Here is a 57,671-nt window from a genome sequence, read left to right as displayed (position 1 = left end):
GCGCCATCCCGCCAGGCGCGACGATCACGCAGTCGGGCCTGTCCTCGACGTCGAGGATCGCCAGCTCGCCGTCGTGACGCACCCGGAACATCGGGTCCACCTGGTTCATCTGCCGCGTGTAGAGGACCTTGTCCTCGAAGAACAGGCAGGGCTCGCCCCGTTGCAGCATCGCCGTGAACACCGCACGGTTGTCATGGAAGGGCGACATCTCATACAGCGCCAGGCCCGGCATGCCGATGAAGTGCTTCTGCATGCTCTGGCTGTGCGTCGGACCGTAGCCCCTGCCGCCACCGGTCGGGCAGCGCACCACCATCCGCAGCGGCAGGCGGCTGCCGTACATGGAGACCGACTTGCTGGCGAAGTTGCAGATCTGGTCGAAGGCGAGCGCGACGAAGTCGCCGAACATGATCTCGGCGACGGCCGTGTTGCCGGTCAGCGCGAGGCCCGCCGCGACGCCGGTCAGGGCGCCCTCGCTGATCGGGGTGCCGATCACGCGCCCGGGGAACCGCATCGACAGGCCCTTAGTGATCTTGAAGGCTCCGCCGTAGGGGTCGAGGACGTCCTCGCCGATCACGTAGGCGGTCGGGTCGTCGTCCAGCAGCCTGTGCAGGGCCGCGTTGAGGTTCTCCGCGACTCTCACAACTCCTCCCAGCGGGAGGGCGGACGGGCGGCGACCTCGTCGGCGATGGCCTGGACCTCGGCCCTGACCAGCCCGTCGAACCGGTGGAACTGGTCGGGGTGGTCGCCCGCGTACCGGTCGTACCAGTCGTTGTCCCTGGCGGCCTGGACGGCCTCCGCCGGACGGATGTCGTCGCCCTTGCTGTGCGGGCCGAGCCTGTGGGTCACGAACTCGACCACCAGGGGCCGCGCGGCCCGCACCTCGGCGACCAGTGGCTCGAGCGAGGTCCTGATCTCGTTGACGTCGGTCGAGACGACCAGGTGGTGCCTGACGCCGAAGGCCGCGGCCCTGCCCGCGACGCTGCCCGCCATCTGGGAGGTCGTCGGGGTCGACTGGGCGATGCCGTTGTTCTCGACGACGACCAGCAGCGGGAGCCGCCAGAGCGCGGCCAGGTTCAGCGCCTCGTAGACCGCGCCCTCACCCCAGGTGCCGTCGCCGATGTAGACGCAGGCCAGCGCGCCCGGCTCGGCCCGCTTGAGGTGGAGGGCGACGCCTGCGGCCACGGGCATGCTCTCGCCCTGCACCCCGGTCGACATGTACCGGTCGCGGTGGATGTGCTGACTGCCGCCGACGCCCCCGCAGACCGCCCCCTCCCTGCCCATGATCTCGGCGAGCAGGCCGTGCGGGTCACGGAACCTGGACAGGTAGTGGCCGTGGCCCCTGTGGTTGCTGAAGACGTGGTCCCGCTCGTCGAGCAGCGGGCGCAGCGCGACGGGAACGTACTCCTGCCCGAGGCAGGTGTGCGTCGTGCCGTTCAGGTCGCCCCTGCCGTACAGCTCAAGGAGTTTCAGCTCAAAGTGCCTGACCAGCAGCAGCAGTTCCAGGTCGTCGTCGCCGAGGCGGGACAGACGGAGCCGGTCGAGAGTCTCAGTCATCTCCGAGGGACTCCATGATCCCGGCGATGGTCGGGTTGTCGAAGAAGGCGTCGAGCGAGACCTCGATGTCCAGCCGCTTGCGCATGCGGGCGATGATCTGGGTGATGGTCAGGGAATGACCACCCAGATCGAAGATGTCGTCGTGCTCGTCGATCGGCGAGATGCCAAGGACCTCTTCCCAGATCTCGCGTACCTGGTCGGTCAGGGTGGTGACGGAACCCATCTCTTCTCCAGAGTGTCGTTCAGTATCTTGTTGATCGGCTTTTCGGGGGCTTGCGTGGCGCGTTCCAGGAGGAGACGCAGGTCATCGGCCACTTTCTGGGCGTCCGAAACCACCTCGGAGTCGTAACGGAGGCTGACCACGAGCCCACCTGAGCCGTCGACGCACTGCAGGTGCAGCGCGCCTCGAACCGCGTGGTTGAAGACCGTCCACTCGACCGAGGCGTCGAGACCGGTGAACACCGGGTCGGCGTCACGGCGGGTGCGGTAGCTGACGGAGACGGGAACCAGCGCGGCGTGCGGCCGGATGCGGGGCATCGCGCGGGCCAGCGGCACCTGACGGAACCGGTAGACCTCGCGCAACCCGGCGCGCAGTGCGGTGGCGAAGGACAGGAAGCTCTCCTGGGAGGAGGGCTCCGAGGAGACCGGTAGCTCGTTGACGAACAGACCGACGTGATCCGCCGCCTCCGGGGTCCGGGTCGACAGGTCGACGGCCGTGGTCACCCGGTCGTTGCCGTACCCCTTGAGCAGGACGTGCAGGGCGGCCAGTAGCACCTCGAAACGGGTCAGGCCGGGGATCGAGGGGTCGGCGGTGAAGTGCAGCATCCTGCCCTCCCCCGCCCGCCGGGAGCGCAGCGCCCGTCCGAGCACCACGGTCTCGCCCGGCTCGCGCCAGCGGGGCTTCCAGAACTCCCTCGCGTCCTGGAGCAGGGCCGCGACCCGGTCGCGCTCCGCCCTGCCGTGATCGACGGTGGCCAGCGGAGGCAGCGGCTCGCCGTTGTGGAAGGCGGCGAGGTCGCGGACCAGGACGTCCTTCGACTGGCCGTCGAACACCAGATGGTGGGCGACGAAGACGAGCAGGTGGGTCGCGGGGCCGGTCTCGAACAGGGTGAACCTGGCCAGCGGCCCCGTCTCCAGGTCGAAGCCGCGCAGGATCTCCTCCCGCACGGCCGCTGCCACGACCTCCGCGCCGCCGAGCGCGGACGCCCGCCGTACGGGGACCTCCGCGCCGGGGACGAGCCGCAGCTCGCCGTCCACCTCGGCGACCACGCTGCCCAGCATCGGATGGCGCCCGACGACCGCCGCGCAGGCGGCGAGCAGCGCGCCGGCGTCCAGCTCTCCGCGCAGGTGGACCAGGAGCGGCATGTGGTAGGCGGTTCCCACCCCGACGAGCTGCTCGGTCACCCACATCCCCTGCTGGGTGAACGTGACCTCGCTCACGACGCCTTCTCCATGCTCTCGCGCAGGGCGCGCTTGTCGACCTTGCCGCCGTTGTTGCGCGGCAGTTCCTCGACGGTCGTCACGTGCGCGGGCAGCTCGTGGGAGACGAGCCTGTCCTTGAGGAAGATCCGCAGATCCTCCGGGGTGAGCGGGGTCCTGGTCACCATGGCGACGGCGACGACGGTGCCGAGCACGGGGTGCGGCACACCGAACGCGGCGGCCTCGATCACGGCGGGGTGCTGGTAGACCGCCTCCTCGACGTGGATCGTCGAGACCTTGTAGGCGCCGGACTTCACCACGTCGCCCTCCCGGTCGACGAGGTAGAGGTAGCCGTCGGCGTCGATGCGGCCGAGGTCGCCCATCCGCACCCAGCCGTCGCGGAAGGTACCGCTCTCCGGGTCTCCGTAGTAGGCGCGCGGCGCGGCGGGAGAGCGCATCCACACCTCACCGGTCTCCCCCGGTGGCAGCGGGTGCCCCTCCTCGGTCGCGATCCTGACTCTCCCTCCTGCGATCGCGCGGCCGACGCTGCCCGGACGGTCCGGGTCGAACATCATGACCGTCTGGGCGGGGGCTGCCTCGGTCGAGGTGTAGTAGTTGGTGATCGTCGCGTTGGGGAAGGCCACGGTGAGGGCCTTGGCCACGGCGGAGGGCAGGGGGGCCGCGGCCGAGCCGAGCAGCAGCACGCTGGACAGGTCGTTCCTGTCCCCCACTCCGGCGCTGAGCAACTCGATGGCCATCGCGGGGACGAGGAAGACCGTCCCGGCCTGGTAGGACTCGATCAGCGCGGCGAAGCGGCCCGGGGTGAAACGTGGCAGCGTCACCACGGCGGGGTGAGCATCGAGGGCGTTGATCAGCATGGCCTGACCCGCGTTCGTACCGATCGGGAACGCGTGGAGCAGGTACTTGGAGTGCGCGAAGGGACGCCGCTTCGCGCCACAGCCGTACGCCAGATTGGCATGGGTTGCGGAAACGCCCTTGGGACGCCCCGTCGTGCCGGAGGTGTAGAGGATCTGCGCGAGGTCTCCGGGGGCCGGATTGGCGATCTCATAGGACGTTTCGCCCTGCAAACCGGCCGGCGTCGCGGCCCAGCCGATCTCAGGCACGGCGAGCCCCTCCGCGTGGACGACCCCGCTCGCACGACAGTGATCGAGCATGAAGCGCAGGTCGGCGGGGGCGAGACGGTCGGAGAGCGGCACGGCGACCGCCCCGGCCGCGAGCACCCCGCAGAACGCCACCGCGTAGTCCGCCCAGTCCGCGTTCCCGAAGACGAGACCAACCCGGTCGCCTCTGGCGACACCACGGGCGACCAGGCCGTTCGCGAGCGCGGTCGCTCGTTCGTGCCACTGGAGATAGGTGAGCGGCGCCGATCCGTGCACGATCAGCGCGATCCCGTCGGGATCATTTGCGGCCCGGTCTCTGAGCAACTGGGGAACGGTCAGGTTCACCAAGTGAACCTCCCATAAAGATCGGATGTATATGAACTCGACGTGTACGGATGTCCGAGATCACTACAGGAAAGAATCTTTACTATTGTAAAACGAGCGCCAGTCTTACATGATCGCCACGGCCACGCAAGCCCCTTCGGGAAGGTTGGCCAAACACACGGGAACCCCGGCCACGCCGGGCCTTGCGAAGCGAGAGAAGAGGTGTAACACTAACCACCCAGAACTAACTGAAAGGTTTCTTTCCAGAAAGAAGCCCTTCCTCTTCTGTTCTCAACTCAGCAAATATGCGCGGAGCGGGCTTTCGCATACCCGTTTTTCAAACGCGATCGCGTGCATGTGAGCCCGCCGGCCGACAAAGGAGCTCTGCGTGCTTCAGCCAGAGACCATTTCCCCCGGCCAACCTTGGGCGGAGTACCCGCTGTCGTACGGCCAGCAGCGGTTGTGGTTTCTTCACCGCCTCGATCCCGGCGACTCAACCTACAACACATCCTATGTTTACAGGTTGAAAGGTCGCCTTGACTCAACCGTCCTCGAGGCGTCGTTCACGGCGGTCGCCGCACGGCACGAGAGCTTGCGGACCCGGTTCCGCGAGGTCGCGGGAGAGCCCGTCGCGGTCGTCGAGCCGCCCGCTCCGATCGCCGTCGAGCGGCTGGCCGCGGGGAACGAACAGGAGGCACGCGCGCTGGTCTCCATGCTCACCAACACGGCCTTCGACCTGTCCGCCGCGCCGCCGTTCCGTGTCTCGCTGATCGAGCTCAGCCCCGAGGAGCACGTGCTCTGCGTCGTCCTGCACCACATCAACGGCGACGGCTGGTCACTGAACGTGCTCCGCGCCGAGGTCGCCGCCCACTACACAGGCGGCGGCACGGCGCGGCTGCCTGCCCTTCCCCTCCAGTACGGCGAGCACGCCCGCGCCGAGCGCTCCGCGGAGACGGAGCTGCGCTGGTGGGTCGACCACCTGGCCGGAGTTGCGCCCCTGGACCTGCCCGCCGACCGGCCTCGCCCTCCGCAACGGACCGGCGAGGGCGGGGAGGTGCACTTCAGGATCGACGGGGAACTGGCCGCCGGAATCAACGACCTGGCTCGCAGGACCCGCTGCACGCCGTACATGGTGCTGCTGTCCGCCTATCAGGTCCTGCTGGCCAGGCACACGGGACAGGACGACTTCTGCGTCGGCACACCGTCCGCGGGCCGCGGCAGCACCGAGCTGGAGACCATGATCGGTTTCCTGTCGACCACGCTCGCCCTGCGCTGTGACCTGTCCGGCGACCCCGCTTTCTCCGACCTGCTCAAGCGCACCCGCAAGGTCGTGCTGAACGCGCTCTCCCGCCAGGACGTCCCCTTCGAGCGGCTCGTCGCGGAGCTCGACGTCGAGCGGGACCTCAGCCGGACCCCGCTGTTCCAGACCCTCTTCGCCTTCCACACCCATGGCGAGTCCGACGACCCGCTGCCCGGCCTGGCCGCGACGCCCTTCCCGCATGGCTGGACCAGGGCCAGGGTCGACCTGTCCATGGACCTCACCCCGGTCCCCGAAGGCCACCTGCTGGGCACCGTGCTCTACAGCACCGACCTGTTCGATCGGGAGACCGCGGAGCGGATGGTCGCCCGGTTCGTCGAGCTGCTGGCGTCCGCGGTCGCGGCCCCGGAGACGCCCGTCGGCTCGCTGCGCATGCTGCCCGAGGCGGAGCTGACCCTGCTGCGCGGGTGGAACGAGACCGGGGCCGAGCTGCCCGGGGTGACACTGGTCGACCTCGTACTCGAACAGGCCGCCGCGACCCCGGAGGCCCTCGCGGTCGACGCCCTGACCTACGCCGAGCTGACCGGGCGTGCCGCAGCGCTGGCCGGGCGGCTGGCCACGGCGGGCATCGGCAGGGGCTCGCTGGTCGCCGTCCAGATGGAGCGCGGCACCGACATGGTCGTCGCGCTGCTGGGCGTGGCGATGAGCGGGGCCGCCTACCTGCCCGTCGATCCCGACTACCCACGGGCCCGCGTCGCCTACGTGATCGAGGACTCGGGCGCGGCACTGGTCCTGACCGGCCTGGACGACCTCCCGCCTGGAGACGGCCCGCGTCCCGGCGACGGCGTGCCCGGGAGCGGCCTCACCCCGGAAGACGGCGTGCCCGCTCCCGCCGCGCGGCCCCGCCCCGGCGACACCGCGTACGTGCTCTACACCTCGGGGTCGACGGGACGCCCCAAGGGCGTCGTCGTGCCGCACAGCGCGCTGACCAACTTCCTGCTCGCCATGCGGACGCTGATCGGGTCCTCCTCCGGCGACGTGTGGCTGGCGCTGACCTCGCTGTCGTTCGACATCTCCGCGCTCGAGCTGTACCTGCCGCTGGTGACCGGGGGCAGGATCGTCGTCGCGGACGCGGAGACGGCACGCGACGGCGCCGAACTGGCTCGCCTCGTCAGAGACTCGGGCGTGACCCACGTGCAGGCGACGCCGTCGGGGTGGCGGGTGCTGCTCAGCGGGGACCTGCCTCGCGTGACCGGGCTGACCGGTGGCGAGCCACTGCCGCAACAACTTGCCAGGGAGCTGCGGCCCAGGGTTGACCGGCTCGTCAACGTCTACGGCCCGACCGAGACCACAATCTGGTCGACGGCCTGGGAAGTCCCCGAGGAGCCCGATGAGATCGTCATCGGCGGCCCGATCGCCAACACCGTCGTCCACGTGCTGGACCCCGCGGGCGCGGCCGCCCCGATCGGCGTGCCCGGCGAGCTGCTCATCGGCGGCGAGGGAGTCGCGACCGGCTATCTCGGCCGTCCCGCGCTGACCGCGGAGCGCTTCGTGCCCGGCCCCGGCGGCTCCCGCGTCTACCGCACCGGGGACCTCGCCCGCTGGCGGGGCAACGGCACCCTCGAATTCCTCGGCCGTACCGACAACCAGGTCAAACTCCGCGGCCACCGCCTCGAGCTCGGCGAGATCGAGGCGGTGCTGGACACCTGTCCCGGCGTACGGCAGGCGGTCGTCGCCGTGCGCGGCGAACGGCTGGTTGCCTTCGTGGTGCCCGCCGTGCCGCTCGCCACAGAAATCAGCGGGGAAGCCCCCCAGGAACCCCCCTGCGAGCCGGGGTGGCTGGACGCCGAACCCTGGGATCTCACCGGCGCCGTCAGAGAGCACGCGGGGCGGGAACTGCCCCCGTACATGGTGCCCAGCCTGTTCGTCGAGGTGGAGACGCTCCCGCTGACCCCGAACGGGAAGATCGACCGTAAGGCGCTGCCCGAGGTCGAGGGGACGCGGGAGGCGGAGACCTCCGCGCCGCGCACCCCGGCGGAACGGCTGGTCGCCCAGGTCTTCGCCGAGGTGCTGAACGTCCCCCGAGTCGGGGCGCACGACGACTTCTTCATGCTTGGCGGCCACTCGCTGCTGGCGACCATGGTCACCGCGCGACTGGCCGCGCTGTCCGGCGTCGAGGTTCCGGTCAGGGAGGTCTTCCTGCGGCCGAGCGTCGCCGGGCTGGCCGAGCTGGTCACGGGAGCCGGACAGGCGGCGGAAACCGGCGCCCAGGGGAACGGCTCCGCGAGCCACTCCCGGAGCGGGGACACAGAGCCCACAGGGGGGCCGCGGCCGAGGCCCGCGGGGACCGTGCCACCGCTGTCCTTCGGCCAGGAACGGCTCTGGTTCCTCAACCGACTCGACCCGGACGACGCCTCGTACAACATGTGCCTGGTCAGACGACTGCGTGGAAGACTGGACCGAGAGGCGCTCGCCAGGGCGCTCGACGGCACGGCTGCCAGGCACGAGAGCCTGCGCACCCGCTTCCCCGAGGTGGACGGCATGCCGTCCGTGGTCATCGACGCCCCGGGGCCCGTGCCCGTCGAGGAGATCGCCGCCGCGGACGAGACCGAGGCGATCGGCCTCGTCGCGGACCTCACCAACCGCCCCTTCACCGACCTGGCCTCCAGGCCGCCACTGCGGGTCACGCTGGTCGGGATCGGCGAGGACGACCACGTGTTGTGCGTCGTGCTCCACCACATCCTCGGCGACGGCTGGTCGCTCAACCTCATCTTCGAGGAGCTGGCGCACCTCTACTCGGGACACGACGCCCTGCCCCCCGTGCCGCTCCAGTTCGGCGACGTCGCCCGCTGGCAGCGGGAACGCGAAACCGGCGACCTGCTCGCCTACTGGCGGGACAGACTCGCCCAGCCGACCCCGCTCGACCTGCCGGTCGACAGGCCGCGCACCGCGGGGACCGCCAGGCGCGGCGACGTGGTGGACCTCAGACTGACCTCGGCGGAGGCCCGCGCCCTCGCCGTACTCGGCAGGAGGCACGGTGCGACCATGTTCATGGTCCTGCTCGCCGCCTACCAGGTGCTGCTGGCCCGGCACACCGGCCAGAGCGACATCCTGGTCGGCACGGCGACCGCGGGCAGGGACAGAGTCCAGCTCGAACCCGTCGTCGGCTACCTCAGCGACACGCTGGTCCTGCGCGGCGACCTGTCGGGCGACCCCGTCTTCACAGAGCTGCTCCGCGAGACCCAGATCGGCGTCCTGGACGCCTTCTCCCATCAGGGCGTCCCCTTCGAGGAACTGGTGACGGCCCTGCGGGCCGAGCGCGACCTCACCCGCACCCCCCTGTTCCAGACCATGTTCATCCTGCACACCCAGGACGCGGGGCAGGACGACGACGCCTTCGCCGAGCTGACCACGACGGTGTTCGAGCACGGCATGCGGCAGGCCAAGCTGGAGCTGGCGCTCGAGGCCTGGCAGGACGAGCACGAGCTGCTGCTCACCCTGGTCTACGACGCCGAGCTGTTCGACCGACCGACCATCGAGGCACTGGCCGCGCGCCTGCGCCTGCTGCTCACCTCGCTGCCGCGGACCGCGGGCCAGCGGATCTCCGCACTGCCGATGCGCACCGAGGAGGACAACGTCCTGCTCGGCCGCCTGGGCGAGGGGCCCGCCCTGCCCGAGGCGCCCCAGGTGCCCGAGCTGGTCACGGCGGCCGTACTGGCGCGGCCCGACGCCGTCGCGGTCGCCTGCGGGGACGTCACGCTGACCTACGCCGAGCTGGACGCCCGCGCGGACGAGCTGGCCGTGCTGCTGCGGACACGCGGCGTCGTACCCGGCGACGTGATCGGCGTCCGCCTGGGCAGGACGCCGGACACGATCGCCGCGCTGCTCGCCACCTGGCGGGCCGGGGCCGCCTACCTCCCGCTCGACCCCGACTACCCGCAGGACCGGCTCGCCTTCCTCGTCGAGGACAGCGGGGCATCCTTCGTGCTCGACTCCGTTGCGGACGGGGCCGGCCCGTACCCGTCTGCTCCCCGGCCGGCGCCGCGCGACACCGCCGCCTACGTGATCTACACCTCGGGGTCGACCGGCACACCGAAGGGCGTGGTGGTCGAGCACGACGGGCTCGCGGCGCGGGTCGCGTGGATGCGCGAGGCGTACGGCCTGCACCCGGCCGACCGGATCGTGCAGTTCGCCTCGCTGAGCTTCGACACCCACGCCGAGGAGATCTACCCTGCCCTGGCCGCGGGGGCGCGCCTCGAACTGCTGCCGGACGGCGCAGTCACCCTGCCCGACCACCTGGCCGGGGTCACGGTGCTCGACCTGCCGACCGCCTACTGGCACGCGCTGGTCGACCAGATCGACGAGATCCCGTGGCCGGAGACGCTGCGGCTGGTCATCCTGGGCGGCGAGCAGGTGCACGAGGCGGCGGTGACTCGCTGGCGGGAGCGCTTCGGCGACCGGGTGCGGCTGGTCAACACCTACGGCCCGACCGAGGCGACGATCATCGCGACAGCGGCCGAGCTTGACGGCTCACCGGGACGGCCGCCGATCGGCCGGCCCGTCGGCGGCACCCGGATCCTGGTCCTGGACCAGCACGGCGAACCCGTGCCCCCCGGAGCGCCCGGCGAGCTGTGCGTCGCGGGGGCCGGGGTGGCCAGGGGCTATCTCGGCAGGCCCGCCCTGACCGCGCAGCGGTTCGTACCGGGTCCCGGCGGCTCACGTGTCTACCGGACCGGCGACAGAGCGCGCTGGCGGGCGGACGGGCAGTTGGAGTTCCTCGGCCGCGACGACGACCAGGTCAAGGTCAGGGGCTTCCGGATCGAGCTCGGCGAGATCGAGGCGCGGTTGCTCGCCTGTCCCGGCGTCGGCCAGGCGGCCGTCGCCGTACGGAACGAGACCCTGATCGGCTACGTCGTCGGCCCGGCGCAGGGCGAGGAGCTGGGCAGGCAGCTGGCCGCAACCCTGCCCGCCTACATGGTCCCCGCGCTCTGGGTGAGTCTTGAGAGCCTGCCGCTGACCGGGAGCGGCAAGATCGACCGGACCGCGCTGCCCGCGCCCGAGACGAGCGCCGAGGCGAGGGTCGCCCCGCGCGGCGACGCGGAGGAGCTGGTCGCCGAGGTGTTCGGCGAGGTGCTGGGAATCGAGGAGGTCGGCGCCTTCGACGACTTCTTCGCCCTCGGCGGGCACTCCCTGCTCGCCACCCGTGTCATCGCCAGGCTCCGCGCCCTCGTCGAGGTCGACGTGCCGATCCGCACCCTGTTCGCACGGAGCACCGTGGCCGGGCTCGCGGCCGCGGTCGAGGAACTACTGATCGCCGAGCTGGCGGAACTGTCCGACGACGAGGCCGCCGACCTCATGGAAACGCCTCACGGAAGCGGGGAACCGAGATGAGTCACCACGTCGTGGTCAACCACGAGGAGCAGTATTCGATCTGGCCGGATGGCCGGGACCTGCCGGACGGCTGGCGCCTTGAGGGCTTCTCCGGTGTCAAAGAGGAGTGTCTGGCCCACATCGAGCAGGTCTGGACCGACCTGCGCCCGCTCAGCGCAAGGGAGTCCTGAGATGTCCGACGAGTGGATCTGGGTCTCAATGGACGACGACCGCAACCGTGACCGCACGAGAGGAACCGGCAATGGTTAGGGAACGGCTGGCCGCGATGGTGGCCTCGGCGTCGGACGGCGCGGTCACGGCCGAGGAGGCGCTGAACGCCACGGTCCCGCTGTCGGCGCTGGGGGTCACGTCCCTGGCCCAGATGCGGCTGATCGACGCGGTCGAGACGGAGTTCGGGATCGAGATCGATCTGTCGGACGACGGCCTCGAACTGCTGGACGACCTGGGGGTGCTCGAGCGCTACATCGCGGAGGCGACCGGGCGCTCCGGTCCCTGAGGACGCTTCAGGGACCACGGCGGGAAGCGTTTTTCAAACGGGGAGAGGCACATGAACATCCGGTTCTCGGGGAGCCGGTCGGGTACGGCTCCGCTGACATGGGGACAGCGGGCCATCTGGGACACGATCAGGAAGACGGCGCCGGACGACCACTACTTCAACTTCGGCCGCGTGCTCGCGGTGCCCAGACGGGCCCGCCCGCTCACCGTGGCGCGGGCCGTCGAGGTCCTGGGCGCCCTGGTCGAGCGGCACGAGTCGCTGCGGACGAGGCTGAGCGCGGGACTGGGGACCAACGCAGAGCCAGGGGCCGAGCCGTCGCAGGTGCTGGAGGCGACCGGCGCCATCCCCGTCACCGTCTCGGACGGCGACCCGGAACGGCTGTTGGAGACGCTGGCGGAGACCGCGTTCGACTACGCGGGCGAGTGGCCGCTCAGGGTCGGGCTCGTGGTCTCAGGGGAGACCGTGGACGCCGCCGTCACCCACATCGTGCTCGTTTTCTGCCACCTGGCGGCGGACGGGCTCGGGGCCGAGATCGCGATCACGGACCTGCGGCTGCTGCTGTTGCGCGGAGCCGTACCGGGGCCGCCGTCCCCCTCTCCGCTGGACCTGGCCCGCTGGCAGCGGTCGGCACCGGGCCTGCGGGTCGCCCGCCTCGCGGCGGAACACTGGGAGAACGAGTACCGGCGCATCCCGCCGACCATGTTCGACCGGCCGGCCGCCGTTCCCGAGGGTCCGCCCATCTGGCGCGCGCAGCTCATCTCCCGGGCGCTCGACCTGGCCGTCCAGCGGATCGCGGCCGTGCACGGCACGAGCACCTCGACCGTGCTGCTGGCCGCCTCCAGCGTGCTGGTCGGCGCCGTGACCGGACACGACGTGTGCGCGATGCTGCCCATCGTGGGCAACCGCTTCCGCGAGGACGCCGCGCATACGGTCACCACGCTCTCCCAGGAGGGCCTGTTCGTCCTGGACCTGCGCGGGGGCGACTTCGCCGAGGTGCTGAAGGCGGCGAAACCCGCGGCGCTGCGCGCCTACCGCTCCGCCTACCACGATCCCGCGGACCGCGACCGGCTGATCGAACGGATCAGCCTGGAGCGGAGCACCAGGATCCACCCCTACTGCTGTTTCAACGACATGCGTTTCGTCGAGCGGGCCGACGCCTCCCACGACGAGCGGACGGTACGGCAGGCGATGGACGAGACGACCCTGACCTGGCCGCTCAGCCAGGACCAGCTCAACTGCAGGTTCTGCCTGCACATGACCGGCGAGCCCGGCGGCCTCGGCGTCTCGCTGACCGCCGACACCCGCTACCTGTCCAGGGAGAGCATGGAACGCTACCTCCGCGACCTGGAGTCACTGCTGGTCGAGGCGGCCTTCCACGAGGTGCTGGAGCCTGTCGGATGACGGTGTACGCCTACGCCGAGTCCACCTCCTGCGTCCAGGAGGGCGTCCTCCGCTTCCACCTGGCCCACACCTCGCGCGCCCCGGCACGCGGCTCGGTCACGGTCGAGGACGTCGCCGCCGACCTGCCCATGCTCAGCACGAGGTTCGACGGGCCGACCTGGACGCTCGAGGTCCCCGACTACTGGCCGAGCTCGCTCTACCGCGCGGTCTTCACCTCCGACGAGGGCTCCTCAGAGGGCTTCTCCGACGTCTACTTCGTGGTCAGGTCCGCCAGGCCCGGCTCACCGATCCTGCTGTCGATCCCGTTCCCGACCTGGCAGGCGTACAACCGGGCCGGGATCCCCGGGGAGTCCATCTACTGGACCGAGGAGCCGACCCGCGCCGCGAAGGTCTCCTTCGCCAGGCCCGGCGGCGGGCCGCCGCCGGAGCGCTGGGAGGAGGGCATGCTCCGCTGGCTCGGTCCCGCGGGCTACGACGTGGACTACTGCTCGGGCCTCGACCTGCACGACGGCGCCGAGCTGCTGTCCGGCTACCAACTGCTGGTGGTCAACGGCCACGACGAGTACTGGTCGGCGGGGATGCGCGACAACGTCGAGAGGTTCGTCGCCCGGGGCGGCAACCTGGCCGTCTTCTCGGGGAACACCTGCTGGTGGCAGTTCCGCCTCGAGGACGACGGGCGGACCATGGTCTGCTACCGCGACGCCGTCACGGACCCGATGGCCACGGTCGAGCCGGGGCTCACCACGGTCGAGTGGTCGAGCGCCCCGGTGAACCGGCCGGAGAACACGCTGACCGGTGTCAGCTTCAGGCGCGGCGCCGGGACGTGGGGGCCGTACATGCAGCGGATGCTCGAGGAGTCGTACACCGTCAGGTTCCCCGAGCACTGGGTCTTCGCGGGGACCGGGCTCGGCGAGGGCGACAAGTTCGGCCAGGGCGCCATCGGCTACGAGACCGACGCCTGCGACTTCGTCGAGGTGGACGGCGTCCCGCTGGCGACGGGGCGCGACGGGACCCCGCCCTCCTTCGTCATCCTCGGGACCGCGGACCTGCGCCACTGGCACCGCTACGGCCAGGGCGGCATGGCGACCATGGGCGTCTTCGGCCTGGGCGCGGGGACGGTGTTCACCGCGTCCACCGTCAACTGGGGCAACACCCTGCACGACCTCGCGGTGGACAGGATCACCCGCAACGTACTCGACCGGCTTTCCGCGCGCGTCGGCGGCTGGGAGGTCATCGGCGGCGCGGAGTCGTTCCGCGCGCTGACGGTGTTCGGCTCCCGCCTGTACGGCGTCGCCTCCGACGACTCGCTGTTCGTCCGCGACGTCTCGGCGCAGAACCTGCGCTGGCGGCGGGTGGGAACCGCACCGGGAGTCGTGGCCATGGCCACCCCCAGGGAGGCGACGGCCGTACACCCCATCGGCCTGTACGGCCTCACCTCGGACGACCGGCTCGTCTACCACGACCCGGACGACGGCTGGATCACACTCGCCGACGCTCCCTCGGGCGGGGTCGGCCTGGGCATGGTGAACGGCGAGCTGTTCGCCGCGAACCCCGAGGGCCTGTGGCGGCTGGGTCCGGACACCTCCGGCTGGTCCCCGGCGGGCTCCTCCGGCGGCGCCGTGGCGCTCACCGCGATGAACGGCCGCCTCTACATCGCGGACGCGGAGGGCCGGATCCGCACGCGACCGCCGGTTGCGACACCCGCCGAGTGGACCGACCTGTGCGACGCGGGCGGCTGCACCGTCCTGACCGCCCACGCGGGCACCCTGATCGGCACCGCCCCCGACCACCCCCTGTTCCAGCGCGCCCCCGTCCCCGACCTGTAGGACCTGTTCCTCAAGAGGTGACGGAAGGCTTGAGGAGGCCGGGGTAGTCCTTGAGGTCGATGCCGGTGGCGAACCTGTCGGTCATCTTCAACATCATCGCGAGCAGGAGCCTGCGCTTGAACATCCAGTTGCGCATCCTGATGCGGGCCGGTGTCGCCGGGGCGAGGAAGGGGCCCGCGCTGCCCTGCCTGGCCACCTTGGCGTAGCCGCGGAACGCCTCCTCGTACCCCGGGAACGCGATCCGGTGGTCGCCGCCCGCCTCGGCCAGTTCCCCGGCCAGCACGTAGGCGCCGACGACGGCCAGGCCGCTGCCGAAGCCGCCCAGGGTGTTGCCGTAGGCGGCGTCGCCCAGCAGCACGACCCGTCCCTTGGCGTAGTGGTCGATCCTGACCTGGCTGATCGAGTCGAGGTAGACCTCTCGTGCCCGCGGCAGCCTGGCCAGGAGCTCGGGGACCTTCCAGCCCGCGCCCCGGTAGGCGTCGGCCAGGATCCGCTTGTGCTGCTCGGGGTCGTAGCGGTCGTAGTCGAGCTGCTTCGAGGCGAAGACGAAGAACGCGGGCGCCTTGGGGCCGCCGAGCGCGGCCATCCGGCCTGGCTCGTTGTACATCGCGGCCCGGTGGTCGAGGTCCAGGTCGACCAGCCCGTAGTAGTGGCCCATGAAGCGCACGTAGTCGGCCTCGGGGCCGAAGGCCAGGCGCCGCACGTTGGAGTGGATGCCGTCGGCGCCGACCACCAGGTCGAAGGTGCGCGGCGCGCCACGCTCGAAGGTGACGTGCACACCGCCCGCCGTCTCGGTCAGCGAGGTGATGGAGTCGCCGAAGACGTACTCGCAGCCCTCCCTGGTCCGCTCGTACAGCAGGGCGGCCAGTTCGCCGCGGCGGATCTCGACGTCGCCGCCGGTGAACTCGCCGGGTATGACCGCCAGCCGCCTGCCGTTCGCGTCGACGATCTCCTGGTCGGTCCCGCCCGTCTGGCGCCGCCGTACCTCGTCGAGGATTCCCATGCGCTCCAGCACGGTGCGGTGGGTCGCACCCTTGAAGTCGACGGCCTGGCCGCCGAGCCGCAGGACGGGCGCCTTCTCGACGACGGTGACGGTGACGGTGCAGCCGGAACGGTTCAGCCAGTAGGCGAGGGCAGGCCCGGCGATGCTCGCGCCGGAGATGAGGACCGTGGTGTTCTTCATGTCCACGAGCTTCGGCGCGGGCGCTGACAACCCGCAGACAGCCGGCTGACAGTCACGCGTCCCGGCCGCCGAGCGCCGTCAGCGCCTCCTCGTGACTCGTCGCGGCCCCGCGGGCGAACGCCGACGCGAACGCCTCGGCGCCGACGAGGTCGCGGGCGCCGGAGGCGATCCTGAGGACGTCGCGGTCACCGGCCACGGCCGTCCCGCGCAGCGCGACCGCCATGCCGAGCAGCGTCGCCGCGCGCTCCCCCGCCCCGTCCAGGAGCGCGACCCCCGCCTGGCCCTCCACGACGTCGGCGAGGTCGGCGGCCAGCGCGGACCCGCGCGCGACGGTCAGCGCCCGGCGGTGCCTGAGACGGGCCTCGACGGGGTCGCCTCCGGCCTCCGCCAGCCGTCCCAACGCGATCAGCACGCGGGCCCGCGTCCCCTCGATGCCGAAGTCCCCGTGCTTCGAGGCCTCCAGTGCCAGGTCGAGCAGACGCCCGGCCTCGGCGAGATCGCCGTCGAACCGCGCGATCTCCGCCAGCCCCAGGTTGGCCGTGGCGGCCGCGTCCGGCCTGCCCGTCGTGCGGGTCAGCTCTCCGGCGCGCCGGTAGTCGGCGACGGCGGCGGCCACCTCGCCCTGGCGCACCAGCCCCCCGCCCCTGCGCGTCAGGACGTCCGCGGCCTCCTCGACGGCTCCGAGCTGATCGAACAGCTCCAACGCCTCCGCCCACAGGTCACGGGCGCGCGCCCACTCCCCGCGCCAGCTCGCGATCATGGCCAGCCCGTCCAGTGCCTGGGCCGTCCCCCACCGCTCTCCCAGGGAACGGAAACCGGCCAGCGCCTCCCGGAGATCTCGTTCGCCTCCGGCCGGGTCGCCTCCCAGCGCCGCGAGCAGGGCCACGCTCAGCGTCTCCAGGGCCCGCAGCCACAGGCCGGAGCCGGGCAGCCTGCGAAGCCCTGACTCCGGCGGCCCCACGGCCATGCCCCACAGGGCCATGGCGAAGGGGTAACGCAGCCGGTCAAGCGACCCCATGATCGTCGCGGCCCGTTCCCACCGTTCCGGCCGCGCCCAGGGTACGGCGTGCACCACGCATGCGACGTACTCCTCCTCCAGCCCCTCTGGGGGCTCGGGAACCGCCTCGAGAAGCTCGGCGGCGATCTCCCCCACCTGGCCGCGCCGCCCGCTCAGCCACCAGTACGCCGCCAGCGCGGCGACCAGCCGCAGCGCCGTCTCCCTGTCCCCTTCCCCTCCACCGGCCCCGGCGTCCCCGCCACTGCTCCCGGCCCCGGCGTCTCCGACTCCGGTCACGGCTCCTACTCCGGTTCCTGCTCCGGTCACGGTCCGGCGCAGCGCGGCCATCAGGTTGCCGTGCTCGGCCGACAGCCTGGCCAGCCACCGGAGCTGCTCCGCCCCACGGAGGTGGGGGTCGGCGCGCTGCGCCAGGTCGAGGAAGTGGCGGGCGTGGGCTCCGCTCATGCGCTCCCATTCCCCGGCGGCGGCCAGCCGTTCCGCGCAGAACAGCCGGATCGTGTCGAGCATCCGGTACCGGTCGCCGTCGGTCTCGACCAGCGATTTGTCCACCAGGTCCGCGAGCAGCCCGGCGGCGTCCTCCACCTCGCAGACCGCCTCGACCGCCTCGAGGGACGCGCCTGCCGCGAAGACGGCGAACCGCCTGGCCAGCAGCTGCTCGTCGAGGGTGAGCAGGTCCCAGCTCCACTCGACCACCGCGTGCAGGGTCCGGTGGCGGGCCGCGGCCGTACGGTCGCCGCGGGACAACAGCCGGAACCGGCCGTGTTCCGCCAGGCGGGTGGCGATCTCCTCGACGGTGAAGGAGCGCAGCCGCGCAGCGGCCAGCTCGACGGCCAGTGGCAGCCCGTCGAGCGCCGCGCAGATCCGGGCGACCGCCTCCACGGTGTCCGGCCGTATCTCGAACGCGGGCCGTACGGCCGCCGCCCTGTCGGCGAACAACCGCGTGACCGGGTAGGCCAGGGCGTCAGAGGGCGAGGAGCCGGGCGGCGGGGTGGCCAGCGGCGCCAGCGGCATCAGCGTCTCGCCGGTGATGCCCAGGGGTTCGCGGCTGGTGGCCAGGATGGCCAGCCCGGGGCACTCGTCCAGCAGCGCGCGGACCAGCGGGGCGGTCGCGGCGACCACGTGCTCGCAGTTGTCGAGGATCAGCAGCAGTTCCTGTTCGGCCAGGGCGGTGACCAGGTGCGTCACGGGGTCGGGCGCGCGCAGCGAGTGAAACCCCGTCTCTCGGAGACCGAGGGCGCCCAGCACCACCTGGGCCACCTGGGCCACCTGGGCCGTGCCCACGGTCAGGGCCGACCGGCCGCCGCCCGGCGCGGAGGAGCCCTCGGACGGGAAGGAACCGTCAGGCCCGCCAAGACCGCCCGGGCACGGGCCACCGGACGGGGACAGACCACCGGAGGGAGACAGGCCACCGGACGGGGACAGGTCGGCGAGCGGAGACAGGTCGGCGAAGCACACCTCGCGCCGCCCGCGCCCGGCCGCCTCGACCGCCAGCCGGGTCTTCCCCGTGCCGCCGGGACCGACGATCGTGACCAGCCTGGAGTCGCGCAGCGCTTCGAGCCGTTCCAGCTCGGGGGCGCGCCCGACGAAGCTGGTGAGCTGGGCGGCGAGCCCGCGCCTGCGCGTCGGCGGGGGCCGCTCCGCACGCAGGACGGCCAGGTGGATCTCGGCCAGCTCGGGGGAGGGATCGGCGCCGAGTTCCTCGGCCAGCAGCCGCCTCGTCTCCGTGAAGACCGCCAGCGCCTCCGCCTGCCGTCCCACGGCGTGCAGGGCGCGCATCAGCTGCCCCCTGAACCGCTCCCGCAGCGGATGCGCGGCCACGAGCCGCCGCAACTCGGCCACCGGGGCGCCCTCGGGAAGGGCGAGCTCGGCCTCGACGAGATCCTCCGTCGCCGTCAGCCTGAGCTCCTCAAGGCGTGCCGCCTGCGGCTGGCCGAAGGGCAACTCCTGCAGGGCGGCCCCCCGCCACAGGCCGAGCGCCTCCCGCAGCGGGGCCGCGGCGGCCGCGTGGTGACCGGAGGACAGCAACCGTCGCCCCTCGCGGGCGAGTCGCTCGAACCGGTGGGCGTCGACGTCCTCGGGGTCGGCGGTGAGCCGGTAGCCGGTTCCGTGGAACTCGACCAGCTCGGCGGGCAGGACACGGCGGAGCCTGGACACCTGGGCCTGCACCGCGTTCGCGGCGCCCGAGGGAGGGTCGTCGCCGTACTGGCCGTCGATCAGCCGCTGGACGCCGACCACTCTGCCCGCCTCAAGCAGCAGCATCACGAGCAGGGCGCGCGGTCTCGGTCCCCCGACGGGGATCGTCTCACCGGTCGAGGACCGCACGTCCAGGGGGCCGAGGATGCCGAACTGCATGGCGTCGATTGTCTCCCATGCCCGCGGGCCGTACGGGAGGGCCGGGCCAGAGGCCGGAGAGCCCGGGGCCTTGTGGGAGAGGACCCGAGGGGGCGGGTCAGAGGGCCCGGGGGCCGTAGAGGGCGGAGGGGGCTCCGGTGGTCATGGCCCAGTAGCGGTCGCCGTACGACCAGTGCCACCACTCGGTGGGGTAGTTGACCAGGCCCGCGGAGTCGAGCGCGACGCCCAGGAGCTCGCGGTTGCGGCGCGCCTGGGCGGAGATGTCGGGGGCCGCGGTGTAGCAGGCGCCGCCGCTCTGCTCGGGGGTCGCGTTGAGCGGGGTGCCCATGTCGAGCTCGACGCCGTCCTCGGTGCACAGGGTGAGGTCGACCGCCGCGCCCGCGGTGTGCGGGGCGACCTCGACCGGCGAGACGTAGCGGCTGGCCGCCGCAAAGATCTCCTCAGGCGACATTTCAGGAAATATCGCCTTCAGCTCCGCCGAGTACTCGTCGAAGATCTGCTGCTGCATCGCCAGCGGCCGGTACCCCTCCACGACCAGCAGCCGGTAGCCGGAGGGAAGCCGCTCCTGCGCCTCCTCAAGCCTGGCCACCAGCCCCTGCCTGAGGTGGGCGAAGGCCCCCTCGGGGTCGGCCATCCGCCCGTCGACCCGCAACCGCCCCCGGACGTCGACCAGCTGCTCCCCGGACTCCGCGACGGGAATCGCGGCGACCCGGGGATCGGAGATCAAAACGATGTCGCGCATAGCCGCAATTCTCACACCGTTTCGGAGAAGACCTGTTCGCGGGCCTGGTTCAGGGCCGAAACCAGAGCCCCGCGCAGCACCGAATTGCCCGGGACCTCCGAGACCACGACCTTGGGCTGGCTCGGGCAGACCCGGGCCACGGCCTCCTCGACCCTGGCCGCGAGCGCGTCACCGCCCGCCCTGCCGACGTCACCGCTGAGCACGATCAGCCCGGGGTCGAGCACGACCGCCACCGCGGCGACGCCGACCGCCAGCCGCCCGGCCAGCTCGTCGAGGAAGCTCTTCGCGCCGCCCGCGACGGCCGCGCGGACGTGGTCGGCCAGCGAGTCCCCCCGGATGCCGTGCGCGTCCGCCAGGCTCACCAGGGCGTCGCCGCCGACCAGCCGCTGGAACGAGCCCGACTGGGGCTCGGTCACGTCGGTGGGAAGCGGCTCTCCGGGGACGGGGAGCCAGCCGATCTCGCCCGCGCCTCCGGTGAAACCGCGGTGCAGACGCCCGCCAAGCATGACCCCGAGCCCTTGGCCGACGCCCGCCCAGACGAGCACGAAGTCCTCGATCTCCAGGGCGGCGCCGCAGAAACGCTCGGCCAGCGCGGCCAGGTTCACGTCGTTCTCGATCGTCACGGGGACGTCGAGAGCGCGGCGCAGCTCGGCCAGCACGCCCTCGTGCCAGGAGGGCAGGTCGAAGGAGAACCGGACGTCGCCGGTGCGGGGGTCGACGACTCCCCTGGTGCCGATCACGAAGGCACGGAGCTGGGCCAGGGTGATGCCCGCCGACTCGCACGCCTTCAGGACGGCGCTGTGCACCAGCCGCACCGGGTCCTCGTGGCCGCTGGGGTCGACGGAGACCTCGGCGATGGTCTCGCCGGTGATGTCCGCGACCCCCGCGCTGATCCGGTCGGGCAGCACGTCAAGCCCCGCGACGTAGGCGCATGAGGGCACGACGCCGTAGAGCGCCGCGTTCGGTCCCCGCCCGCCCGCCTGCTCCCCGACCATCGCGACGAGCCGGCGATCCTCCAGTCTGGCGAGCAACTGACCGGCGGTCACTTTGGAAAGACCGGTGAGTTCTCCCAGCTCGGCACGGGTGAGCGGGCCGCTGGACAGCAGGAGTTCCAAGGCCGCGCGGTCGTTGAGCTGACGCAGCAGCCGAGGGGTTCCCGGACGTTTGGACAAGATCGGTTTCCCCCCGTCACGATCCGCTAACGATCGTTTCTTTTAAGAAAGTTTCTTGTTAGTTTAGCCCTAGTCGGCCCGCAGGCAAGAGCGACCGAGCCGCGGGTTGCAACAACTCCGGTCACTGACCGTGAGCGCAGAGGGTCGCGGGGACCCAAGCCAATAAGCAGCTGAGTGCCAACCCCGTCGAAAGCCGGAAAGGGAGAACTCAAGTGAAGTTCGCGAGAATCGCCACCACGACGGCAACCACCGCCGCCCTCGCCCTGGGCCTTGCCGCGTGCGGCAGTAGCAGCGAGCCCGCCACGGACGCCGCCTCGTCAGGCGCCTCCGCGTCCGCGCCCGCCGCTTCCTCCGGCCCCAAGTTCGCCGGTCAGACGCTGACCGTCTGGCGTCTCGGCGCCCCGGACGAGAAGCAGAACTCGCTCATGACCGACCTGAACGCCAAGTTCAAGGAGACCACCGGCGCCGACGTCAAGCTCCAGTGGGTGGCGTGGCCGGACGCCCAGGCCAAGTGGACCGCCGCGCTCGCCGGCGGTGAGGGCCCCGACGTCACCGAGTTCGGCAACGACCAGGTGGCCGCGTGGGTCGCGCAGGACGCGCTGACCGACATCACCGACATCGTCAAGGCCGCGCCCGACTTCCAGCAGATCCCGCAGAACCTGTGGGGCTACGAGACGGTCGACGGCAAGATCTACGCCGCGCCGTGGGGCGGTGGCACCCGGGCGGTCCTCTACCGCAAGGACTGGTTCAAGGACCTGGGCATCGAGACTCCCAAGAACTGGGACGACCTCGTGGCCGCCGGTAAGAAGATCGTCGCCAAGAAGGGCAAGGACGTCGACGGCTTCGCCTTCAACGGCGGCTCCGACGCCAACATGTCGCTGTCGCCGTTCGTCTGGTCCGCCGGTGGCGACTTCGCCGCCTTCGAGGGCGGCAAGTGGGTCGGCAAGCTGACCGAGCCCGGCTTCAAGGAGGGCTTCCAGTTCTACACCGACCTGGTCGCCAAGGACGGCGTGTCGCGTAAGTCCGCCCTCACCCAGAACTCGGTGGACATCGCGACCCGCTTCGCCAACAGCAAGGTCGGCATGTACGTGACCGGCGGCTGGGACATCACCACCATCAAGGAGCAGAGCGGCGGCAAGGTCGGCGACGACCAGATGGGCTTCTTCTCGCTCCCGGCCAAGGACGGCAGCGGCCCGGCGCCCGCCTTCCAGGGCGGTAACGACATCGCCATCTGGAAGGACGCCAAGAACGTCGACCTGGCCGCCGAGTACGTCAAGCTCGCCGCGGGCGAGGAGTTCGGCACCCGGTACGCCAAGGACGGCGGCCTGCTGCCGCTGTACCCGAAGGCGCTGGCCGAGTTCGCCGCCGACCCGCTCCAGGCGCCGTTCGCCGAGACCTTCAAGGTCGCCAAGGGCTTCCCGAACGACACCAACTGGGCCGAGGCCAACGACACCAAGGCCGTCCTGCAGAACGCGGCCCGCTCGGTCATCGAGGGCAAGAAGAACGTCGACACCGCCCTGGCCGACGCCAACAAGGAACTCGAAGAGATCCTGAACCAGTAACCATGGCCAACACCTCAACCATCGCCCGGGACGGGGGCTCCTCCCCCGTCCCGGCGCGGGGGCGCAGAGGCACCAAGCCCCCGCGCGGCTCCAGCGGACTGCCCGAGTGGGTGGTCCCTTACGCGCTGCTCATCCCAGGCCTGGTGGTCATCGCCGGGCTGCTGCTCTACCCGCTGTACCAGATGGTCGTCATGTCCTTCCAGGACGTGGGCCTGCGGCAGATCCGGGGCGTGCCTGCCAAGTCCGTCGGGTTCGACAACTACCTGAAGCTGTTCGAGTCGGAGCTGTTCTGGACCTCGCTCCGCAACACCGTCGTCTTCGCCGTCGTCACAGTCGCGTGCACCCTGGCGCTCGGCACCCTGGTCGGCCTGCTGCTGAACAAGCTCGGCAAGAAGATGTCGACCTTCCTCGTCGTGGGCATCATGGCGGCCTGGGCCACCCCGGCGATCGCCAGCGCGATCATCTGGCGCTGGCTCTTCGACGCCGAGTCCGGCGTCATCAACTGGGCGCTCAACGCCCTGCCCGACTGGTTGTCCAGCCTCCTGTTCGGCCGGACCGACTGGAGCGGCGAGCCGTGGCTCAACGATCCCGTCACCATCTACCTGGTGCTCATCCTCGTGGTGGTCTGGGCGGGCTTCCCGTTCATCGCCGTCTCCGTGCTCGCGGGCCTGAGGAGCATCGCCGCCGAACTGTACGAGGCGGCGAGGGTGGACGGCGCCTCCGCCTGGCGCATCTTCTGGAAGATCACGTTCCCGCTGCTGAAGCCGGTCTTCTCGGTGCTGACCGTGCTCTCGGTCATCTGGGACTTCAAGGTCTTCACCCAACTGTTCGTGCTCGCGGGCGGAACGTCCAACCGTGAGGCCTTCAACCTGTCACTGTTCGCCTTCACCCAGGCGTTCAGCTCCCCGCCCAAGATGGGCCTGGGCGCGGCGATCGCGGTGGTGCTGACGCTGATCCTGCTCATCATCACCTTCTTCTACGTCCGCCAGATCGTGAAGACGGAGGACGTGCGATGACTCCCCAGTCCAGGAAGCTGCTCGGCAAGATCGGTCTCAACACCGCGGCCGTGCTGGTGTTCCTGTTCGCGGTGTTCCCCGTCTACTGGATGGTGTCCACGGCGTTCAAGAGCAACGAGCAGATCTTCACGACGGACTTCATCCCGTTCCCGACCGATCCCACGCTGGATCACGTCGAGCGGGTCTTCAGCGAGGGCGTCGCGGGCCACTCCATCTGGCGGTATCTGCTCAACAGCGCCATCGTCGCGGTCGGCACCGTCCTCATCGGCGCGGTCTTCTCCCTGCTGGCGGCGACCGCGGTGGCCCGCTTCAGGTTCCGCGGGCGCACCTCGTTCCTGATCCTGCTGCTCATCGTGCAGATGGTCCCGGCCGAGGCCCTGCTCATCCCGCTGTTCCTGATGGTCAGGCGGGCCGGCCTCTACGACCAGCTCCTGGGCCTCATCGTGGTGAACGTCGCGCTGACGCTGCCGTTCGGCATCTGGATGCTGCGCACCTTCGTCGCCGCGGTGCCCAGAACGCTGGAGGAGGCCGCCTGGATCGACGGCGCGAGCCGTTTCACCACCTTCTGGAAGGTGCTCTTCCCGCTGGTGGCCCCCGGGCTGGTGGCGACGAGCATCTTCACGTTCATCACCGCGTGGAACGAGTTCGTGTTCGCGCTGACCCTGATCAGCGACCAGGGCAGCTACACCATGCCGGTGGCACTGCGCTACTTCGTCAGCCAGCGATCGGTCGACTGGGGCGGGATCATGGCCGCCTCCACGCTGATGACGATCCCGGTGATCATCTTCTTCCTCCTCGTCCAGCGGCGAATGGTCTCCGGCCTCGTCGCGGGCGCCGTCAAGGGCTAACCCCGCCGGTGCTGGTACGGCCTCGCACCCACAAGGCGCGGGCCGTACCAGCCCTGTCCTCGTTTGTCCCCCCTCACCTCAGGTAAGGAGCATTTACCGCCATGTCTGAGCTCATCGCGGCTTCCAGCGATCAAGGGCTGCGTCGTCTCGCAGCCGGAACGCTGCTCGTCGCGTTCCAGGGCACCACCGCCCCCGACTGGGTTCTCCACGACCTGGAGAACGGTCTCGGCGGCGTCACCCTGTTCGGCTTCAACGTCGCCGATCCAGGCCGGCTCTCGGCGCTCACCTCCCGCCTTCGCGAGGCCGGCGACCCGGTGATCTCGCTCGACGAGGAGGGAGGTGACGTCACCCGGCTCGCATACCACGTGGGCAGCCCGTACCCGGGCAACGCCGCCCTCGGCGCGGTCGACGACGTCGAACTGACCCAGCGTGTCTACCGCTCCATAGGCGACGACCTGGCCCGCTGCGGCGTCAATCTGGACATGGCCCCGTCCGCCGACGTCAACACCGCCGACGACAACCCTGTGATCGGCACCCGCTCGTTCGGGGCGGACACCGATCTGGTCTCCCGGCACACCGTCGCGGCCGTCCACGGCCTCCAGTCGGCCTGCGTCGCCGCCTGCGTCAAGCACTTCCCCGGTCACGGTGCGACCCGGCAGGACTCCCACCTGGAGATCCCGCTCGTCGACGCCTCCGTCGAGCTGCTGCGCGAACGCGAGCTCGCGCCCTTCCGCGCCGCGATCGACGCCGGGACCAAGTCCATCATGACCGCACACGTCCGGGTGCCCTCACTGACCGGCAGCGAACCCGCGACGCTGTCGGCCGCCGCCCTGACCAGCCTGCTGCGCGGCGAGATGGGCTACGAGGGCGTGGTCGTCACCGACGCCCTCGACATGCACGCGATCACCGAGAGCGTCGGCCTGGCCGGTGGCGCGGTGCTCTCTCTTGCCGCGGGAGCCGACCTGCTCTGCCTCGGCCCGTTGCCGACGGAGGAGGACGTCCGCCGGATCGTCGACGAGATCGTCGCCGCCGTGCGGGATGGGCGGCTGCCCTCGGCCAGGCTGGAGGCCGCGGCCGAGCGCGTGGCCCGGCTGCGCACCTGGTTCGGCACGCCCCAGACGGGGCGGGCCGAGGAGAGCGTGATCGGCCTGACCGCGGCCCGCCGCGCGGTCACCCTCACCGGTTCCGCGTCCCCGCTGGTCGACCCGCTGGTGGTCGAGGTGGAGACCCCGCCGACCATCGCGGTCGGCGACGTGCCGTGGGGCTTCTCTCCCCTGATGCCGCAGGCGGAGGTCTTCCGGGTCAAGCCGGAGGAGGCGGATGTCCCGAACATCCTGGAGCGTGCCATCGGCCGTTCCCTGATCGTCGTGGTCAAGGACGCCCACCGCTACGAGACCAGCCAGTCGGTGGTCTCCTCGCTGCTGGCCGTGCGTCCCGACGCGACGGTGGTTGAGATGGGGCTGCCGATCTGGCGCCCCGAGGGAGCGACCTACCTGGCCACCTACGGCGCCGCCCGCGCCAACGCCCAGGCGGCGGCCGAGCTCCTGAGCATCTAAGCTCCCGAACTCCCGGGGCCACCTTCCACCGCCCCACGGTACGTCACGCTTCGGGACGGATCCCTCGTCCCGAAGCGTCATAAACCCACGCCCCGCTCCCGGAGCCGTCTACGACGGTGCTCTCGGTCCCGCTCGCCTCCTCGGCGAGGCGTACGGCCGCCGCATCAGGGGGTGAGTTGGAGGAAGTGGGAGAGCACAAGTCCGGCGGCGCCGAGGAGGGTGGAGTCGTCGTGTAGGGCGGAGAACGCGATCTGCGGCTGGCTGCCCGGATGGGCGGCGGTGCGCTGACGTACTCGCCACTCGATCCTGCCACGCAACGCTTCGCCGCCCGCGACCACGTCGCCGTGCAGGATGAACAGCCCGGGGGCGAGAAGCTGCTGGATGTTCGTGATGCCGACGGCGAGATTGTCGACATACTGGTCGAACAGCTGAGCCGCCCCGGGGTGGCCCTTGGCGGCGAGGCGGGTCAGTGGTCCGACCGTCAATGTGGACGCCGAGGGCAGATTGAGCCGGGCCGCCTCATCGCGCAGCCAGCGGTGTGTGGCGATGGTTTCCCAGCAGCCGCGCTGACCGCAGCGGCAAGGCAGGCCGTCGACCTGCACGATGCTGTGCCCGATCTCGCCGCCTGCGCCGCCCGGCCCGCGGTGTACCGAACCGTTCAGCACCAGTCCTACGCCGAGTGCCTCTCCGGCGTAGAGCGAGGCGAAGGTGGATAGCCCGCGTCCCTGCCCGAACCAGCGGTCACCGAGAGCTTGGACGCGCGGGTGCAGGTCGACGTAGACGGGCAGGCGAGTGCGGTCGGCAATGAGCGGGCCGATCGGCAGGCCTGCCAGACCGGGAGCCAGGTTGACCTGCACGATGGTGCCGCTATCGGTGTTGACCATGCCGCCAACCGCGATGCCCACGCCGAGGGCAGCCGGTCGGTTCGGGGCGAACAGCTCGTCCAACGCGTCGGTGACCGCGTCGACGACCAGGTCGGCGTCGTGGGTGTCTGCCGGGTACTCGCGTTTCGCCGTGGTCAGGATCGTGCCACCCGCGCTGACGAGCGCGGTCTCGACGTGTCCGGGCAGCAGGTGGACGGCGGCGATGGGTGGGCTGTTGGGGGAAAACCACAGCGGGCGCGATGGCTTGCCGCCGGCCGCGCTGCTGGGTTGGGGATCACCCTCGGCCAGCATCTCGTTATCGATCATCGGCTGCACGATGGAGCCGATCGTTGCCCGGCTGACCTCGGTGAGCCGGGCCAGGTCAGCGCGGGACAGCGGGCCGACATCGTAGAGCGCTTGCAGCACTCGGGCGCGATTCACCTGGCTGACCGTGTTCGGGGAGATCAGCGGCGAGTGAGGCCGGGGCGGCGGGGCCGTTGCCTCCGGACGCGTCCACTCCGATTGCACGCTACGGTCCCTCCCGATCTAGACGGAACACCCAATGCGGCGCGCCCAGGGCGGGCGTGGTTGCGCGTGATCTTTCCCTTACCCCAATATACGAGTTGCGCCGACGATCGTTGTGACCCGCAACCGCTGACATATCGTCCTCCTCTGGGCGTCGGCTCAGCCGACAAGCGGGAAGGATCGGGACAGCACCAGGCCGGCTGCGCCGAGCAGGGTGGTGCGGTCATGAGCAGAGCCGAAGGTGATCTGCGGTTCGGCCACGGATCGCGTCGGAAGGTAGCTGCGTGCTTGCCGTTCAACGCGGCCGCGCAGCGCCTCACCACCGGCGATGACGTCGCCGTGCAGAATGAACAGGCCTGGGGCGAGGATCTGCTGCAGGTTCACCACGCCGAGGGCGAGGTTGCGGGCGTACCGCTCGAACAGCTCCTTGGCGTCGGCGTTGCCTGCGGCCGACAGGCCGGCCAGCAGTGCCGTGGTCATCGCCTGCGCGGCCGGTAGATGTAGCCGGGCAGCCTCTTCGCGCAGCCAGTCGCGCGTGGCGATGGTCTCCCAGCAGCCGCGCTGGCCGCATCGGCACGTTCGTCCACGGACGTCGACGATGGTGTGCCCGATCTCGCCGCCGGCCCCGGCCGGTCCGCAGTGGATGGCGCCGTTGAGGAACAGGCCCGCACCGATCGCCTCGCCGATGTAGATGGATGCGAAGGACTGCTCACCTCGACCGGGGCCGGACCAGCGGTCGCCCAGGGCCTGGGCTCGGGGATGCAGATCGAGGTGGACCGGCAGGTTGACCCGTTCAGAAACCAGAGGCCCGAGCGGAAGGCCGGAAAGCTCCGGCATCAGGTTGCAGGCGACGATGGTTCCGCTGGTCGATTCGACGATGCCACCGACCGCGATACCCACGCCGAGGGCTCGGGCCGCGCTCCCCGCCAGGACCGCGTTGAGTTGGTCGACCACACAGTCGACCACCGTGGCGGCAGGGGCGGTGACCCGGAATCGCCCGCTGGCGGCGGCCAGTATTTTGCCGTCCGCGCTCACCAGTGCGGCCTCAACCCAGCCGGGCACCAGGTGTACCGCGGCCAGCGGCGGGCTGTCCGGAGCGAACCACAGCGGCCGGGCCGGCTTGCCGCCGGGGGTGGCGCCCCGTTGTGGTTCGCCCTCCGCGAGCAGCCCTCTCTCAAGGAGGGGCTGCACGATCGATCCAATGGTGGCCCGGCTGACCCCGGCCAACCGGGCCAGATCGGCCCGGGACAGCGGCCCCAAGTCGTGAAGCGCCTGCAATATCCGGCCCTGATTGACACGTCCGGCTTTGACCGCGGTCATCAGGACGGTTGGCTGCCGCCCGGTCGGCTGCCCGGGCCGGGGTGTCTCGCTAGGTGGCCACACCGCACTGCCGTCCTCCCTGGGTATGTACGATCCTCTTACATACCGATTCGAACACGAACGACGGGGATCTGCAACTTACGCGATCTACCTGATTCATTGGAGCCCAAACCACCAAATGTTGCGGACCGAAACCTATTGACAGGGTTAGGTATGTAGTTAACCTTAACTAACCTCGCGACTCTGACCCACCCCCGGCGAGGTAGAGCTTCAAGCAGGAAACGGTGTGACATGGAAGTAAGGCGTAAGGCTCAGCTGTTCTCGCTGATGAGCGTCTGTACGGTGCTGGCGGCCACAAGTTGTGCGGCGGGCGGCTCCTCCGCCTCGGGGACCACCCTTGACCAGGCTGGCTGCGACAAGATCACGAGCGGGGCGGCGGCCGGCGCCAGCACGTCGCTGAAGCAGCCGGGCGGAGGCAGCCAGAGCCTCCAGATCCAGCAGGCATCGCTCGGAACCGGGCTGCCCAAGACCACGGCAAGTAGCAAGACCATCAGCTTCGTCGGCGGGGCCTACACCGGGACCACCGAGGCGTACTGGAAGGACCTTGCCGGCAAGTTCGAGACGGCCAACCCGGGATACAAGGTCAACATCCGGATCATCGACTGGAACAACATCGACCAGCAGGTCAGCACGATGATCCAGACCAAGCAGTATCCGGACATCCTCAATCAGAACAAGTTCTCCGGGTGGGCCGCGAACGGACTGCTCCAGCCGATCGACTCACTGGTCTCCCCGACAGTCGGGAACGACTTCATCCCGTCGTTCAAGGAGAACAGCTACTACCAGGGGAGCCAGTACGGACTGCCCCTGATCGCCAGCACCCGCGCACTGTTCTACAACAAGGACATTTTCGCCAAGGTGGGGATCAGTCAGCCCCCGACCACCTGGGCCGAGTTGGTGGCCGCCGCACAGAAGATCAAGGCGGCCGGGTACACCGGGTACGGTCTGCCTCTGGGCGGTGAGGAGAACCAGGGCGAGTGGTCTCTGTGGATGTGGTCCAACGGCGGTGACTGGAAGTCGGACAACCAGTGGAGCGTCAACAGCCAGCGGAACGTTGAGAGCCTGAACTTCCTCAGCTGCCTCTCCAACGTCTACAAGGTGACGCAGCCCAACCCAGGTCAGACAAACCGTACCGACGGGGTCTTCCGGCCGTTCGCCAACGGCCAGACAGGCATGATCATGGGTGCCAGCTTCGCTCCCAGCCTGTTCAAGCAGTGGAACTCCACCGTCAACTACGGCATCGCCCCCATCCCGGTGAACAACGGCACCAAGCCGTTCACCCTGGGGGTGCAGGACTACCTGGTGTCGTTCAAGAACCCGGGCAACACCGAAGCCGTGTCGAAGTTCCTGAACTTCTTCTACCAGACCGACAACTATGTGCGCTTCCTGACAAGTCAGGGTTTCCTGCCGACCACACAGACGGCATCCGCCGCTCTGAAGAACGAGCCCGATTTCGCACCGTATCTGGATCTGCTGCCGATCGCGAAGTTCTACCCGTCGACCGACCCCAGCTTCCCGAAGGCGCAGGGCACCCTTGAGGCGCAGCTCGGCACCGCGCTGGCTCCGGGTGCGGACACCAAGTCGGTTCTGGACCAGGTCCAGACCGCGGCGACGCAGGGCAACGGCGGCTGAGCAGTGGCACCGAGGATACGGCACCACACATGGCGGTCGCTGGCCTGGATCTCGCCGAGCGTTCTGCTCATCGTCGCGGTGATCACGCTACCCGCGCTGCGAATGGTGTGGACATCGCTGCAGCTCACCGATGAGACCGGAGTAAGCCATGGGTTCGCCGGGTTGGCCAACTACCGCCGCTTGTTCGCCGAACCAGCGCTGGCCAACGTTCTGAGCAACACGGTGGTGTGGGTGCTGCTCGTGGTCGGCGTGTCCATCGTTGTCGCGCTTGGTCTGGCACAGCTGCTGAACAAGCAATTCTTCGGGCGGCGCCTGGTGCGCTGGGCGCTGATCGTGCCGTGGGCGACCTCACTGGTGATGACCTCGACGGTGTGGCGGTACATGCTCGAGGGCGGCAACGGGATCGTCAACCGGTTCCTGATGGACCTCGGCGTGATCAGCGCACCGATCGGCTGGTATCAGGACCCCCGGTATGCCTTCTGGACGGTGGTCGGGGTGGGCATCGTGGTGACCATCCCGTTCACCACTTATGTGCTGCTGGCCGGGTTGCAGGCGATCGAGCCGCAAGTGTACGAGGCCGGAAAGCTGGACGGTGCAGGCCCGTGGAAGACATACCGGTACATCACCCTGCCACTGCTCCGCCCGGCCCTGGTGATCGCCACAATCTTGGTCACCATCTACGTTTTCAACTCGTTCCCGGTGATCTGGGTCATCACCGGGAGCAACCCGGGGAACTTCTCAGACACCACCCTTACCTGGGCGTACAAGATCGCTTTCCGGCAGCAGTTGAACACCGGCGAGGGAGCCGCGCTGTCGGTGTTCAACGTCCTGATACTCATCGTCGTGGTAGTGCTGTACCTGCGTGCGGTCAACGGCAACCGGGAGCGGCAGTCGTGGCTGGGCCGCACCTGGGCGGCACTGACCGACCGGCTGAGCGAACGATGGGGCCGGCAGCGTTCGGCAGGTCCCGTTTCAGTAGCGGTATCCGACCGGGTACACCGGAAGGTATGGCCGCGGCTGCGTCCGGTGGTGCTGCCGCTGGTCGGGCTGGTCGTCGCGGCGTTCTTCCTGGCCCCGTACGCGGTGATGTTCCTGGCCTCGTTCAAGGACGGCGCCGACCTCTACGCGGTGCCCGCCACCTACCTGCCGCGGCATTGGGAATGGAGCAACTGGACGAACGTGTGGGATGTGCTGCCGCTCACCACGCTGCTGCGCAACAGTCTGATCATCGCGGCCGCCTCGACCGCGCTGGTCTTGGTGATCGCGGTGCCGGCCGCGTACTACACCGCTCGCAACCGATTCGCCGGCCGGACAGCCTTCCTGAATCTTGTGCTGGTCACGCAGGTCCTCGCCCCGGTCGCCTTGGTCGTCGGCATCTACCAGGAGGTCATCTATGTCGACGGGGTCAACCAATACTGGGCGATCGTCGTGGTCAACGCGGCGTTCAACCTCGCTTTCGTCACCTGGATCATGAATGGCCAGTTCGCCGGCATCGACCTCGCGATCGAGGAGGCGGCCATGATGGAAGGGCTCGGTCCGGTGCGCCGGATGCTGCGCATCATGCTGCCGGTGGTGCGCCCGGGTCTGGTGACCGCACTGGTCTTCACCTTCATTCAGGTGTGGAACGAGTTCGTCATTTCGCTGACCGTCTTCAACGACCCGACCCATGGCCGGGTCACCCTGCCGGTCGGCATCCAGCAACTGGTCGGCCTCAACCAGACCAATTACCAGTACCTCTTCGTCGCCTCTCTGATCGCGACGGTACCCGTCGTGGTGCTGTTCATCACCATCGAGCGGCATCTGGTAGGAGGACTGACCGCGGGGAGCGTCAAATGATCGAGTTGACTGCCGGGAACGCCGCCATCCGGGTGAACCCTGCCGACGGCGGTCGCCTGACGTCCCTGCGAGTTGGCGGCGCGGAACTGCTGGGCAGCGGTGGTGCGGGCCCATCAGGCCTGGGCCAGATCATGTACGGCAGCTTCCTGATGGCGCCGTTCGTCGGCCGCCTGGAAGGGGCCCGGTTCACGTTCGCCGGGCGAGAGTGGACGGTACCGGCGAATCTCGCCCCGCATGCCCTGCACGGTCTCGTCTTCGACCGCCCCTGGACCGTCGACGGCACCGCGGCCATCGACATCGAACTGGACGAGCGATGGCCGTTCGGCGGCGCCGTGCGGCAGGAATTCGAGCTGACGCCGGACGCGCTGACAGTACGCGCCACGGTGACCAACGAACGCCGCACCATGCCGGCGATCGTCGGTTTCCACCCGTGGTTCACGCGCAGGATCGACGGCGGGCCGGAACTCACCTACCGCTTTGAACCCGGCCTGCGCTATGTCTGCGATGAAGACGGCATCCCGCAGCATCTATCCACCTCTACCGGCTCGCGGCCATGGGATGACTCTTTCACCGCCGTCGCAAGCTCACCGGTCCTTCGCTGGCCGACCCTTGACCTGACCGTCGCCAGCGCGGCCAGCCACTGGATCGTCTGCGAAACCAAAGCCGACGCCATCTGTGTCGAACCGTTGTCCGGACCGGTCAACGGCTTGAATACCCACCATTATCAGATCGTCGAGCCCGGAGCGCCGTTGCAATTCTCGATGACGCTGCGCTGGACCGCACGACAGCCAACCGGCAGGAAGACAATATGACCGTCTTGGACTCATTTTCGTTGCAGGGCAAGGTCGCCGTGGTCACCGGAGCCAGCCGCGGCATCGGCCGAGCCCTGGCCCAGGCACTGGGCGAGGCGGGCGCGGCGGTCGCGGTGACCGCCCGCACCCTCGAGGCCGCCGAGCGAGCGGCCCGTGAACTTCAAGCCTCCGGGATCACAGCACTGCCGGTCGGTCTTGAGGTGACCGATCCGGCTCAGGTCGATCAGATGGTTGAGCTGGTCAGCGGGCAACTGGGGCCGATCGACGTACTGATCAACAATGCCGGCATCAGTATCGGCCGGGCGGCTCTGGACACCCCCGATGAGCTCTGGCGCGAGGTGCTGGCCACCAACCTGGACGGGCTCTGGTACTGCAGCAAGGCGGTCGGCGCGCAGATGGTCGCACAGGGCGGCGGGAGCATCGTCAACATTGGCTCCATGTCGGCCATGATCGTCAACCGGCCCCGGTGGCAGCCCGCGTATCTGGCCTCCAAGGCCGCGGTGCACCAGCTGACCAAGGCTTTGGCCGCCGAGTGGGCACCGTACGGAATACGGGTCAACGCGCTCGCCCCCGGTTATATCCTCACCGAGGCGTCCCCCGTGGACCAGCCGGAGTATCGCGAATGGTGTGTCGAGCCCGCCGCGATGAAGCGGTACGGTCTGCCTGAGGAACTCGGCCCGGCGGTGGTCTTTCTGGCCAGCGCGGCATCCAGCTTCATGACGGGCTCAGTGGTGGTGGTGGACGGCGGATTCACCCTTTTCTAGATGTATCAGGCTGGCTGCAGGCGTCATGCACGGTAGCCTCCCGCGAGCACCCCTGCGGCGATGTAGTGGTCCAGGTAGCGGCCGAGCAGCTCGGCGTCCGCGGGCGGGCATACCAGCCCCGCGCGGGCAAGTGTCTCCTCCGTCGCCGAGCAGTCGAAGGAGGGGCCCGCCTGCGTGCCGTGCTCGGCTAAGAAGGCCGGGTAGCGGGCGATCGGCAGGTCGTCGCCGACCGCGATGCGGTCGCGGACCAGCCTGCGCCACTCGTCGCCGGGCGTGAGCCGTACCGGGAAACCTCGCTCGTTCAGGCCCTGGGCCAGCACGGCGGAACGCAGGACACGGGGGTTGTGGTGGTGAAAGTCGCCGACGACCCCGCTCAGCGCGAGGTGGACGATCGCCGAGGCGACGTGGTCGACCGGCGCCATGTCGAGCCTTTCCCCATCGGGCACGGAGCCGAGGCGCACGCAGGTCTCGAAGAACCGGCCGAGGAAGTCGCCCGGCATCGCCATGGCCGTCCTGCTGTGGGCCGAGACCCTGGCGGGACGGTGGATGGAGATCGGCAGCCCGGTACGGCGGGCCGCGTCCGCGAGCCGGTCCGCGACCCACTTGCTCTGGTCGTAGCCGAGACTGAGCAGGCCGGGGTCGGGCAGCGGATCCCCCTCCCTGACCGTGCGCTCACCGGGGGTCAGGTGGACGCCGAGCGTGGAGACCAGGTGGACCGGGGTCGTCCTGCCGCCGCTCGACGCCAGGCGCAGGATGTCCAGGACGCCGTCCACGTTGGCCCCCCGTAGCCTCCGGTACGGCCAGGCGACGTTGACCTGGGCCCCGTTGTGCACGACGAGGTCGGCCGTCTCGGCCAGCTCGGCGAACCGTCCGTCCTGCAGGCCGAGCCGGGGGACGCCCAGCTCGCCGGGCTCCACGACGATCCGCCAGGCGAACCAGTCGTCCCACAGGCCGTACCGCTCCAGGTTCGCGCGCAGCCGCTCCTTCTGCGCCTCTCCCCTGACCAGGCAGTGGACGGTCGCCTCCGTGACGTAGAGCAGCTCGGCCAGGAGATGGGCGCCGAGGAAGCCGGTCGCGCCGGTGAGCAGCACCCGGCTCGGCGGTCCCTGCGGGATCGGCGCGCCGCTGAAGGCGATGTCACCGGGCAGGACGGCCTCGGCGCGCAGGTCGACGGCCTCGGCGGGATCGATCCGGTCGAAGAACTCCAGGTTCCCGTCGGGACGCCGCCTGGCCAGGTCTTCCGGGGACTCACCGAGGACGGTCGCGCGCTCGGCGTCCGGCAGGATCTCCAGCTCTGACAGACGGCTGCCCGGCGCCGCGGTGACAGAACCGAGCAGCGTCTCGAAGTGGACGGCCATCCGCTCGACGGTCGACCGGTCGTACAGGGCGGTGCTGTAGTCGACCATGAGCTGCACGTGCGTCGGGTAGACGACCACGTTCAGCGACAGGTCGAACTTGGCGGAGATCAGCCCGGAGACCACGGGCTCCGCGTGCAGCCCCGCGAGCTCGATCGACCCCCCGTCGGGGTTGCTGAGCATCAGCATCGTCTGGAACAGCGGGGTCCTGGCCGGATCCCTGTCCAGCCGCATCTCGCTCACCAGCCGTTCGAACGGCACCGCGGCGTGGCCGTACATGGTGAAGGCGCGCCGCCGTACCCGTTTGAGAAGCTCGCGGAAGGACGGGTCTCCTCCGAGGTCGGCGCGCAGGGCCAGGGTGTTGATGAAGACGCCGAAGACCCGTTCGAACTCCTCGTTGTCACGCCCCGCGACGGGGGTGCCGACACAGAAGTCCTCCTGCCCGCTGTAGCGGGACAGCAGAACCTGGTAGGCGGCCAGGACCGCCATGAACGGGGTACAGCGCTCGGCCCTGGCCAGCTCGGTGACCCGCCGCCACAGCTCGACCGGGACGCGGTGGATCACCAGGTCGCCATCGGCCGACCGCACGGCGGGACGTGGCCTGTCGGTGGGCAGCTCCAGCACCGGTACGCCGTCGAGCTCCCTCGCCGGGCCCGCGACGTCGGCCGGTCGCTCGCGCTGCGCGCGCACGTGGTCGCCGTACTGCCGCGGCGGCGGCGCGAGCGGTGAGGGCCGTCCCTCGGTGAAGGCGGCGTACAGCGCGGCCAGCTCGGCGAGCAGGATCTGCTCGATCGACCAGGCGTCCCCGGCGATGTGGTGCACGACCAGCAGGAAGAGGTGTTCTCGCGGCCCTGAGCGCATCAGGGTCGCGCGCAGCAACGGCCCGGCGGCCAGATCGAAGGGCCGGTTGCTCCGCTCTGCGATTGCCTCCGGCGACGGCTCGCCCTCCAGGTCGAGGCGCTCCATCACCACGGGCTCCGGGTCGAGCACCCTGGCCACCGGGGCGCCCCCGGCCCCGGGGAAGACGGTGCGCAGCGCCTCGTGCCTGGCGACGATCTCGCTCAGCGCCCGTTCAAGGGCGTCGGCGTCCAGCGGTCCGGCCAGCCGCTCGCAGACGACCATGTTGTAGGCGCCGTCCCCCGGCGTGAGCCGGTCGAGGAACCACAGGCGCTCCTGCGCGTGGGAGAGCGCGCTCACGCCTGCTCTCCCCGCAGGCGGGTGACCTCCTCGGCCATGCCGGCGACGGTGGGGTTGTCGAAGAAGACGTCGAGGGAGACCTCGACGCCGAGCCTGCGCCGGGCCCTGGCGATGATCTGGGTGATGGTCAGCGAGTGGCCGCCGAGGTCGTAGAGATCCTCGTCGGGAGCGATGTCGTCGATGCGGAGGACCTCCTGCCAGATCTCGCGCACCTGCGCGATCACCGGATCCTCCTGGTCCAGTGACGACGGCGTGGTGTCCGGGGCCGGGGAGAGCAGATCGGTCACAGGAGACTCCTTTTTTGGTTCGGGGATGAACGACTCTTCGGGTCCGGCGAGCCCCTCGGGCCTGGTGGACACGACCAGGTCGGCGACCTTCGCCCGAGGCTCGACGGCGATCGCGCGCAACAGGGCGCGCAGTTGTCCCGCCACGAGGACCACGCCGTCGTGGCCGATCGCGAGGGGGTTGAAGCGGAGGCCAAGGGTGAGACTCATGTCTCCGTCGACGGCCTCCAGGTGCAGCACTCCGCGGGCGGTGCCGTTGAAGACCGTCCACTCGACGCCGGTGCCGACCCCGGGGAAGTACGGCGCCGCCGCCCGCCTGCGGTAACCGAGCAGGACGGGGCGCGGGGCCGTCCCGCCCGCCGCATGCCGTTTCCGGTAGAGCCCGCGAAGCTCCATCTTGACCGCGCGCAAGTAGGCGGGGAGGTTCTCGTCGAGGCCGGGGCAGGCGGCGAACGGCAGCTCGGCGACGAAGGACCCGATGTGGTCGCGGGTCAGCTCCGTGCGGGTGCCGAGGGCGAGGGCCAGGGGCGCGCCGGTGTTGCCGTAGCGGCGCAACAGCACACCGACGGCCGCGACGAACAGCTCGAACCTGGTCGCGCCCAAGGTGGTCGCGGCGGCGGCGAACGCCTCGAACTCCGCTCCGGCGAGCACGATCTCGACGATCTCGCCGGGGCCGATGCCGCGGGGGGTCGCACGCAGGCCGGGCAGGACGAGCCCGCCGTCCCCCGGGAACGCCCCGGCCTCAGCCTCGTCCGCCTCCCCGGTCTTCTCCGCCTTCTCCGGCTCGCCCGTTCCCGTTCCGGCCGGGCTCCGGGAGGGTTCGCCGTACGGCACCGCGGGTCCCGGCAGCGCGGCGCGCGAGAAGTACGCGTTGGCCAGGTCGTGGACCAGGAGGTCCTTCGAGCACGCGTCGAACACCCTGTCGTGGGCCGTGAAGATCAGCCTGTTGCGGTCCCGCCCCAGAGTGACCAGCGTGAACCGGGCCAGGGGGCCGTTCACCAGGTCGAAGGGGCGGGCCACCTCGTCCGCCGCGACCCCGGAGTAGCGCTCAGGGGACGACTCGACCCTGGCGACCCTGATCGGGCCGAGCACCGGATGCCGGTTCGCGACGGCGTCGCACGCCCGCAGCAGCGCGGGAACATCCAGGGGGCCGTTCAGATGGAGCACCAGCGGAATTCCCCGCAGGGCCAAGGAAGTGTGCGACATCCTGTCCGTCTCCCTCGTGGGTGACTTCTCTTCGGGCAGGCCGACAGGGGGCGTAAATCACCCCGACACAATTTATTAGGAAAGTTTACTGTCTATTTACGCAACCCGAATGCTACACATGTGGTACGTCTGAAACAAGCGACATGTAATGGGAATCGACCGGGAGGCGTTGATGATCGTTCGCGGGGGCCTGAGTGGCGCGAGCCCCGAACTTGCCGGGCTTGCGGACACCGTGCTGCAGCCGGGCTTCGTGGGGACCGAGGTACCCGACTGGCTGCGTAAGCGACTCGCGGAGGGGCTCGGCGGGGTTGCGCTTTACTCCCGAAATCTTGTAGACAGTGCCCAGGTCAGAGCGCTGACCGCCGCCCTGAGAGCGGAGAACCCGGACGTGGTGATCGCCACGGACGAGGAGGCCGGCGACGTCACCCGCCTTGAGGCGCTCATCGGCAGCTCCCGCCCGGGCAACCTCGCACTCGGCGCGGTCGACGACCCCGAGCTGACCGAGCGGGTGGCCCGCGGGATCGGCGCCGACCTGGCGGCGGCGGGCATCACCCTCAACTACGCCCCCGTGGTCGACGTCAACTCCGACCTGGACAACCCCGTCGTCGGCACCCGCGCCTTCGGCTCCGACCCGTGGCTGGTCGCCCGGCACGCCGCCGCCTGGGTCACGGGCCTGCAGTCGGCGGGCGTCGCCGCCTGTGCCAAGCACTTCCCCGGCCACGGTGCGACCGCCGTCGACTCGCACAACGACCTGCCGACGGTCTCGTACTCGGCCGAGGAGCTCGCGGCGACCACGCTTCCGCCGTACCGGGCCGCCATCGAGGCCGGGGTCCAGGCCGTGATGACCGGCCACCTGCTCGTCCCCGCCTACGATCCGGACTCCCCCGCCACGATGAGCGCCCGCCTCCTGGTCGGGCTCCTGCGCGAGGAACTCGGCTTCGACGGGCTGATCGTGACCGACGCCGTTGAGATGCCCTCGGTCGCCGAACGGTACGGCGTGACCGGCGCGGCGGTACGTGCCCTGGTCGCGGGGGCCGACGCCATCTGCGTCGGCGGCGAGCGCAAGGGCGCCGGAGTCGTCGGATTCATGCGCAACGCCATCATGGCCGCCGTGATCGACGGCACACTGCCCGAAGAGCGCCTGGCGGAGGCCGCCTCCAGGGTGCGCCGTCTGGCCGCGTGGTCGGCCGAGCAGCGCCGGGTGACATGGGCGGCGGGGACGGCGGGGACGGTGGGCCTCGACCCCTCCGGCCTCGCCGCCGCCCGGCGTGCCCTGCGAATCCGCGGCGAGGTGCTGCCCCTCGCCGCGGCCCCGCAGGTGGTCGAGTTCGTGTCCGAGACCAACATCGCCATCGACCGGGCGACCCCCTGGGGCGTCACCGTACCGCTGGCCGCGCTGCTCCCCGGCACCGACGGGGTACGGCTCGGCCCGGACGACCAGGTCCCCGCGCCCGCGGAAGGGCGCCCGCTGGTGATCGTGGTGCGGGACGCCCACCGGCACGCCTGGGTCTCGGCCGGGCTCGACGCCCTGCTGGCCCGACGCCCGGACGCGATCGTGGTCGAGATGGGCCTGCCCGGCCCCCTGACGCCAGGCGGCACGCACATCACCACCCACGGCGCGACGACCGTGTCCGGCCAGGCCGTGGCCGAACTCCTGGCCGGGCACGCCGCGATGACCGGCATGGCGCCCGCCTGAGACCCCCGCCGGGGTCACTCCTCGACAGCCCACACCAGCTCATGCTGGAGCGGCCCCGGCATCGCGGCGAACTCTCCGTACTCGCAGGCAAGCGGCGCGATCTGTGAGGCGTAGGACAGCACGGCGCGCCGCTTGAGCGTCCACTCGGCCTCGTCGAGCCGGATCCGCAGCTCGGGGCGGATCCGGTACCGCTCAGCGAGCGTCCGCACCGGCTCCTTCGCGGCCAGGGCCTCGACGGCGGAGGCGGTCCCCCACTCGCGGATCGCCGCGGCGTACGGGAGGTCGGCGTAGGCCAGAAGCTCGGCGGCGCCGGTCTTGCGCAGCACGTCCAGGGCCTGGTCGCGGACCGTCTCGTGGTCGGCGTTGCCGATGCCCATCGGGACCAGCACCCGGGTCCGCGGCGTGACGTGCTCGGTGAGGAAGTCCTCGAGCCCGCGCAACCGCAACGCCTGCGCGGGAACGTCGGGATGGTCGAGCGCGACCTGGTCCACACCGAGGATCTCGCACGCCCTGGCGTCCTCGGCCAGCCGTTCCCGCACCGTCTCCTCCGCGGAGGCGAACCCGCACAGTCGGTCCCACGCCGACGGCTGCTCGGCCGCGGCGCCGCCGAGCACCGTGACGACGACCGCGGGCCCCTCGTTCCTGGCCAGGACTCCCGCGACGGACATGGCCGCGTCGTCGAAGTGTGGTGAGACCACGATCGTCCGCCAGCTCATCACATCTCCCCGTTCCTGGTCAGCACGAGGCCGCGGCTGCCCCGCTTGCGCAGATAGGCCAGGCCGTCGCAGACGAACTCGAGCGTCGGCGGGGCCAGCTCGACGCGTTCGGCGACGCGCCAGACGGACTGTTGCCTGATCCAGGGCCAGACCATGTCGTTGAGCTGCCCCGTCTCCAGGGCGATGAGGATCCGATCGGTCGGCAGGGCGTCGAGCAGCGTCAGGTCCTGGTCGTAGTAGAGCATCTCGATCAGCAGGTAGGCCGCGGCGGGACGACCGCGCCCTGCGGCCAGTTCCTGAAGGCTTTCGGACGAGACCTCGGCATCGGAGCCCGCGCGCTCGGCCAGCCTGGCCAGGAACGCGGCGTTCGGCTCCGTGGCCTGGACCGTGTAGCCCTTGCCCGCCAGCCTGCGGGTCAGCTCGCCCTCACAGGCCCCGACCTCGACGATCGGCCCGTCGCCGGGAGAGCACCACCGGCCGACCCACGCCGCCGTCGCGTCGAGCCGGTCGGCCTCGTACGCCGAGCGGCCGAACTCCCACGGGTCGTCCGCGACGGCGGCGTCCTCCCCCAGACTGGAGATGAGCGCGTACAGCCGGTTCGCCCGTGTCGCGTCCGCGGTGAAGAAACGCTCGACCACCGGCACCCGGTCCGTGGTGACGAGCCGGTCGGGCACACGGCTGCGCAGCAGCTCGCCCGCGCGCCGGTTGACGAAGTCGATTTTGGCCTCGGCCTCGGCGCCGCTGAGCGCGACGGCCTCGCCGGGAATCGTCTGCAGGAACGGGTTGTCCCCGACCGAGTAGGACACGTCCGTCGTAGGAACCGCCCTGGAGACGACCCAGCCGAACCCGGCCCTGCGGATGCGGTGATCGGCGGGAGAGTGGGTCCAGACCTCGGCGGGCGCGTCGCCCAGCCAGGCGGCGACCTCCCCGGGGGCGGGCAGGGCCGCGGTGTTGCCTCCCGGTTCGACGAACGGCGCGAGCAGTTCCAGACGCTCCCTCAGCGGCAGGCCACCGGGAAGCGTCACCCGCGCGCCTGACCGGCCGATGAGAACCCCGACGTCGTGGTCGGCGTGGCGTCTCAGAACGGATACGAACTCAAGGGCGACGTCCTCAGCATGTAACACGGCGATGACTGCCGTCATAGATCCCCGTTCCCCGATCACGGAGGAGTGTCATTTCCATGACATTTCCGCGCCAGCATAGACGATCTTCCCGACTTCGCAACGGGGAGAGTCAGGAAAATTCAGGGAACCAGTAAGATCTGCCCGATTGGAGCGCTCCGATGGATTCCCGGAGCGCTCCATCACGCCCTCACGAGGCGAAGATCTCCTCACGGGCCTGGTCGAGCGCGGCGAGAACGGCTCCGCGCAGCACCGGGTTTCCAGTCACCTGACTGGGCACCACCTGCGGGCGGACCGGGCAGATCCGGGCGACCGCCTCCTCGATCCTGGAGGTGAGCAGGTCCCCGCCCGCCTGGCTGACCTCGCCCGCGAGCACCACGAGCCCGGGGTCGAGCACGACACACACCGACGCGACGCCCAGCGCGAGACGCCCGGCGATCTCGTCCAGCAGCGGCTCTCCCCGCTCGCCCGCCTCGACGGCGGCCGCGACGCACTCGGCCGCGCTTCCACCGTCGAAACCGTAGGTCACGGCGAGCTCCGTCACCGCCTCCGCGCTGACCAGCGACTGCAGACCGCCCGCGAGCGACGGCAGCCGCCCCGGCACCGCCCGCACGTCCTCGGCCAGTGGCACGCCAGGCACGGGGAGGTAGCCGATCTCACCCGCGCTGCCGGACAGGCCGCGGTGCAGCCTGCCGCCGAGCACGACACCGAGACCGATGCCACGGCCGACCCAGAGCAGCACGAAGTCATCCGCGCCCCGCGCCGCGCCGCGGGCGCGCTCGGCAATGGCAACGAGGTTCACATCGTTCTCGATTTTGACGTCGCGCCGCAGGTCACGGGCGAGCGCCTCGTGGATTCCCTCGTGCCAGCCGGGCAGGTCGAAGGAGAAACGCACGTCTCCCGTCCTGGGGTCGACGACACCCGGGGTGCCGATCACGACCGCCCTCAGCTTGGACAGGGCGACCTTCGCCGAGCGGCACGCCTTGACGACCGCACTGTGCACGAGGGCCACCGGATCGTCGTGCCCGTTCGGCGCGACCGCGACCTCCGACACGATCTCTCCGTGGATATCGGCGATGGCGGTGGTCACGAATTCCGGGCCCACATCCAGGCCCGCCACATAGGCCGAGGAAGAAATGATCCCATAAAGCGCGGCATTGGGTCCTCTCCCTCCCGCCTGCTCTCCTGCCACCTCGACCAGACCGCGCTCCTCCAACCGGGCCAGCGTCTGGGACGCCGTCACCTTGGAAAGGCCGGTGAGCTCCCCGATCTGGCCCCGCGTCAGCGGTCCCGAATCAAGCAACAGCTCCAGGGCGGCCCGGTCGTTGATCTCCCTCAGCAGCCTGGGCACGCCAGGACGTCGCTCCATACGCATGCTCTCTTGTTCGCCGTTTCCCCGTCGCAATTACATTCAGGCAAGAATAGCGGTTCTATTCATTAATAAAGCTTCCTGATAGTTTAGCCCCGCACCGACCCCCCGGGAGTCCGAGGGGGTGCCCCCGGCCACGTCACCCCTCCTCGCACCCCCTCGGCCACCCGCGCTCCCTCCGCCCTCACAATGCGGGATCCCCGTGAAATCAGGGCTTGCGACGTCCACCCGTCGCGTGGAACACTCCGGGAAACGGGAAATGGTAAAGATTCTTTTCAGTAAGACTCTTACGGCGTGTGGCGAGGCAGGTCTCGACGTGACTCCTCTGCTCCCTGAAGGAAGCGGCTTCTCGCTAAGCCGCTCGCGCGGCGTCGCGAAGGGCAAGCCCTGCCCTCAAGATGTTGATCGCCGCGTTGACATCGGCATGCGCGCCATGCCCACACGCCCTACACCGGAAGGCGGCCTGGCTGACCCGGTTCTCCTTCGCCACATGGCCGCATGCGGCGCAGGTGCCGGCGGGGTTCACCGCGATCAGCGCGCGACCGGCGCTTTCAGCCTTGTCCGCGAGAACCGTCAGGAACACCCCCCAGCCCGCGTCCAGAATGCTTCGGTTGAGGCCGGACTCGGCTGCGACATTCCGCCCTGGGGCGTCGATGGTGCCGGACGCCGAGCGGGTCATGTTCACGATCCGCAGCTCCTCGTGCACGATCACGCCGTACCCGGCCACCAGCGCGAGCGCGGCCTTGTGCGCGCCATCCAGACGCTGACGCCGCACCTTCCCGTGCAAAGCGGCGACCCGGGCGGCGGCCTTACGGCGACGCCCGCTACCGCGCTGGGTCCGGGCCAGCGCCCGCTGCGCCGCGGCCAGACGGGCGGCGGAGGCGGCCAAGGGGCGTGGATTGGCCAGATGCTCACCGTCGCTGGTGGTCACCAGGGACGCCACACCCAGGTCGATGCCGACCGCCGCATCCGTCGCCGGGAGCGCCTGGGCGGGGACATCGTCACAGGACAGCACCACGTACCAGCGGGAACCCTCCCGCCTCACACTGATCGTCTTGACGGTGCCGAGCACCCGGCGGTGCCGGTGGACGCGCACATGCCCGACGCCCTGCAGGCGGAGATAGGTCGCGGTGGGGTGGTTGGGCTGGGAGTCCCAGCGGCAGCCATCACCGTCCTTGGGCCAGGTGACGGTGTCGAACCGGCCCCTGCCTTTGAAACGGGGGAAGCCGGGGGTGCGGCCCTGGCAGACCCGGGTGAAGAAGGCGGCGAACGCCGTGTCCAGGCGGCGCAGGGTGGCCTGCTGGGAGGAGAACGACCACCGGCCCTGCCCGCCGGGGTCGTCGGCGCGGATGTGTTTCAACTCCCCCGGCTGCTCGCCGTACCGGACGCTCACCCCGGCCTTACGGTAAGCCGTGCGGCGATGCTCCAACGCCGCGTTGTAGAGCTGCCGGTGGTCCTCCACGCACGCGGCGAGCGCGACCGCTTGCTTGCTGGTGGGGCGCAGCAGGAACCTGAACGACCTACGCACGGCCGCCCCCTTCCAGGCGCGCCTTCACCGGCCCGCCGAGAACCGGGCGGCGGCACCTCGGGCACCACACGACGGGATAGCCCAGGTCGTACGCCACGCGGGGAGAGGTGCACACCTGACGAGCCACCCGACCATTACAACAGCACCACAACATCCAACGCACAGTGATCGGAGATTTCCGATGCGCAGACCGAACCGGTCGGGGCACGCTCGGGTCCTGACGGCCCTCCCACTCCCGATTCCCCAGTCACCTGAAGACAACGGTCCCCTCGGGAGACTCTGATGGAAACCGTCATCAGTATCGCGGCCTGCTACGCAGGGCGACCGACCCGGCACGGACCCGTCACGATGGGCCAGGCGAACATGGCGCGTTGCGTGCTGCGCGACCCGCCCCTGCACATGAACTTCCGCGAAACCCGGCGCATTCCCCCGGGGACGACCCTCGCCACCGTCGTCGAGGCGGTCGGGGAACTGCTCTCCCGGCACGAGAGCCTGCGGGCCACGATCCGCTCCGGTACCCAGATGGTTTCGGGTTCGGGCACGCTGCCCGTCGAGGTGCACGTCATCGAGGACGCCCCGGACGAGCACGACCTGGACGAGCTGGCTGAGGAGGTCGGCCTGCATATCCAGGGCATCCGGTTCGACGTGGAGAACGAGCTGCCGATTCGGGTCGCGGTGGTCACCGAGGGGGAGGTCCCCCTCAGAGTGGTCTTCGTCCTGCCCCATACCTCGGTCGACGAGGTCGGTCTGGCCACCGTCATGCGCGACTGGGAACGGCTGGTCAGCGGCGAGGCCGTACCCGCGCCGTGCCAGACGCAGCCGCTGGAGCTGGCGCTCACGGAGAAGGCCCCGCCCGCCCAGCTGCGGACCGCGGCTGCCCTGCGGCACTGGAGGACCCAGCTCGTCCGGGTGCCGCAGTCGATGTTCGCGATCGACGAGGCGGCCGACCCCGAGGCGCTCAGGCCCCGGCTCAGAGTCCGTTCCTCGGTGGCGGGCGAGGCGCTGGGCACCGTGGCGCGCCGTACCGGCGCCAGCCGCTCTGTGGTCACGCTCGCCGCGCTCGGGACGCTGATCGGTGTCCGGGCCGTCCAGCGGACCTGCGTGATCGCCTCACTGACCAGCAACAGGATCCGTCCCGAGGTGCGCGACTACGTCGGCCCGCTGGCCCAAGACGCGCTGATCGCCACCGACCTCGACGTCCCCAGCTTCGACGAGGCGATCCGCCGCTTCCGCACCGCCTCCCTCACCGGATACCAGCACACCCGGTTCGACTCGACCGCGCTCTGGGAGCTGATCGGCACGGTCAACGCCGAGCGGGGGGTCGACTTCGCCCGCGACTGCGTCTTCAGTGACATGAGCGGGGTGGCCTTGGCCGAGCGGGAGCCCCCGCCGTCCGGCGACATCGAGTGCCGCTGGCTGCCGGAGGCCTCCTTCCCCGCGCACCTGGCCCTGTGGACCAACCGCCTCGAGGACGAAGTTGACCTGACGTTCTGGATCGATCCCGGGGTCATGTCGCGGGCCGAGGCGGAGAGCTTCGGGACCGGTCTCGTCAAACTGCTGATCGAGGCCGCGAAACGGGTCATTCCCCTGCGGGACGTCCCGGATGTTTCCGGGGTCACGCCCGTCGAGTACGGCCCGAGCTGGATCCATGCCGACTCCTGCTGGGTGAATCTGGAGGCCGTCGACCGGCTGGTCGGCGATGCCGTCGGGGGACGCCCTTACCGGGTGACCCACGATGCCGAAGGGCGTCTGACCTGCCATGTCTCCGCCGGAACCCCCGAGGAGATCCACGCCGCGTGCCTGGCCCTGCTGCCGGGCCGCACCTCGGCGATGGCTCCCCACCACTATGTGATCCACCAGCCCGCGCCCGGGGACGCGTGGCTGCACGCCCCTGTCGTCGTCGAAGGCCGCGGACGCAAGTTCGGTTTTTCTGGGACCTCGCGCGTAAGCAGTCAATAGCAGGCGGGATAATCGATTACATGCGTCTATCCGCTCGTGTCGACTATGCCCTACGTGCCGCCGCCGAACTCGCCGCCGCGGGTGACGGACCTACCACTGTGGGTGAGCTGGCCAAGGAGCAGGACATGCCGCCCAAATACCTGGAGAACATCCTCCTTCAGATGCGGCGGGCCGGCCTGGTCCGAGGCCAGCGTGGCCCGGAGGGCGGCTACGTGCTGGCCCGTCCCGCCTCGGAGATCACGCTGGCGGACGTGATCCGCGCGGTGGACGGGCCGCTGGCCAACGTGCGGGGCGAGCGCCCCGAGCACGTCGGCTACCGGGGTCCGGCCGAGGCGCTACAGCAGGTCTGGATCGCGCTGCGAGCCAGTGAGCGGGCGATCCTGGAGGAGGTCACGCTCGACAGCGTGGCCACGGGCGCGCTTCCCGAGCGGGTCCGCCAGCTCGCCGCCGACCCCGCCGCCTGGGACTAAAGCCGCCTCCCGTGCCGGAGGGTGACGTCGTCTACCGCACGGCCAGACAGCTCGGCCTTGCGCTGAACGGGCGAGTGCTCACCCGCTCCGACTTCCGCGTGCCCAGATACGCCACCGCCGACCTGACGGGCCGGACCGTGCTGGAGACTCTCTCCCGCGGCAAGCACCTGCTCACCAGGGTCGACGGCGGCCTGACGGTGCACACCCATCTGCGGATGGAGGGAAGCTGGCAGGTCTCCCCCGTGGGACGCAGGCCACCGCCCGGCGACGTCGTCCGCTTGCTGCTGGCCAACGCGCAGTGGCAGGCGGTCGGGGTACGGCTCGGCATGGTCGACCTGCTGCCAACCGGGCACGAGGAACGGGTCGTCGGGCATCTCGGGCCCGACCTGCTTGGAGCGGACTGGGATCCGGAGGAGGCCGTACGGCGTCTTGCCGCCGACCCTGGGACGACGATCGGGGAGGCGCTGCTCGACCAGCGCAACCTCGCGGGGATCGGCACCATCTACCGCGCCGAGACACTCTTCCTGGCCGGAGTCTGGCCGTGGCGGCCCGTGGGCGCGGTCGAGGACCTGAAGAGGGTCGTGGGAATCGCGCAGCGGTTGCTGCACGCGAACAGGGAGCGCCCGAGCAGGGTGACGACGGGAGACGCGCGCCCTGGCCGGGACACCTGGGTCTACGGCAGAGCGGGGCGGCCTTGCCTGCGCTGCGGGAGCCGGGTCAGTCGTGGCGAGATGGGGGAACGACCGCAGGAACGGCTGATTGTCTGGTGTCGTCGCTGCCAGCCGGAGTGAGCGGCCGGTTAGGCGGCAACCATGTCATTGACCTCAGGAAAAACCGAGTCTCCAATGGCGCCGGGCACCACGGTCTCGGCGATCGGCAGGCGCTCCCGCTCAGGCACGTCACCGGCGAGAACCGGGGCGTGCTGAAGCTCGGCCAGCGCGAACTGGTCGGAGACCTCACGCAGCACCTGTGAAAGCGGCACACCGAGGGCACCGCAGATCGACGCGAGCAATTCGGAAGAGGCCTCCTTCTGACCACGCTCCACCTCGGACAGATATCCGAGAGAAACACGAGCCAGTGTGGAAACCTCACGCAAGGTGCGACTCTGCCGCACCCGCAGCCGCCGCAGCACGTCACCGAGCAGCTGACGCAGCAGGACCATCTGTCGCTCCCTCCCCGGCGCAGGCGCCTTCACGACACTCCGCGCGATCGGTTCGTGCCGCCCGTTCTTCGAACGCGACCCTTCGTACATACTCCTCGCCGTCATCATCGCTTGACCTTTACCTCACTCACAGCTCCACCGTACCTGTATCCACCAACCCTGCGGCAGACCGTGGTGAGCATGTTCGCTGGGGACGTAACGCGGTAATCACCCGGATTGTTCCCCCAAGTTCGACTCGAGCACACCTAAAAGCAGGTCTACAGCCTCATTGACTGTCGATTGGCGAATTTCCTCACGCATGCCTGCGAGACGGAGATCCCGGTGCCATACCCGCCCATCAGGGCCGCTAACAGCCAGATGCACGGTGCCCACCGGTTTGCCGTCCTGCGGGTCGGGACCGGCGACGCCGGTGGCCGCCAGGCCGTACGTGGCGCCGGTGAGCCTGCGGACGCCGTCGGCCATCGCCGCGGCGACCTGCGGGTGCACGGCCCCCTCACGCGCCAGCAGGTCTGCGGGGACGCCGAGCAGGCGGTGCTTGAGGTCGGTCGCGTAGGACAGGACTCCGCCGACGAAGGCCGCGGACGCCCCCGAGGGGGCCGTGAGCGCCGCGCCGATCAGCCCCGCGGTCAGAGACTCGGCGACCGCCACCGTCTCCCCCCTGCGGACGAGGAGGGAGAGCACACTGGTCGCGGCGAGCAGGCGGTGACTCATCTGGCCCGCGCCCGCTTCGCCACCTGCCGCAGCCTGATCGCGCGGATCACGTAGTCGAGGCCGGTGCCCACCGTCACGACGACCGCGGCGCCCATGACGACCCAGCGGATCGGCCCGGGGACGCCCGGCCACATGTAGGAGACGATCGCGGCGATCTGCAGGACGGTCTTGACCTTGCCGCCGTAGCTGGCGGGGATCACGCCGTGCCTGATGACCGCGAACCGCAGCAGGGTCACGCCGAGCTCTCTGCCGAGGATCACGACGGTGACCCACCACGACAGCTCGTCCAGGACCGAGAGGCTGATGAGCGCGGCGCCGATCAACGCCTTGTCCGCGATCGGGTCGGCGATCTTGCCGAAGTCGGTGATCAGGCCGTAGCGGCGGGCCAGCTCACCGTCGAGCAGGTCGGTGAGCGAGGCCACCAGGAAGACCACCAGCGCGGTGACCCGCCAGCCGGTGCCCGGCAGGAACAGGCAGACCGCGAAGAGGGGAACCATCGCCAGCCGTATCACCGTCACGACGTTGGCGATGTTCCACGCGCTCACCTTGGGGCCCGTGGTCGCCGACGTCGGATCGGTGCCGGTCTCTGGCGTGTTGGTCATACGATCTCCCGCCCCGGCGGCGCGCTCACGAGGCGGCCTTGATGCGGGCGATCAGGTCCACTCCCTCTGAGTCGACCACGACCGCCCTGACGATCTGACCGGGGACCAGGCCGATGCCCTGAACCGTGACGGAGCCGTCGACCTCGGGCCCCTGGTGCGCCGCGCGCCCCTCGTAGCCGCCGTCGCCGAGATCCTCCTCGATGAGGACGTCGACCTCGGTGCCGATCCGCTCCTCGGCCCGCTGGGCCATGAGCTCCTCGGCCAGCTCGGTGAGCGTGGCCACGCGGGCGTCGATGGTCTCCTGGTCCAGTTTCCCAGGGAGTGAGGCCGCCTCGGTGCCCTCTTCGTCGGAGTAGCCGAAGACACCGATCACGTCGAGCCTGGCCTCCTCGAGGAAGGCGACCAGCTCGCCGAACTCCTCCTCGGTCTCTCCGGGGAAACCCACGATGAAGTTGGAGCGCACTCCCGCCTCCGGGGCCTTCGCCCTGACCGTCTCCAGCAGCTCCAGGAAGCGCCTGGGGTCGCCGAAGCGGCGCATCCGCCGCAGCACCGACCCGCTGGCGTGCTGGAAGGACAGGTCGAAGTAGGAGGCGATGCCCTCGGTCGAGGCGATCATCTCCAGCAGGCCGGGACGCAGCTCCGCGGGCTGCAGGTAGCTGACCCGCACCCGCTCGACGCCCTCGACCGCGGCCAGGGAGGGCAGCAGCTTCTCGAGCGCCCGCAGGTCGCCCAGGTCCTTGCCGTAGGAGGTGGAGTTCTCGCTGACCAGAACGAGCTCCTTGACCCCCTGCCCGGCCAGCCAGACGGCCTCGCCGACGAGGTCGGCAGGCTCACGAGAGACGTAGGCGCCGCGGAACGCCGGGATGGCGCAGAAGGTGCAGCGCCTGTCGCACCCCGAGGCCAGTTTCAGCGAGGCGACAGGCCCGTCTCCCAGGCGCTTGCGCAGTGGCCTGGGGCCGCTGGCAGGAGCCACCCCCTCGGGCAGCTCTCCGTGGCCGGGGATGTTGGTCTTGGGGGCCGCCGCGCGCTCGACCGGTGAGATCGGCAGCAGGGTCCTGCGGTCGCGCGGACTGTGCGGGACGAGCGGCTTACCCGCCAGCACGTCGTCGAGACGCGTGCCGATCTGGGTGTAGTCGTCGAAGGAGATGACGGCCGCCGCCTCTGGCAGGGCATCGGCGAGTTGGTCGCCGTACCTCTCCGCCATACAGCCCGCGGCGACCACTTTGGCCCCGGAGTCGGCCGCGGCGAGCAGCGTGTCGATGGAGTCCTTTTTCGCTGAGTCGATGAAGCCGCAGGTGTTGACGACGATGACATCGGGGTCGTCGTCGCCCACCTGCCAACCGGCAGCCTCAAGACGCGCGGCGAGCTCTTCTGAGTCGACCTCGTTGCGCGCGCAGCCCAGCGTGATCAGCGATGCGGTTCGGCGGGATGACATGGTGGACACTACGGTATCGGGAGTTGGCGACCACCGATGCACCTCCCCCGTTCCCAGACCCTGCCGGACTATCTCGGCGTGGACGCGGGGACGCCGTACGAGCGGTTGACGACCTGGCCGCGGCGCCCGGGAGCTCCGAGGTTCTTCCCGTTGAGCTGCAGCGAGACCGCTCCTCCGTCGCTGAAGATGACCTTCACCCCTTTGTCGGTCCGCCAGACGGAGGTTTTACCCGCCTCCAGGGTGCCGGAGAAGAGTTGCTTGCCGCTCATGTCCTTCACATCGAGCCACGAGGAACGCTTCGCCCTGATCTGGAGGACCACGGGACCGCTCACCTTGCCCGCGGCCAGCGAGGCCGGTTTGCGCGGCGCCCCGGGCGTGTCGGGCCCCTCCCCGGGCATGGACGACGTCGGCACGGCGGGGTGCACGTCGGCCGTCGGCGTCTCCTCCCCGCCCCCCATGGTCTTGACCACGGCGAAGACCACGACGATGGCCAGCGCGACCGCCATGGCCGTCGTCCAGTTGGGCGAGCGGCTCTCCCGGATCTTGATGGGCGTGTCCGCCTGGAACACGCTGGCCGCCCTGACCGGCAGCGGCACGCCCCCGTGCAGCTCGTCGTACTCGTGCACCATGGCCTCTGGATCAAGCCCGACGACCTTGGCGATGTTGCGGACGTGGCCTCGCGCGTAGAAGTCTCCCCCGCACTGGGAGAAGTCGTCCCGCTCGATCGCGTGGATCAGCGCCTCACGAATGCGCGTGTGCGCGCTCAACTCCGCCACGGTCAGCCCCGCCGACCGGCGCGCCTCCGCCAAACTGCTGCCAATGCTCATGCCGCACGCCCCCAAAGCCCCCGACGCTGCGTAGTGAGTACTATTCAATCAGTAATCGGGTGGGTCTCGTACGGCGGGGGCGTCATTGGCCTCGAAGGTCCGCCAGAAGCCCGGGCAGTTCGTCGGGCTTGACCATGACCTCGCGCGCCTTCGACCCCTCACTCGGCCCGACGACGTTCCTGCTCTCCAGCAGGTCCATCAGGCGGCCCGCCTTGGCGAAACCGACCCGCAGCTTGCGCTGGAGCATCGAGGTCGAGCCGAACTGGGTGGTCACGATCAGCTCTGCCGCCTGGACCAGCAGGTCGAGGTCGTCGCCGATGTCCTCGTCGATCTCCTTCTTGGTCGTCGCCGAGGCGGCGACGTCGTCGCGGTACTCGGCCTGCATCTGCGTCTTGCAGTGCGTGACGACCTCGGAGATCTCCTTCTCGGACACGAAGGCGTTCTGCAGCCGCATGGGCTTGCTCGCGCCCATCGGAAGGAACAGGGCGTCGCCCTGGCCGACCAGCTTCTCCGCGCCCGGCTGGTCCAGGATGACGCGGCTGTCGGCGAGGCTGGAGGTGGCGAACGCGAGCCGCGAGGGCACGTTGGCCTTGATCAGGCCGGTGACCACGTCGACGCTCGGCCGCTGGGTGGCGATGACCAGGTGGATGCCCGCGGCGCGGGCGAGCTGGGTGATGCGGACGATGGAGTCCTCGACGTCGCGCGGGGCGACCATCATCAGGTCGGCCAGCTCGTCCACGATCACCAGAAGGTATGGATACGGCTGGTAGACACGCTCACTGCCGGGCGGCGGCACGAGCTTGCCCGCGCGCACCGCCTTGTTGAAGTCGTCGACATGGCGGAAACCGCTGGCCGCGAGGTCGTCGTAGCGACGGTCCATCTCGCCGACCACCCACTCCAGGGCCTCTGCGGCCTTCTTGGGATTGGTGATGATCGGCGTGATGAGGTGCGGGATGCCCTCGTAGACGCTCAGCTCGACCCGCTTGGGGTCGACCAGCACCATCCGCACCTCGTCGGGCGTCGCGCGCATCAGGATCGAGGAGATCAGACCGTTGACGCAGACCGACTTTCCCGCGCCGGTCGCGCCCGCGATGAGCAGGTGCGGCATCTTGGCCAGGTTGGCCACGATCGTGCGGCCCTCCACGTCCTTGCCGAGGCCGACGATCATCGGGTGGTGGTCGGCCTGGGCCACCTGCGAGCGCAGGATGTCACCCAGCGACACGAGGTCCTTGTCGGTGTTCGGGATCTCCACGCCGATCGCCGACTTGCCGGGGATCGGGCTGAGGATCCGCACATCGGCCGACTTGACGGCGTAGGCGATGTTCCTGGTCAGCGCGGTGACCTTCTCGACCTTGACCGCCGGGCCGAGCTCGATCTCGTAGCGCGTCACCGTCGGCCCCCGGGTGAACCCGATGACCTGGGCGTCGATGGAGAACTGCTCCATCACGCTGGTCAGCGCGTTGACCACGACGGTGTTCGCCTTGGTCTGCGGCTTCGGCGCGCTGCCCGGGCTCAGGAGCTGGGTGTCCGGCAGGGTGTAGGGGCCCGCCTGCGGGGACAGGACGAGCTGCTCCACCTTGCGCGGGGCCGGGGTCGGCTCGGGCGGCTCGGTCCTGAGGACGGGGGCGGCCCCCTCCTCCTCCGCGGGCTCCTCCGCGAGCCCGGGAACGATCTCCGGGGAGTGGTCGGCGAGCTTGTTCTGCGGCTCGGTGACGACAGGCGTGTCGTACGGCTTGACGGTGTCGCCGGCGTCCTGCCCCTCCCCCTGCTTCTTGCGCGCGGGCTTCCTGGCCTGCCTGGCGGGCCTGGCGGGCGCGTCCCGGTCGAAGAGCATGTGCCTGATCTCGGCCAGCCGCTCCGGGATCCGGTGGACCGGGGTCGCGGTGATCACCAGGACGCCGAACCCGGACAGGATGAGCAGCAACGGGATCGTGACGAAGGCGGGCAGGATGCTCGCGGGCGGCGCGGAGACGATGAAGCCGATCATGCCACCCGCGGCCGAGACCTTGTCCATGCCGTCGGAGGCGCCTCCGGACGGGTAGGGGGTGTCGTGCACGACGTGCACGACACCGAGCAGGCCGACCATGAGCGCGGACCACCCGATGCCCATGCGGCCCGTGTCGGCGTTCTGGTCGGGGTGGCGCAGCAGCCGCCAGGCCAGCAGGGCGAGCAGGATGGGGATCAGCCAGGCGAGCGACCCGAAGACCCCGCGCATCACCCCGTTGACCACCTCGGAGACCGCGCCCGTCGTGTCCCGCCAAAGGATGGCGGCCAGCGCGATCGCCCCGGAGAACACCGCGAGCCCGAGCCCGTCTCGACGGTGCACCGGGTCCAGCTCCCGGGCGTTCTGCCCCAGAGCCCGCGCCGCGCTGCCGATGCCGCCCGCCAGCAGCATCCAGATCCCCATGAACAGCTTGCCGATCAGGGTGAACACCCAGCCGATCGGGTCGTGCTGGGGGCTCGCGGGCCTGCGGGCCTGCGGGGCGGGCTTCGCCCGGGTCGTGGCGACCCGCCTGACGGGAGCCGTGCGGGACGAGGGGGACCCGGACCGGCCCGATGACCCCTTGGCGGGAGTCTTGCCTGAGGCGCCTTTAGACGTACCGGTGGCCATGATAGCGAGGCTATCGAGCCTGACGGCGGATGGCGCGAAGGCTCGCCGGAAGCCAGACCAGCCATATGGGACAAAAGACCCAGGGGCGATGTTTTCCCCCGGCACCTGCCGCGTTCCCCGCCCCGGCGTTCTCCCTGTCGGCGCGGGCCCGGCCAGGACCGGCCGTACGGCGACCAGACGGGCCGAAACGGTGTCGACCGTACGGCGGCCGGCCGCGGCCGCCGTACGGTGAACGGGTCAGACCTCGACCACCACGGGGATGATCATCGGGCGGCGGCGGTAGGTGTCGCTCACCCAGCGCCCGACGGTCCTGCGGACCACCCTGCGGATCTGCTGGATGTCCACGACGCCGTCGGCCGCGTGCTCCTCGATCGCCCTCTCGATCTGCGGGAGGACCTCCAGGAGCCGGTCGGGGTCGATGCCCGACCCGCGGGCGTGGATCTCCGGGCCTCCGGTCAGCTTGCCCGTGCCGGTGTCGACGACCACGACGACGGAGATGAACCCCTCCTCGCCCAGGATGCGCCGGTCCTTGAGGGCGAAGTCGGTGACGTCTCCGACCGAGGTCCCGTCCACGTAGACGTAGCCCGCGGGAACCGCTCCCACGATCCTCGCGCGGCCGTCGACCAGGTCGACCACGACACCGTCCTCGGCGATCACGATGTGGTCGTCGGGAACCCCGGTCAGCGCGGCGAGCTTGGCGTGGGCCCGCAGGTGCCGCCACTCACCGTGCACCGGCATGAAGTTGGAGGGCCGGGTCAGGTTGAGCACGTAGAGCAGCTCGCCCGCGGCGGCGTGCCCGGAGACGTGCACCTTCGCGTTGCCCTTGTGCACCACGCGGGCGCCCCAGCGGCTCAGCCCGTTGATCACCTTGTTGACGGCGGTCTCGTTGCCCGGCACCAGGGAGGAGGCCAGCAGGACGGTGTCGCCCTCGGCCACCCGGATGGGGTGGTCGCGGTTGGCCATGCGCGAGAGCGCCGCCATCGGCTCGCCCTGGGACCCGGTGCAGATCAGCACCACGTCCTCCGGCGGCCAGCCCTCGATCTCCTTGGAGTCGACGATGACGTCCGGCGAGACCCTCAGGTAGCCGAGGTCCCTGGCGACGCCCATGTTGCGGATCATGGAACGGCCGACGAGCGCGACCTTGCGGCCGTGCTTCTCCGCGGAGTCGATGACCTGCTGGACGCGGTGGATGTGGGAGGCGAAGCTCGCCACGATCACCCGCTTCTCCGCGGTGCGGATCACCTCGTCGATGACCGGGGCGATCTCCCGCTCGCTGGTGACGAAGCCCGGAACCTCGGCGTTCGTCGAGTCCGACATCAGCAGGTCGACGCCCTCAGCGCCGAGCCTGGCGAACCCGCCCAGGTCGGTCAGCCGCCCGTCGCTGGGCAGCTGGTCCATCCTGAAGTCGCCGGTGTGCAGCACGATGCCCGCGGGCGTCCTGATCGCCACGGCCAGCGCGTCGGGGATCGAGTGGTTGACCGCGAAGAACTCCGTCTCGAACGGCCCGAACGTGCGCCGCTCCCCCTCGACGACCTCGACCTTGACCGGCTGGATGCGGTGCTCGGTGAGTTTCGCCTCGATCAGCGCCAGCGTCAGCTTCGAGCCGACGATCGGGATGTCACGACGCTCCCGCAGGAGGTACGGCACGGCGCCGATGTGGTCCTCGTGCGCGTGTGTCAGCACCAGGGCCTCGACGTCGTCGAGGCGGTCCCTGATGTACTCGAAGTCGGGCAGGATCAGGTCGACGCCGGGCTGGTCGGGCTCGGGGAACAGCACCCCGCAGTCGACGATCAGCAGACGGCCTTCGTACTCGAACACCGCCATGTTGCGGCCGATCTCGCCGAGACCGCCCAGCGCGACGATGCGCAGCGCGCCTTCGGGAAGCTCAGGCGGCGGCCCGAGTTCCGGGTGGGGGTGACTCATTCGGCCACGCCTCTCTGGTAAATGACGGTGGCTCCCCCGAACGGCAGGACTGCTCCCTCGCCGAGCACTCCGATCGTCGGCGGACCGCTGTGTCCTCTGTCACTCAAACTTCCGCTTCTCCCATCTGCGGCCGTCACCGGCCGCCACGTTCCCTCTCATGGCACAACTCCGTCGGGCAGCTTCACGCCACCCGCGATCAAGTCTTCTCTCAGCCGCGCGACCTGCTCCGCCGTGGCCTCCGCCAACGGCGCCCGCACCGGTCCCGCGGACCGCCCCACCAGGGTCAGCGCCGCCTTCGTCATGATCGCACCGCCCGCCCGCGTCATGATTCCCGACACCACGGGGAGCAGCCTGCGGTGGACGGCGAGCGCCCCCGAGACGTCGCCGGAGCGGTAGAGCTCCATCATCGCGGCGATCTCGGCGCCCACGACGTGCCCGACGACGCTGACGCATCCGGCGGCCCCGACCGAGACCCAGGGCAGGTTGAGCGTGTCGTCGCCCGAGTAGAAGACCAGGTCGGTGGCCGCCATCACCTGCGACCCGGCGAACAGGTCGGCCTTGGCATCCTTCACCGCGACGATCCGCTCGTGTCCGGCCAGCCTCAGGAGAGTGCCCGTCTCGATGGGCACACCGCTGCGGCCCGGGATGTCGTAGAGCATGACCGGCAGTCCGGTGGCGTCGGCCACGGCGGTGAAGTGCCGGTAGAGCCCCTCCTGCGGGGGCTTGCTGTAGTAGGGCGTCACCACGAGGAGACCGTGGGCTCCCGCGCGCTCGGCGGCCCTGGCCAGCTCGACGCTGTGGCGGGTGTCGTTGGTGCCCGCTCCCGCGACGATCGTGGCGCGGTCGCCGACCTCATCCACGACGGTGCGCAGGATGCGCTCCTTCTCCTCGTCCGAGGTGGTCGGGGACTCCCCCGTGGTGCCGCTCACGATGAGGCCGTCGTTGCGCTGCTCGTCCACCAGATAGGCGGCCAGACGCCGCACCGCCTCATAGTCGACCGAGCCGTCGCCGGTGAACGGTGTGACCATGGCGGTCAGCATGCGGCCGAAGGGGGCGTCAGAGGTTCCAGTTGGCGCTGCCATAGACCGAACGCTACCCGGATCCACAGAAACGGTAGACCTCGCCACCCCGCCTAGCCTCCGTACCCCGATGGACCCAAGGGCGAACATCCCCCCGCGCCGCCCGACGCACACCGTACACGTGGATATGCGTGCCGTGGCCGGACTGAGGCTCGGCCTGGCTGAACCGGTCAACCGGAGACCGGTTGCGGCCTGGGCGCCTGTGGCGAGAACCGGTTGGGCCTGGGCGGACTGGGATCCGCCCCATCCCCCTTACCCGGGGACTGTTTTCGGCTTGGGCGCGCCGGTGTCTGGACTGAGGAACGTCAGGGAGCGGCACGGGCAGGGCGCGCGGGGGTATGCAGCGGCCCGTGCGAACCACCACTGGCC

The 57,671-nt window shown here is 70.2% G+C and carries 42 protein-coding genes (1 of these 42 running past the window's edge); 17 read left to right on the top strand and 25 right to left on the bottom strand.

All coding sequences use genetic code 11. The features are described 5' to 3' along the window. The 5 genes in view from AB0395_RS25630 to AB0395_RS25610 are tightly spaced (each overlapping or abutting the next) and all read right to left on the bottom strand, a layout consistent with a single transcriptional unit that may run on beyond the window. Positions 1-640, bottom strand: the 5' portion of a protein-coding gene (locus AB0395_RS25630; RefSeq protein ID WP_366284676.1) for a transketolase C-terminal domain-containing protein. Its footprint begins 335 nt before the window's first position; 640 of the gene's 975 nt are visible here — the first part of the coding sequence; its start codon is at positions 638-640; its stop codon lies off the left edge, out of view. After that, positions 637-1,554, bottom strand: coding sequence for a thiamine pyrophosphate-dependent dehydrogenase E1 component subunit alpha (locus AB0395_RS25625; protein WP_366284674.1), 918 nt, complete (start codon positions 1,552-1,554; stop codon positions 637-639). Before AB0395_RS25625 ends, AB0395_RS25630 begins: the two co-directional genes overlap by 4 nt. Continuing rightward, complete coding sequence (locus AB0395_RS25620; RefSeq protein ID WP_366284671.1) at positions 1,547-1,777, bottom strand: phosphopantetheine-binding protein; 231 nt, start codon at positions 1,775-1,777, stop codon at positions 1,547-1,549. The genes AB0395_RS25625 and AB0395_RS25620 overlap by 8 nt, the downstream gene beginning before the upstream one ends. Then, entirely contained in the window at positions 1,756-2,994 is a 1,239-nt protein-coding gene (locus AB0395_RS25615; RefSeq protein ID WP_366284668.1) for a condensation domain-containing protein, read from the bottom strand. Before AB0395_RS25615 ends, AB0395_RS25620 begins: the two co-directional genes overlap by 22 nt. Further along, positions 2,991-4,439, bottom strand: a complete 1,449-nt coding sequence (locus AB0395_RS25610) for an AMP-binding protein (RefSeq protein WP_366284666.1) — start codon at positions 4,437-4,439, stop codon at positions 2,991-2,993. The genes AB0395_RS25615 and AB0395_RS25610 overlap by 4 nt, the downstream gene beginning before the upstream one ends. Positions 4,440-4,806: 367 nt before the next feature. On the opposite strand from AB0395_RS25610, the gene AB0395_RS25605 reads away from it, so the two are divergent. The 5 genes from AB0395_RS25605 to AB0395_RS25585 all read left to right on the top strand — a co-directional run bounded on the left by AB0395_RS25605 (position 4,807) and on the right by AB0395_RS25585 (position 14,790). Further along, positions 4,807-11,067 carry an amino acid adenylation domain-containing protein gene (locus AB0395_RS25605; RefSeq protein ID WP_366284664.1) on the top strand — a complete coding sequence of 2,087 codons (6,261 nt, stop codon included), beginning with the start codon at positions 4,807-4,809 and terminating at the stop codon, positions 11,065-11,067. Next, positions 11,064-11,237 (top strand): MbtH family NRPS accessory protein, encoded by a 174-nt coding sequence (locus AB0395_RS25600; RefSeq protein ID WP_366284662.1) that lies wholly within the window; start codon positions 11,064-11,066, stop codon positions 11,235-11,237. The genes AB0395_RS25605 and AB0395_RS25600 overlap by 4 nt, the downstream gene beginning before the upstream one ends. Before the next feature lie 71 nt (positions 11,238-11,308). Further along, complete coding sequence (locus AB0395_RS25595) at positions 11,309-11,563, top strand: acyl carrier protein (RefSeq protein ID WP_366284660.1); 255 nt, start codon at positions 11,309-11,311, stop codon at positions 11,561-11,563. A gap of 51 nt (positions 11,564-11,614) precedes the next feature. Then, entirely contained in the window at positions 11,615-12,964 is a 1,350-nt protein-coding gene (locus AB0395_RS25590) for a condensation domain-containing protein (protein WP_366284657.1), read from the top strand. Next, positions 12,961-14,790 (top strand): N,N-dimethylformamidase beta subunit family domain-containing protein, encoded by a 1,830-nt coding sequence (locus AB0395_RS25585; protein ID WP_366284654.1) that lies wholly within the window; start codon positions 12,961-12,963, stop codon positions 14,788-14,790. The genes AB0395_RS25590 and AB0395_RS25585 overlap by 4 nt, the downstream gene beginning before the upstream one ends. A 10-nt stretch (positions 14,791-14,800) precedes the next feature. On the opposite strand, the gene AB0395_RS25580 is transcribed toward AB0395_RS25585, so the two are convergent. The 4 genes from AB0395_RS25580 to AB0395_RS25565 form a co-directional block, all read right to left on the bottom strand. Next, positions 14,801-15,973 carry an FAD-dependent monooxygenase gene (locus AB0395_RS25580; protein WP_366284651.1) on the bottom strand — a complete coding sequence of 391 codons (1,173 nt, stop codon included), beginning with the start codon at positions 15,971-15,973 and terminating at the stop codon, positions 14,801-14,803. Between the two features lie 52 nt (positions 15,974-16,025). Continuing rightward, positions 16,026-19,343: a BTAD domain-containing putative transcriptional regulator gene (locus AB0395_RS25575; RefSeq protein WP_366284649.1), complete on the bottom strand. Its 3,318-nt coding sequence runs from the start codon at positions 19,341-19,343 to the stop codon at positions 16,026-16,028. Between the two features lie 97 nt (positions 19,344-19,440). Beyond that, positions 19,441-20,085 (bottom strand): M15 family metallopeptidase, encoded by a 645-nt coding sequence (locus AB0395_RS25570; protein WP_366284646.1) that lies wholly within the window; start codon positions 20,083-20,085, stop codon positions 19,441-19,443. Positions 20,086-20,096: 11 nt separating this feature from the next. Then, positions 20,097-21,257 (bottom strand): ROK family transcriptional regulator, encoded by a 1,161-nt coding sequence (locus AB0395_RS25565; protein WP_366284644.1) that lies wholly within the window; start codon positions 21,255-21,257, stop codon positions 20,097-20,099. 212 nt (positions 21,258-21,469) lie between these two features. Here AB0395_RS25565 and AB0395_RS25560 point away from each other — a divergent pair, with 212 nt between their 5' ends. The 4 genes from AB0395_RS25560 to AB0395_RS25545 all read left to right on the top strand — a co-directional run bounded on the left by AB0395_RS25560 (position 21,470) and on the right by AB0395_RS25545 (position 26,239). Then, positions 21,470-22,819, top strand: coding sequence for an extracellular solute-binding protein (locus AB0395_RS25560; RefSeq protein ID WP_366284643.1), 1,350 nt, complete (start codon positions 21,470-21,472; stop codon positions 22,817-22,819). A gap of 2 nt (positions 22,820-22,821) precedes the next feature. Beyond that, on the top strand, positions 22,822-23,835 hold the full coding sequence (locus tag AB0395_RS25555) for a sugar ABC transporter permease (RefSeq protein ID WP_366284641.1): 1,014 nt from the start codon (positions 22,822-22,824) through the stop codon (positions 23,833-23,835). Beyond that, positions 23,832-24,683 (top strand): carbohydrate ABC transporter permease, encoded by an 852-nt coding sequence (locus tag AB0395_RS25550; protein ID WP_366284639.1) that lies wholly within the window; start codon positions 23,832-23,834, stop codon positions 24,681-24,683. The genes AB0395_RS25555 and AB0395_RS25550 overlap by 4 nt, the downstream gene beginning before the upstream one ends. Before the next feature lie 101 nt (positions 24,684-24,784). Next, entirely contained in the window at positions 24,785-26,239 is a 1,455-nt protein-coding gene (locus AB0395_RS25545; protein WP_366284637.1) for a glycoside hydrolase family 3 N-terminal domain-containing protein, read from the top strand. Positions 26,240-26,403: 164 nt separating this feature from the next. Here the strand turns inward: AB0395_RS25545 and AB0395_RS25540 are convergent, their stop codons facing one another. Further along, the gene (locus tag AB0395_RS25540) at positions 26,404-27,543 is read right to left on the bottom strand and encodes an ROK family protein (protein WP_366284635.1); all 1,140 of its coding nucleotides are present in this window, start codon (positions 27,541-27,543) and stop codon (positions 26,404-26,406) included. Between the two features lie 243 nt (positions 27,544-27,786). Further along, positions 27,787-28,947 carry an ROK family transcriptional regulator gene (locus tag AB0395_RS25535; protein WP_366284633.1) on the bottom strand — a complete coding sequence of 387 codons (1,161 nt, stop codon included), beginning with the start codon at positions 28,945-28,947 and terminating at the stop codon, positions 27,787-27,789. A gap of 291 nt (positions 28,948-29,238) precedes the next feature. Between AB0395_RS25535 and AB0395_RS25530 the strand changes: the two genes are divergently transcribed. The 4 genes from AB0395_RS25530 to AB0395_RS25515 all read left to right on the top strand — a co-directional run bounded on the left by AB0395_RS25530 (position 29,239) and on the right by AB0395_RS25515 (position 34,051). Then, positions 29,239-30,639: an extracellular solute-binding protein gene (locus tag AB0395_RS25530; RefSeq protein ID WP_366284630.1), complete on the top strand. Its 1,401-nt coding sequence runs from the start codon at positions 29,239-29,241 to the stop codon at positions 30,637-30,639. A 78-nt stretch (positions 30,640-30,717) separates the two neighbouring features. Next, positions 30,718-32,475: an ABC transporter permease subunit gene (locus AB0395_RS25525; protein ID WP_366284628.1), complete on the top strand. Its 1,758-nt coding sequence runs from the start codon at positions 30,718-30,720 to the stop codon at positions 32,473-32,475. Beyond that, positions 32,472-33,287 (top strand): hypothetical protein, encoded by an 816-nt coding sequence (locus tag AB0395_RS25520; RefSeq protein ID WP_366284626.1) that lies wholly within the window; start codon positions 32,472-32,474, stop codon positions 33,285-33,287. Before AB0395_RS25525 ends, AB0395_RS25520 begins: the two co-directional genes overlap by 4 nt. After that, positions 33,284-34,051, top strand: coding sequence for an SDR family oxidoreductase (locus tag AB0395_RS25515; protein ID WP_366284623.1), 768 nt, complete (start codon positions 33,284-33,286; stop codon positions 34,049-34,051). Before AB0395_RS25520 ends, AB0395_RS25515 begins: the two co-directional genes overlap by 4 nt. A gap of 23 nt (positions 34,052-34,074) precedes the next feature. Here AB0395_RS25515 and AB0395_RS25510 read toward each other — a convergent pair whose 3' ends face one another. After that, entirely contained in the window at positions 34,075-36,603 is a 2,529-nt protein-coding gene (locus AB0395_RS25510) for a thioester reductase domain-containing protein (RefSeq protein WP_366284621.1), read from the bottom strand. Next, entirely contained in the window at positions 36,600-38,093 is a 1,494-nt protein-coding gene (locus AB0395_RS25505; protein ID WP_366284619.1) for a phosphopantetheine-binding protein, read from the bottom strand. The genes AB0395_RS25510 and AB0395_RS25505 overlap by 4 nt, the downstream gene beginning before the upstream one ends. A 172-nt stretch (positions 38,094-38,265) precedes the next feature. Here AB0395_RS25505 and AB0395_RS25500 point away from each other — a divergent pair, with 172 nt between their 5' ends. After that, positions 38,266-39,789, top strand: a complete 1,524-nt coding sequence (locus AB0395_RS25500; protein WP_366284618.1) for a glycoside hydrolase family 3 protein — start codon at positions 38,266-38,268, stop codon at positions 39,787-39,789. Between the two features lie 14 nt (positions 39,790-39,803). Here the strand turns inward: AB0395_RS25500 and AB0395_RS25495 are convergent, their stop codons facing one another. The 4 genes from AB0395_RS25495 to AB0395_RS25480 all read right to left on the bottom strand — a co-directional run bounded on the left by AB0395_RS25495 (position 39,804) and on the right by AB0395_RS25480 (position 44,523). After that, positions 39,804-40,505, bottom strand: coding sequence for a PIG-L family deacetylase (locus AB0395_RS25495; protein ID WP_366284616.1), 702 nt, complete (start codon positions 40,503-40,505; stop codon positions 39,804-39,806). Further along, positions 40,505-41,647: a hypothetical protein gene (locus tag AB0395_RS25490; protein ID WP_366284614.1), complete on the bottom strand. Its 1,143-nt coding sequence runs from the start codon at positions 41,645-41,647 to the stop codon at positions 40,505-40,507. Before AB0395_RS25490 ends, AB0395_RS25495 begins: the two co-directional genes overlap by 1 nt. A gap of 169 nt (positions 41,648-41,816) precedes the next feature. Continuing rightward, positions 41,817-42,995 (bottom strand): ROK family transcriptional regulator, encoded by a 1,179-nt coding sequence (locus AB0395_RS25485; RefSeq protein WP_366284611.1) that lies wholly within the window; start codon positions 42,993-42,995, stop codon positions 41,817-41,819. Between the two features lie 352 nt (positions 42,996-43,347). Then, on the bottom strand, positions 43,348-44,523 hold the full coding sequence (locus tag AB0395_RS25480) for a transposase (RefSeq protein WP_366284608.1): 1,176 nt from the start codon (positions 44,521-44,523) through the stop codon (positions 43,348-43,350). 282 nt (positions 44,524-44,805) lie between these two features. Between AB0395_RS25480 and AB0395_RS25475 the strand changes: the two genes are divergently transcribed. The 3 genes from AB0395_RS25475 to AB0395_RS25465 are packed head-to-tail and all read left to right on the top strand — an operon-like array spanning position 44,806 to position 47,743. Then, entirely contained in the window at positions 44,806-46,482 is a 1,677-nt protein-coding gene (locus AB0395_RS25475; protein WP_366284606.1) for a condensation domain-containing protein, read from the top strand. Positions 46,483-46,502: 20 nt separating this feature from the next. Next, positions 46,503-46,952 (top strand): Rrf2 family transcriptional regulator, encoded by a 450-nt coding sequence (locus tag AB0395_RS25470; RefSeq protein ID WP_366284603.1) that lies wholly within the window; start codon positions 46,503-46,505, stop codon positions 46,950-46,952. A gap of 11 nt (positions 46,953-46,963) precedes the next feature. Continuing rightward, positions 46,964-47,743 carry a DNA-formamidopyrimidine glycosylase family protein gene (locus tag AB0395_RS25465; RefSeq protein ID WP_366284600.1) on the top strand — a complete coding sequence of 260 codons (780 nt, stop codon included), beginning with the start codon at positions 46,964-46,966 and terminating at the stop codon, positions 47,741-47,743. Positions 47,744-47,751: 8 nt separating this feature from the next. Here AB0395_RS25465 and AB0395_RS25460 read toward each other — a convergent pair whose 3' ends face one another. The 8 genes from AB0395_RS25460 to dapA form a co-directional block, all read right to left on the bottom strand. Continuing rightward, a complete protein-coding gene (locus AB0395_RS25460) occupies positions 47,752-48,114 on the bottom strand; it encodes a helix-turn-helix transcriptional regulator (RefSeq protein ID WP_366284598.1) in 363 nt (120 codons plus the stop codon). A gap of 207 nt (positions 48,115-48,321) precedes the next feature. Beyond that, positions 48,322-48,825 (bottom strand): nicotinamide-nucleotide amidohydrolase family protein, encoded by a 504-nt coding sequence (locus tag AB0395_RS25455; protein ID WP_366284595.1) that lies wholly within the window; start codon positions 48,823-48,825, stop codon positions 48,322-48,324. Then, a complete protein-coding gene (gene pgsA / locus AB0395_RS25450) occupies positions 48,822-49,427 on the bottom strand; it encodes a CDP-diacylglycerol--glycerol-3-phosphate 3-phosphatidyltransferase (RefSeq protein WP_366284594.1) in 606 nt (201 codons plus the stop codon). The genes AB0395_RS25455 and pgsA overlap by 4 nt, the downstream gene beginning before the upstream one ends. Positions 49,428-49,452: 25 nt before the next feature. Then, positions 49,453-50,862 carry a 30S ribosomal protein S12 methylthiotransferase RimO gene (gene rimO / locus AB0395_RS25445; protein WP_366284592.1) on the bottom strand — a complete coding sequence of 470 codons (1,410 nt, stop codon included), beginning with the start codon at positions 50,860-50,862 and terminating at the stop codon, positions 49,453-49,455. Positions 50,863-50,930: 68 nt separating this feature from the next. After that, entirely contained in the window at positions 50,931-51,689 is a 759-nt protein-coding gene (locus AB0395_RS25440) for a RodZ domain-containing protein (RefSeq protein WP_366284590.1), read from the bottom strand. An 82-nt stretch (positions 51,690-51,771) separates the two neighbouring features. Next, complete coding sequence (locus tag AB0395_RS25435; RefSeq protein WP_366284588.1) at positions 51,772-54,300, bottom strand: DNA translocase FtsK; 2,529 nt, start codon at positions 54,298-54,300, stop codon at positions 51,772-51,774. Positions 54,301-54,537: 237 nt separating this feature from the next. Beyond that, positions 54,538-56,223: a ribonuclease J gene (locus tag AB0395_RS25430; RefSeq protein ID WP_366284586.1), complete on the bottom strand. Its 1,686-nt coding sequence runs from the start codon at positions 56,221-56,223 to the stop codon at positions 54,538-54,540. A gap of 155 nt (positions 56,224-56,378) precedes the next feature. Continuing rightward, positions 56,379-57,305 (bottom strand): 4-hydroxy-tetrahydrodipicolinate synthase, encoded by a 927-nt coding sequence (gene dapA, locus AB0395_RS25425; RefSeq protein WP_366284583.1) that lies wholly within the window; start codon positions 57,303-57,305, stop codon positions 56,379-56,381. Between the last annotated feature and the right edge of the window lie 366 nt (positions 57,306-57,671).

The organism is Streptosporangium sp. NPDC051023 (assembly GCF_040689595.1).
Lineage (GTDB): Bacteria > Actinomycetota > Actinomycetes > Streptosporangiales > Streptosporangiaceae > Streptosporangium.
The sequence above is the reverse complement of the archived record's forward strand: the minus strand, read 5'-3'. Positions and strand labels throughout refer to the sequence as shown.

Excerpts from the sequence above, each read along its gene's own strand:
- AB0395_RS25550 (WP_366284639.1), top strand. The coding sequence starts at position 23,832 with ATGACTCCCCAGTCCAGGAAGCTGCTCGGCAAGATCGGTCTCAACACC.
- AB0395_RS25500 (WP_366284618.1), top strand. The coding sequence starts at position 38,266 with ATGATCGTTCGCGGGGGCCTGAGTGGCGCGAGCCCCGAACTTGCCGGG.
- AB0395_RS25495 (WP_366284616.1), bottom strand. The coding sequence starts at position 40,505 with ATGAGCTGGCGGACGATCGTGGTCTCACCACACTTCGACGACGCGGCC.
- AB0395_RS25595 (WP_366284660.1), top strand. The coding sequence starts at position 11,309 with ATGGTTAGGGAACGGCTGGCCGCGATGGTGGCCTCGGCGTCGGACGGC.
- AB0395_RS25600 (WP_366284662.1), top strand. The coding sequence starts at position 11,064 with ATGAGTCACCACGTCGTGGTCAACCACGAGGAGCAGTATTCGATCTGG.
- AB0395_RS25475 (WP_366284606.1), top strand. The coding sequence starts at position 44,806 with ATGGAAACCGTCATCAGTATCGCGGCCTGCTACGCAGGGCGACCGACC.
- AB0395_RS25625 (WP_366284674.1), bottom strand. The coding sequence starts at position 1,554 with ATGACTGAGACTCTCGACCGGCTCCGTCTGTCCCGCCTCGGCGACGAC.
- AB0395_RS25460 (WP_366284598.1), bottom strand. The coding sequence starts at position 48,114 with ATGGTCCTGCTGCGTCAGCTGCTCGGTGACGTGCTGCGGCGGCTGCGG.
- AB0395_RS25575 (WP_366284649.1), bottom strand. The coding sequence starts at position 19,343 with ATGCAGTTCGGCATCCTCGGCCCCCTGGACGTGCGGTCCTCGACCGGT.
- AB0395_RS25440 (WP_366284590.1), bottom strand. The coding sequence starts at position 51,689 with ATGAGCATTGGCAGCAGTTTGGCGGAGGCGCGCCGGTCGGCGGGGCTG.
- AB0395_RS25490 (WP_366284614.1), bottom strand. The coding sequence starts at position 41,647 with ATGACGGCAGTCATCGCCGTGTTACATGCTGAGGACGTCGCCCTTGAG.
- AB0395_RS25585 (WP_366284654.1), top strand. The coding sequence starts at position 12,961 with ATGACGGTGTACGCCTACGCCGAGTCCACCTCCTGCGTCCAGGAGGGC.
- AB0395_RS25520 (WP_366284626.1), top strand. The coding sequence starts at position 32,472 with ATGATCGAGTTGACTGCCGGGAACGCCGCCATCCGGGTGAACCCTGCC.
- AB0395_RS25470 (WP_366284603.1), top strand. The coding sequence starts at position 46,503 with ATGCGTCTATCCGCTCGTGTCGACTATGCCCTACGTGCCGCCGCCGAA.
- AB0395_RS25580 (WP_366284651.1), bottom strand. The coding sequence starts at position 15,973 with ATGAAGAACACCACGGTCCTCATCTCCGGCGCGAGCATCGCCGGGCCT.
- AB0395_RS25485 (WP_366284611.1), bottom strand. The coding sequence starts at position 42,995 with ATGGAGCGACGTCCTGGCGTGCCCAGGCTGCTGAGGGAGATCAACGAC.
- AB0395_RS25515 (WP_366284623.1), top strand. The coding sequence starts at position 33,284 with ATGACCGTCTTGGACTCATTTTCGTTGCAGGGCAAGGTCGCCGTGGTC.
- dapA (WP_366284583.1), bottom strand. The coding sequence starts at position 57,305 with ATGGCAGCGCCAACTGGAACCTCTGACGCCCCCTTCGGCCGCATGCTG.
- AB0395_RS25545 (WP_366284637.1), top strand. The coding sequence starts at position 24,785 with ATGTCTGAGCTCATCGCGGCTTCCAGCGATCAAGGGCTGCGTCGTCTC.
- AB0395_RS25455 (WP_366284595.1), bottom strand. The coding sequence starts at position 48,825 with ATGAGTCACCGCCTGCTCGCCGCGACCAGTGTGCTCTCCCTCCTCGTC.
- AB0395_RS25620 (WP_366284671.1), bottom strand. The coding sequence starts at position 1,777 with ATGGGTTCCGTCACCACCCTGACCGACCAGGTACGCGAGATCTGGGAA.
- rimO (WP_366284592.1), bottom strand. The coding sequence starts at position 50,862 with ATGTCATCCCGCCGAACCGCATCGCTGATCACGCTGGGCTGCGCGCGC.
- AB0395_RS25570 (WP_366284646.1), bottom strand. The coding sequence starts at position 20,085 with ATGCGCGACATCGTTTTGATCTCCGATCCCCGGGTCGCCGCGATTCCC.
- pgsA (WP_366284594.1), bottom strand. The coding sequence starts at position 49,427 with ATGACCAACACGCCAGAGACCGGCACCGATCCGACGTCGGCGACCACG.
- AB0395_RS25505 (WP_366284619.1), bottom strand. The coding sequence starts at position 38,093 with ATGTCGCACACTTCCTTGGCCCTGCGGGGAATTCCGCTGGTGCTCCAT.
- AB0395_RS25555 (WP_366284641.1), top strand. The coding sequence starts at position 22,822 with ATGGCCAACACCTCAACCATCGCCCGGGACGGGGGCTCCTCCCCCGTC.
- AB0395_RS25590 (WP_366284657.1), top strand. The coding sequence starts at position 11,615 with ATGAACATCCGGTTCTCGGGGAGCCGGTCGGGTACGGCTCCGCTGACA.
- AB0395_RS25535 (WP_366284633.1), bottom strand. The coding sequence starts at position 28,947 with ATGACCGCGGTCAAAGCCGGACGTGTCAATCAGGGCCGGATATTGCAG.
- AB0395_RS25530 (WP_366284630.1), top strand. The coding sequence starts at position 29,239 with ATGGAAGTAAGGCGTAAGGCTCAGCTGTTCTCGCTGATGAGCGTCTGT.
- AB0395_RS25435 (WP_366284588.1), bottom strand. The coding sequence starts at position 54,300 with ATGGCCACCGGTACGTCTAAAGGCGCCTCAGGCAAGACTCCCGCCAAG.
- AB0395_RS25430 (WP_366284586.1), bottom strand. The coding sequence starts at position 56,223 with ATGAGTCACCCCCACCCGGAACTCGGGCCGCCGCCTGAGCTTCCCGAA.